Source organism: Nocardioides sp. NPDC047086 (assembly GCF_040643685.1).
GTDB lineage: Bacteria > Actinomycetota > Actinomycetes > Propionibacteriales > Nocardioidaceae > Nocardioides.
Genome location: NZ_JBEYUV010000042.1, coordinates 1 through 45538 on the forward strand (window position 1 = coordinate 1; position 45538 = coordinate 45538).

Here is a 45538-nt window from a genome sequence, read left to right on the forward strand (position 1 = left end):
CAATAACACCCCCCCCCGGGGCTCCGCGTGGCTCTCCCGCGCGCCCCCCCCTCCTGGTCTGTCCGGCATGCTGTGCGGGCGCGCTATCCCTGGGTGCGGAGCCCCATCCGGCGAGCCAGCGGCTCGACGAGCTGGGGTGCGTACTGACGCGACATGTGGGTGCCGTCGTAGTGGGTGATGGTGTCGCCGACGACGGTGGGGCAGGACCCGTCCCAGCAGAAGTAGGAGCTCATGTCGGCGACGTCGACACCGACCTTCTCGGCCGCCCGTACCTGGACGTCGATCGAGGTCTCCCGGGTCTCCACCGCGCCCATCAGGCAGTCGCCCAGGGTGGCGCCGGGCCGGGACAGGCAGGTGCCGGCGTTGGCGTCGAAGCCCTGGATGTCGCGGATCAGCACCGTACGCTTCGTGTGCTTGTCCGCGCGGCGCAGGAAGTCGGTGTAGGCCGGGCGCATCAGCTCGTCGATCTCGCCCCTGTCACCGACCCAGCTGCCGTCCTCGTCGTAGACACCGTTGATGGGCGGGGCGGTGGACACGACGGTCAGGTCGGGGTCGAGGCGCTTGAACTGCTTGAAGGCCCAGCGGTTGAAGTCGTCGCACTCGGTATAGGGGTCCTTCTCGCCGCCGCGGTCGGTGGTGATCGAGGCGGAGACACAGCGGTTCTTGACCAGGAAGTAGGCCCGGAAGCCGTGCTGCTTCGCGATCCTGTTCAGGGTCGGGACCCAGTGCAGGGCGTGGGAGTTGCCGAAGATCACCATCGTCCGGTCGCCGTCGGGGTCGCCGTCGACGCACAGGTCGCGCTCGGTGTCGTCGGTGTAGTCGCACCTGGTCCGACTCGGCTTGAGGGAGTCGAGCTCGGTGAGCGCGGGACGCAGCTCGGTCGGGACCGGCGTGTCCTTGCGCGCCGCAAGCACCGAGGCCCGCACCAGTGCCTCCTGCTTGTCCAGCGACGGGTTGGCCGCGGGTGCGTCGGCCAGGGTGATCGCCGGCTGGAAGGACCCGCGGGTGGCCTCGAAGTCGGCGTAGACGGTGCCGCCGAACGCGATGGTCGCCACGAGCGCGATGCTGACCGGGTAGAACGTCAGCGCGCGTCGGGTCGGCCGCCAGAGCGCGCCCTCACGGAACGGCGCCTCGACGAGCCGGAAGGAGACGTACGCCATCACGAACGCGCCCGCGACGGCCAGACCGCGCTCGGGCCAGGTGAGGTCACGCTGGAGGACGATCTCGGGAAGGATCAGGAGCGGCCAGTGCCACAGGTAGAGCGAGAAGGACCAGTCGCCGATCGCCCGCATAGGCGCCACCGACAGCAGCCGGGCGCCGATCGTCGTCTCGCCCGACGGGATGGCACCGGCGAGGATGACGGCCGCCGAGCCGAGCACCGGAAGTGCCGCGTGGTAGCCGGGGAACGGGGTCGACTCGTCATAGGCCAGGCAGGCGCAGACGATGGCGGCCAGCCCGCCCAGGACGAGGACCTCTCGGACCAGGGGCGTGCCAGCGAGCCGCTGCATCACCCGGCCGCTGGTGACCAGGATCGCCAGCGCCGCGCCGATCCCGAGCTCCCAGGCGCGGGTGAGCGAGGAGAAGTAGGCCGCGGTCGCCTCCCCGGGCGTGTGGACGATCGACCAGGCGAAGCTCGCCAGGGTGATCAGCGCGATGGCGGCCAGGAGGAACCGGCGAGCCCGTGCCGAGCCCTGCTGGGCGTTGCGCTCGCCGCCCCGGGCGGCGCCGATCCGGCCGGCCAGGACGATGCAGATCAGTGCGACGAGGGGCCAGACCAGGTAGAACTGCTCCTCGACCGCCAGTGACCAGAAGTGCTGGACCGCAGAGGGCGGCAGCTCGGCCTGGAAGTAGTCCGTCCCGGAGATGGCCATCCGGATGTTGGCGGCGAACGCCGAGGCCCAGACCGCGTCGACGGCGAGCGGCGCGACCTGCGCCGGACCCAGCAGGACCACCGCGGCGACCACGGTGGCCGCGAGGGTGAGGGCGGCCGCCGGAAGGATGCGCCGGGCCCGGCGTGCGTAGAAGCGCCTCAGTGATATCCGGCCGGTGCGGCCGAGCTCACCGACGAGCTGCTGGGTGATCAGGAAGCCCGAGATGACGAAGAAGACATCGACGCCGACGAACCCGCCGGCGAACCAGGAGACTCCCGCGTGGGCGGCTAGAACGGTGAGGATGGCGACGGCGCGTAGCCCCTGGACGTCGCCACGTAGCCGTTTCGCCGGCGCCGAGGCGGGCGGGGTCGAAACGGTCGTGCTGGGGGTGAGGTGGGGGACCTGGAGGTCGTGAGGCATAGGCGGGTGAGGTTACCGAGTTCGCCCCGTGGATGCCCAGATTTGGCCTCTCGGCCACGTCTCAGCTCGGGTCGGCCGCCTCGAGGTGGGTCAGGACCGCGCGGATGTCCTCGCTCGTGGTCTGCCACGACGTCACGAACCGGACCTGGCCGCCGAGCCGGTAGAAGAGCACCCCGGCGGCCTCCAGGCGGTCGGCCGTCTCCTCGGCCAGGTCCACCCAGGCGAGGTTGGCGTCGACCGAGTTGGTGATGCGTACGCCTGCTGATCGAAGGCCGGCAGCGAGCTCGGCCATCCGCTCGTTGGCGTTGCGGGCGTTGTGGAGCCAGAGGTCGTCGGTGAGGTAGGCCAGCAGCTGGGCCGACTGGTAGCGCATCTTCGAGGTGACGTGGCCGCTGCGCTTGGTGCGGTAGACGAGCTCGTCGGCCGGAGCGTCGGTGAAACAGACGATCGCCTCGGCCGAGAGGGCGCCGTTCTTGGTCGCGCCCAGCGAGAGTACGTCGACGCCGGCCCGCCAGGTGAGGTCGGCCGGGGCGGCGCCGGTGGCCACGACGGCGTTCGCGAACCGGGCGCCGTCCAGGTGCACCCGCAGGTCGCGGGTCTTGGCGATCCCGGTGAGCTCGGAGATCTCCGGAGGCGAGTAGACCGTGCCGTAGTCGGAGGGTGAGGTCAGCGAGAGGACGGCCGGCTGGGAGTGGTGCGGGTCGCCCCAACGTACGCCGTCCAGATGGGCCTGCAGCGCCTCCGGCGCCATCTTGTAGCCCTCGCCGGCGATGCCGCTCATCACTGCGCCGCCGCTGAGGTAGGAGGTGGCGCCGCCCTCGCTGCTGAGGATGTGCGCGGTCTCGTGGCACACCACCGAGCCCCAGGGAGGGGTCAGCGCGGAGAGGGAGAGCGCGTTGGCGGCGGTGCCGCTGAGCACCGGGAAGACGCGGGCCGTGGGGTGCTCGAAGACTTCGCGGACCCGGTCCTCGAGCGCGGCGGTCACCTCGTCACCTCCGTAGGCGAGCGCGGAGCCGGAGTTGACGGCGGCCATCGCCTCCAGGATCGCGGGGGAGACGGCGGCGGCGTTGTCAGAGCGAAGTTCGACGGTCACGGACCCATTCTGGCCTGCCGCCGGGCGTACGCCTCGATGCCGTCGAGCAGGAGGCCGAAACCGAGCTCGAAGAGCTCGTCGATGTCCATGTCATAGCCGTCGGCGAGCAGAGCGGTCGGGCCGAAGAGGCGGGCGACGTGGGGGAAGCGGCCACGGAAGGCGTCGTCGCTGAAGGGAGGGACGTACTGGCGGTCGGTCCACTCCTCGGCCGAGACCCCGGTCAGGGACATCGCCTCGTCCTCGCGCTCGATGTTCGCGGCCAGCCCGGCGACGTGGTTGTAGAGCAGCACGTGCATGTCGAACTGCGTCTTCGGTGGCAGCCCGAGGCCCTCGAGCGCCCCGAGCAGGCGGTCGCCGAAGCGGAGCAGGTGGGGGAGCAGCATCGGGCGGGTCAACGGCTGGGTGCGGCCCAGCCACGGGTGGTCGCGGTGGAGCCGCCACAGCTCGCGGCCGAGCGACTCGGCGCGCTCGCGCCAGGGGGCGTCGGGATCGAGCGCGAACGGGGAACCCGCGTAGACCGAGTCGGCCATCGCCGCGACCAGCTCGTCCTTGCCCTCCACGAAGCGGTAGAGGGACATCGGGGCGACGCCGCAGCGTCCGGCCACCGCTCGCATCGAGACGGCGTCGAGCCCCTCGGCATCGGCGATCGCGACGGCCTCGGCGAGGACCTGGCGGCGGGTGAGTGCCCTGGCCCCGGGGGTCGGTGAGGTGTCGGCGCGCGGCGCGACCACGGTGCCCGAGCGCGGGCGGGTGATCACGAGCCCGGCGGCCCGCAGCACGTCGAGCGCCTTCGTCGCGGTCGCGAGCGCGACGCCGAACTCCTGGGCGACCTGGCGGGTCGAGGGCACCTTGTCGCCGGGTGCGATCTCGCCCTGGTCGATGCGCCGCGTCAGCTCGGCGGCGATGCGGACGTACGTCGGCGCTACGACGAGGCGGCCAGGCCGTCGACGTACGCGGCGCCGCCCTGACCGTCCTGCGCCGCATGGGGCTCGAAGCCCCGGCTCGTACATTGAGGAACGAGTCCATCGGCATGAACATGCTGGACGCCGACGGCAACGAGATGATGCGCTCGGAGGAGTTCGCGCTCTCCTCGGGACAGCTCGACTCCGAGGACATCGAGATCCTCCGCGAGGATCTGGTCGACCTCGTCCATGCGCGCCTCGACGGCGTGGAGTATCTCTTCGGTGACTCGGTCACCGCGATCCATGAGGACGCCGACGGTGTGCGGGTCGAGTTCGAGCACGCCGCGTCGCGCAGCTTCGACCTCGTCGTAGGGGCCGACGGCCTCCACTCCAACACCCGCCGTCTCGTCTTCGGGCCCGAAGCCGACTACCTCCACCACCTCGGCACCTACCTGTCGGTGTTCAGCCAGGACAACTTCCTCGGCATGGACCGCTGGCAGACCTGGATCAACAACGGTCGCGACGGCGGTTCGGTGATGACCGTGCGGGACAACCGGGAGCTGCGGATCTTCCTCGGCTTCGCGGCCGGACCCATCGACTACGACCACCGCGACATCGAGGCGCAGAAGCGGCTCGTCGCCGAGCATGTGACGGGCTTCGGCTGGGAGGTGCCCCACCTCATCGAGCGGATGTGGACGGCCGAGGACTTCTACTTCGACTCGATGGCCCAGATCAGGATGGACTCCTGGTCTCGGGGTCGCATCGTCCTCCTCGGCGATGCCGCCCACTGCGCCGCGCCGCTGTCGGGCCAGGGCACGAGCCTTGCGCTCGTCGGTGCCTACGTGCTCGCGCTCGAGCTCGGACGTGCCGCCGACCATGCCGAGGCCTTCCTCGCCTACGAGAAGCGGATGCGCCTGTTCGTCGAGGCCAACCAGGAGCTGGCCCTCATCGACCGCCGGACGGTCGACCTGGATGAGTCGACGCGCCGCCTCGATGCGGTCAAGAACGTGATCGATCTGGACGCGGTCTGCTACAGGGGGCCGGCGCGCCGGAGAGACTGCGTTATCCCGTACGTACGCGATATATCGTTATGACAGAATGGCGGCTGTGACGACGCTGAGTGTGCTGGACGAGGTCACCTGGGCGGGGGCGCCGGTGGCCGGCGAGCGGACCCGGGCGCTGCTGCGTGCCCTGGTCGAGGCCGGTCCACGGGGTGCTTCCGAGGCTGCTCTGGTCGAGGAGATCTGGGGGCGTGACGACATCCCGGCCAACCCCGCCAAGGCGCTCCAGGTGGTGGTCTCCCGGGCCCGGACGGCGACAGACGCCGGTGCGATCGAACGTACGCCGCGCGGCTACCGTCTCAGCCTCGGTGCCGGTGAGGTCGACGCCTGGTCGCTGCGGCCGGAGGCGCTGAGGCTGGCGGCGGAGAGACGCTATGCCAAGGCGCTCCCGCTCCTCGAGCGGCTCGTCCGGCTCGACCCCGACGAGGAGGTCACCGAGGCGGTGCTGCGGGCGGTCGCCGCGGTGCACGGTGTGCCGGCGGCGCTGGAGCGCTTCGAGGCGTACCGGACCGGGCTGGCCGACGGTCTCGGCGTCGACCCGAGCCCGCGGCTGCGGGCGGTGCACGCCGAGCTGCTCGCGCGCGACCGGCCGGTGCGCTCGGGGCTGCGTCACGACGCCGACGTGCTGATCGGCCGCGAGCAGGACGCCGCCGAGGTCTCCGCCCTGCTGAAGGGCTCGCGGGTCGTCACGATCCTCGGACCCGGTGGGCTGGGGAAGACGAGCCTGGCCCAGGTGATCGCCCACGGCGCCGAGCAGCCGGTGGTCCACTTCGTCGAGCTGGTCGGCGTGACCGCTCCCGAGGACCTGGTCAGCGAGGTCGGCTCGTCTCTCGGCGTGCGCGACTCGGTCGCCCACCGCGACCGGCTCACCCCGGAGCAGCGGGCCGACGTGCGGTCGCGGATCGCGCAGCAGCTCGACGGGGTGCCCACCCTGCTCGTGCTCGACAACTGCGAGCACATCGTGGCGGCCGTCGCCGACCTGGTCGCGTTCCTGGTCGCGACGGTGCGCGACCTGACCGTCCTGACGACCTCCCGCAGCCCGCTCGCCATCGGCGCCGAGCGGGTCTACCCGCTCGGCCGGCTGGGGGCCTACGACGGCAGCGAGCTGTTCCGGCGCCGCGCGGTCGCCGCGCGACCCGGTGTCCACCTCGACGAGGGCCGGGTCGACGAGATCGTCACCCGGCTCGACGGTCTGCCACTCGCGATCGAGCTGGCGGCGGTGAAGGTGCGCGCGATGTCGGTCGACGACATCGCGCGGCGTCTGGAGAACCGGTTCGAGCTGCTGCGCGGTGGCGACCGCAGCGCCCCCGACCGTCACCAGACGCTGGTCGCGGTCATCGACTGGTCCTGGAACCTCCTCGCCGAACGCGATCGCCGGGCGATGCGCTGGCTCTCGGTCTTCCACGACGGGTTCACCCTCCCGGCGGCCGAGGCGATGCTCGGCGCCGACGCGTTCGCCGCCATCGAGGAGCTCGTCGACCAGTCCCTGCTGACGGTCGTCGAGGCACCGCTGGGCTTCCGCTACCGGATGCTCGAGACCGTCCGCGAGTTCGGCCGGATGCAGCTGATCGACGCCGGCGAGGACGCGGCGGCACGGGCGGCGCAGCGGGCGTGGGCGCGCGACTACGCGGACGCCGGCGCGGGCCGGATCTACTCCCCGGAGCAGTTCGACGCCATGGACGAGCTGCGCGCCGAGGAGGGCAACCTCGCCGACATCCTGCGCCAGGTCCTGGCCGACGACGAGGCCGAGTCCGTGATCCGCCTCTTCTGTGCGATGGGTGTCTTCTGGACCATCGCGGGCGAGCACCAGCGGGTGATCATGCTCTCCGGTCCGGTCGCCGACCTGCTCGCCGAGTGGGAGCCACCTCCCGAGCTGCTGGAGAAGACCCGGCTGGTCCTGGCCCTGCTGCTCTTCGGCGCCGCCGTCACGGGCGGCACCGGCCTCGAGCGGCTGATGACGATCCTGGACCGGGTCGGCGCCGAGGCCGAGGACCCACAGCTCCGGGTGATGCTGAAGGTGATGCGGGCGATGGCAAGCAGCGTCGCCGGAACCGGTGCCGGGGCCCGGGCCGGGTGGCCGCTGGAGGACGAGCTGACCGACCTGGTCACCGACCCCGACCCGGAGGTGCGCGCCCGTGCCTACACCTTCCTCAGCCACGAGCGGGAGAACCTCGGTGACCCCGAGGGTGCGGTCGCCGCGGGGAGGGAGGCGCTGCGCCTGACCGGCACGAGCGGCGGCCTCTGGCCGCGCGCGATGCTGCACGCCCAGCTCAGCGGCCTCTACGCCCAGCTCGGCCGCCTCGGAGAGGCCGCGGACCACGCCCGCGAGGCCGTCCCGATCCTGCGCCGTCTCGGCGCCGACGACGACCTCGTCCAGACCCGCGTGATCCTGGTGACGTACGCCGTGGAGCAGGGCCACCTCGAGGAGGCCGCCGAGATCCTGGCCGAGCTCGCCGACGAGCGGCCGCGCGGCGGCTTCGGTTCCCGAGGTGCCGTCCACGGCGCCCGGGCCCAGCTCCTCCTCGCCCAGGGACGGGTCGGCGAGGGGCTGGCGCTCTTCCGCGAGGTGGTGGCGACCATGGGCGAGATGCCGTTCCCGGGGTTCACCGACGACCCCGACCTGGTGCCGTGGCGGGTGGCGGCCGAGGCGGTCACCGTGGTCGCCTGCGCCCGGCACGCCGAGGGTGCCGACGGCTCCGACCTCTTCGACGTCCTGATGATGAAGGCGCCGCGCCTGGTCTCCCAGGAGCGCAGGGCCCAGGACTATCCCGTCACCGGGATGGTGCTGCTCGCGCTCGGGCTGTGGGGCCTGCTGCGAGACGCGCTCCCGCGCGAGGAGTCGGTACGGCTGGTGGTCCTGGCCGACCGGTTCGGCTACTCCCGCTCGTTCCTGGACATGCGCTGGGAGCTCGCGGTCGCCGATGCGACCCGGCTCGCTCCGGGCGTACTCGAACGGGTCTCGGAGGAGTACGGCGAACGCCGCGGGCTCGGCCTCCTGGACGAGGCCCGCGGCGTCATCGCGCGCCTGGGCTGACTCAGAGCTTCTTGCTGTAGCTCCACACCGAGAGCGGCGCGAAGATCGCGACAACCGCGGCGCAGCCGACGAGCGCCCACACGACGCTCAGGGTGACGTCCCCGGCGTTCATCAGGTCGCGGGTGGCGTTGATGACCAGCGTGACCGGGTTGATGTCGACGAAGTGCTGCAGCCAGTCCGGCATGGTCTCCTTGGGCACGAAGGCGGGGGAGAGGAAGGTCAGCGGGAACATGATCATCATGCCCAGACCCTGCACCCCGCCCGCGGTCTTCAGGACCGTGCCGAGCCAGGTGAAGATCCAGCTCAGCGACCAGCCGGCGAAGATGGTCAGTGCCCAGCCGGCGAGCACACCGCCGACACCGCCACCGGGCCGGTAGCCCATCAGCAGGCCGACCACGATGGTCAGCGTCGCCGCGATCCCGTAACGGAGCAGGTCGGCGACCGCCGGACCGGCCAACGGTGCGATCCGGGCGATCGGGAGCGCCTTGAACCGGTCGAAGACACCCTTGTCCATGTCCTCGCGCAGCTGGGTGCCCCGAGCCATCGAGGCGGTCAGCGCGGTCTGGGCCAGGATGCCCGTGATGATGGTCGGCAGGTACGACTTCACGTCACCCGAGATCGCGCCGCCGAAGATGTAGGCGAACATCGCCGTGAACAGCAGCGGCTGGATCGTCACGTCGAAGAACTGCTCGGGGTTGCGCATCATCTTGATGTACGCCCGGCGGGCCATGGTCAGCGTCTGGCTGATCGTCTCGCCCACGCCCGGGCGGGCCTTGAGCGGGCGGTCGGTGACGGCGTACGTGGAGATCAGTGCAGCCATCTCAGGCCACCTCCTCGGTGCGGATGTCGGGGGCGTTGTCGGGGTCGGCCGGGGTCTCGGTGCCGTGACCGGTCAGGGCGAGGAAGACCTCGTCCAGGGTCGGCTGCTGCACGTTCGCGGTGGTGATCGAGATGCCCGCGTGGCGAAGGCCGATGAGCACGTCGGCGGCGCGGTCGGCGTCGGCCAGCGGTACGTTGACGCCGCCCGCCTCGGGAGTGAGCACCGGGTGCTCGCCGGTGACCTTCTCCACCACCGCGGCGGCGGTGGCCACCTGCGTCTTGTCGCTCAGGCGCAGGTGCAGCGTGGAGTTGCCGACCGAGGTCTTGAGCTGCTCCGAGGTGCCTTCGGCGACCTTGACGCCGCGGTCGATGACCGCGATCCGGTCGGCGAGCTGGTCGGCCTCGTCGAGGTACTGCGTGGTCAGCAGGACGGTGGAGCCGCCGGCCACGAGCGTACGGATGGTGTCCCACATCTGGCCCCGGGTACGTGGGTCCAGGCCGGTGGTCGGCTCGTCGAGGAAGATCAGCGGCGGGCGGGAGAGGAGTGAGGCGGCGAGGTCGAGGCGGCGGCGCATTCCGCCGGAGAACTTCGAGATCTGCCGCTTGGCGGCCTCCTGCAGCCCGAAGGACTCCAGCAGCTCCTCCGAGGCCGCCCGGGCAGCCTTGCCGGACATGCCCAGCAGGCGGCCGAAGAGGACGAGGTTCTCGGTGGCGGTGAGGTTCTCGTCGACGGAGGCGTACTGCCCTGTCACGCCGACGAGCTGACGCACCTGGTGGGGGTGCGCCTTGACGTCGACCCCGAAGATCTCCGCCTTGCCGGCGTCGATCGGGAGCAGGGTCGCGAGCATCTTCAGGGTCGTGGTCTTGCCGGCGCCGTTGGGGCCGAGCACGCCGAAGACCTCTCCGCGGCGGATCTCGAGGTCGATCCCGTCGACCGCGGTGAAGTCTCCGAAGGTCTTGGCCAGACCTGAGGACGATACGGCCAGTTCGGTGGTGGTTGTCATGCTCCCACGGTGAGGGGCGTCGGTTTCACGACGCCTTCACCGTGGTTTCACGACCGCCGGCGTGGTTTCAGCGGGCGGCGTCGAGCCGGGCGAGGACGTCGTCGAGGTCCTCGCCCACCACCAGAGACTCCGCGGGGGAGCCGTGCAGGAAGCCCGCCGCGGCGATGCGCTCCATCATCTCCACGAGCGGGTCCCAGAAGCCGTTGACGTTGAGCAGGCCGACAGGTTTTCCGTGCAGCGAGAGGGTCTGCCAGGTCCAGACCTCGAAGATCTCCTCGAGGGTGCCGATCCCGCCGGGGAGCGCGAGGAAGGCGTCGGCGCGCTCGGCCATCATGGCCTTGCGCTCGTGCATCGTGTCGACCACGACCGTCTGCATTCCGGGCGCGCCTTCGACGCGACCCCACTCGCGTTCGACCATGAACCGTGGGATCACGCCGAAGACCCGGCCGTTGCCGTCGATGGCACCCTGGGAGATCCGGCCCATCAGGCCTCCGCCACCCGCTCCGTAGACCAGCTCGATCTCGCGCTCTGCCAGCCCCTTGCCGACCTCGTAAGCCTTCTCCGACAGGGCCGGGTCGTTGCCGTCGCGGGAGCCGAGAAAGACCGCCAGGTGCTTGATCATGGGCGTGAGGTTAGTCGTCCGTGATCGCCTGGTTCGTCAACGCGCGGAAGCGCTCGTAGATGTCCTGGTCGCCGGTGACCTGGATGCCCTCGTCGTCGCGCCGGCGCCAGAGCCAGGCGTCCAGGTCGGCGGCGGTGCCCTCGACTACGGTGTCCGGCTCTGTGCCGGCCGGGATCGTGTCAGGGGAGACGACGCTGAGGTCGGGTTCGTCCTCGAGGCCGTTGCCGTCGGGGCGGGTGCCGGAGACGAGGCCCAGCTCGACCCAGGTCTGGGTGTCGGTGTCGACCGCGTCGACGCGTACGTACTGACCGGCTCCGGCGAAGCTCGCCCAATCGGGCTTGCCGCCGTAGAAGACGTCGAGGATCTCCTCGACCCCGTCGGCGGCCAGGGCCGGGTCGAGCGGCGTCACGGCGCCGGCGGTGAGCTCGGCGTCGAGGCGGTGGATGAGGATCTCGTGGGCCTGCCTGCGGTAGGTGAAGGCGGCGCTCCGGTCCGTCGACCAGGACCACGTCGGCTCCTCGGGCCCGGTCTGCTCCAGGGTCTTGATGAACCTGGCGTTGAGCTCGTCGAAGCGGGCGAGCAGGTCCTGATAGGTCGCGTCCGCCGGGCGCTCCGGCTCTGCGTAGGTCTCGCTGGTGGGCTCGGCCGGCCGAGTCTCCAGGACGTACGTCCAGAAGTGCTGCACCTCGGCGGCGACGTGCCACAGCAGGTCGGCGGCGGTCCACTCCGGAGCGGTCGGGACCGGGGTGGTCGGGTCGGTCTCTGCGAGCACGGCGCGGAAGCGCGCCGACTCCGACCGGATGTGGTCGAGGTAGGCGGTGGGGGTGAGGCGGGTCGTCATGGGGCGAACACTAAGCGCCTGCGTCTCAATCTCCGAACGGGTTTTGCGAGATACATGCAGAGTGACGTATGTTCATGCACATGACGAAGAAGCGCGTCGCCGTCGCCGGTGCCAGTGGATATGCCGGAGGTGAGCTGCTCAGGCTGCTGCTGGCCCACCCCGAGGTGGAGATCGGTGCCCTGACCGCCGCCTCCAGCGCGGGCAAGACCCTGGGGAACCTCCAGCCCCACCTGATCCCGCTCGCCGACCGAGTGCTGGAGCCCACGACCGCCGAGACCCTGGCCGGTCACGACGTGGTCTTCCTGGCCCTGCCGCACGGGGAGTCGGGGCCGATCGCGGCCGGTCTTCCCGACGACGTGGTCGTGATCGACTGCGGTGCCGACTACCGGCTCGCCGATGCGGAGACGTGGACGAAGTTCTACGGCACCGACCACGCCGGCACCTGGCCCTACGGTCTCCCGGAGCTTCCCGGGCAGCGGGCGGCGCTCACCTCGGCCACCAGGATCGCGGTGCCCGGCTGCTTCCCGACCGTCTCCACCCTCGCCCTCGCCCCGGCCGTCGAGGCCGGCATCGTCGAGCCCGAGGTCGTCGTGGTCGCAGCCACCGGCACCAGCGGCGCGGGGAAGTCCTCCAAGCCGCACCTGATCGGTGCCGAGGTGATGGGCAACGTCAGCGCCTACGGCGTCGGCGGCGTCCACCGGCACTCGCCCGAGATCGTCCAGAACCTCTCCGCGCTCATCGACGGCGAGGTGTCGGTCTCGTTCACCCCGGTGCTGGTGCCGATGCCGCGCGGCATCCTGGCCACCTGCTCGGCCAAGCTCGGTGACGGCGTGAGCGCGACCGACGCGCGTGCCGTCTACGAGAAGGCGTACGCGGAGGAGCCCTTCGTCCACCTGCTTCCCGAGGGCCAGTGGCCCCAGACCCAGGCCGTGCTCGGCTCCAACGCGGTCCACCTGCAGGTGACCGTCGACGAGGCCGCCGGGCGGCTGGTCGTCGTCGGTGCCGTCGACAACCTCGCCAAGGGCACCGCCGGGGGAGCGATCCAGTGCATGAACCTCGCGCTCGGTCTCTCCGAGGCCACCGGCCTGAGCACGGTAGGAGTGGCTCCGTGATCGACCTCGAGACCGTGGCCCACGAGCCTGGTCGGCCCGATCCCGCCAAGGCCCGCACCCTCGCGGGCGCCCTGCCGTGGCTGAAGGAGTATCACGGCAAGATCGTCGTGGTGAAGTACGGCGGCAACGCCATGACCGACGACAAGCTCAAGCGTGCCTTCGCCGAGGACATCGCCTTCATGCGGTTCGCCGGCTTCAAGCCGGTCGTCGTGCACGGCGGCGGTCCGCAGATCTCCAGCATGCTGGACCGGCTCGGCATCGAGTCGGAGTTCCGCGGCGGGCTGCGGGTGACCACGCCCGAGGCGATGGACGTCGTCCGGATGGTCCTGGTCGGCCAGGTCCAGCGCGAGCTGGTCGGGCTGATCAACGAGCACGGCCCTCTTGCGGTCGGGCTCTCGGGCGAGGACGCCGGGCTCTTCACCGCCGAGCCGGCCAGCACCGTCGTCGACGGTGAGGAGGTCGACCTCGGCCAGGTCGGCGAGGTCGTCGACGTACGTCCCTCATCGGTGCTCGACATCATCGAGGCCGGCCGGATCCCGGTCGTCTCCAGCGTCGCGCCCGACGTCGACGGTGTCGTCTACAACGTCAACGCCGACCGCGCGGCGTCTGCCCTGGCGGTCGCGCTCGAGGCCGAGAAGCTGCTGGTCCTGACCGACGTCGAAGGCCTCTACCTCGACTGGCCCGACCCCGAGGAGGTCATCGGCGAGATCAGCCCCGAGGCCCTCGAAGGCATCCTGCCCGACCTGGCCAGCGGGATGATCCCGAAGATGAGCGCCTGCCTCGAGGCGGTCAAGGGCGGCGTCAAGCGTGCCACCGTCGTCGACGGCCGCGAGCAGCACGCCGTGCTGCTGGAGCTGTTCACCGCCGAGGGAGTCGGCACCCAGGTGCTCCCGGGCGTCACCACCAAGACCCGCAAGGCAAGGGAGCTCGGCAAATGACCACGACCGCGTCGAATTCTTATGGCGAGCGCTACGCCGACGCACTGATGAACACCTTCGGTGCTCCCAAGCTGGTCCTCACCCGGGGCGAGGGCGCCCACGTGTGGGACGAGAACGGCAAGGAGTACGTCGACCTGCTGGCCGGAATCGCGGTCAACGCGCTCGGCCACGCCCACCCCGCTCTGGTCTCCGCGGTGACCTCCCAGATGGAGTCCCTCGGCCACGTCTCCAACTTCTTCACCTCCCACCCGCAGGTCGAGCTGGCCGAGGCGCTGCTCGCCCGGGTTCCCGGAGGCGAGACCGGGCGGGTCTTCTTCACCAACTCCGGCACCGAGGCCAACGAGGCCGGCTTCAAGCTGACCCGGCGCACCGGACGTACGCACATCGTGGCTGCTCAGGGTGCCTTCCACGGCCGTTCGATGGGGGCCCTGGCGCTGACCGCCAAGGAGGCCTACCGGGCGCCGTTCGAGCCGCTGCCGGGCGAGGTCACCTTCGTCCCCTACGGCGACGCCTCCGCATTGGCGGCCGCTGTCACCGACGAGACCGCGGCGATCATCCTCGAGCCGATCCAGGGTGAGGCCGGCGTCATCGTGCCGCCGGCCGACTACCTGGCGGCCGCGCGGGCCGTGGCCGACGAGCACGGTGCGCTGCTGTGGCTCGACGAGGTGCAGTCCGGCGTGGGCCGCACCGGCCGCTGGTTCGCCCACGAGACCTCCGGCGTCACCGCCGACATCGTCACCCTCGCCAAGGGCCTCGGTGGCGGCTTCCCGATCGGCGCCTGCATCGGTCTGGGCCGGGCCGCGACGCTCTTCGAGCCCGGCAACCACGGCACCACCTTCGGGGGCAACCCGGTCGCCTGCGCGGCAGGTCTCGCGGTGATCGACACCATCGAGGCCGACGGGCTCCTCGAGCACGTGACCGTGCTCGGGCAGAAGCTCCGCGACGGTCTCGCCGCCGATCCGCGGGTCACCAGGGTCGACGGGGAGGGTCTTTTCATCGGCGTGGTGCTCGCCGGTCTCGACTCGGGCGCCGTCGCCGCGGCCGCGCTCGAGGCGGGGTTCATCCTCAACAACGCCACCCCCGAGCGGATCCGGATCGTGCCGCCGCTCGTACTCACCGAGAACGACGCCGAGGCGCTCCTCGCTGCCTGGCCGGCGATCCTCGACGCAGCGGAGGGTTCCCAGTGACCAGACACTTCCTGCGTGACGACGACCTCACCCCGGCCGAGCAGGCCGAGGTGCTGGCGCTCGCGGCAGCGATGAAGCAGGATCCCTACGCCGCCAAGCCGCTCGCCGGCCCGGTGACCGTGGCCACCATCTACGACAAGCCGACACTGCGTACGCAGGCGTCGTTCTCCTCCGGGATCGCCGAGCTCGGCGGCCACTCGATGCTCGTCGACGGCCGCCTGGCCGGGATCGGCGAGCGGGAGTCCGTCGCCGACGTCGCCCGGGTGCTCGGCCGGCAGGCGGGCGAGATCGTGTGGCGTACGTTCGCCCAGACCGACCTCGAGGAGATGGCTGCCCACTCCGGTGTTCCGGTCGTGAACGCGCTCACCGACGAGTTCCACCCCTGCCAGCTGCTCGCCGATCTGCAGACGCTGCGCGAGCACAAGGGAGCGTTGGCCGGCCTGACCGCGGCCTTCCTCGGCGACGCGGCCTGCAACATGGGCAACTCTTGGGCGCTGTCCGGTGCGATCGCCGGGATGCACGTCCGGTTCGGCGCGCCGGAGGGCTATGCACCCGACGCGGAGGTGCTGGTCCGGGCGAAGGAGATCGCCCAGGAGACCGGCGGCTCGGTCACGGTGACCTCCGACCCGGTCGCGGCGGCATCGGGCGCCGACGTACTCATCACCGACACCTGGGTCTCGATGGGCAAGGAGAGCGAGGCGGCCGCGCGGGTCGCGGTGTTCTCGCCCTACGCACTCACCACCGACCTGCTCGGCCACGCCGACCCCGACGCGGTGGTGCTGCACTGCCTGCCCGCCTACCGCGGCAAGGAGATCGAGGCCGAGGTGCTCGACGGCCCGCGAAGCCTGGTGTGGGACGAGGCGGAGAACCGGCGCCACGCCCAGAAGGCGATCCTGGCCTTCTTGTGGGAGCGACGATGACGACACATGAGACCCAGCGGCCCGCGACCAAGGGGGCGCGCCAGTCCCTGATCGCCGACATCATCTGGAGCAAGGAGATCCGGTCCCAGACCGAGCTCTCCGAGGCGCTGTTCGCCCACGGGGTCAACGTCACCCAGGCGACGCTGTCGCGTGATCTGGACGAGCTCGACGCGGTGAAGGTGCGGGCCCCGTCCGGCGCGCTGGTCTACGCGGTGCCCGGCGAGGGCGGTGACCGCACCGCGGTGGCTCCGGGGGAGTCGGCCAGCGGTCGCAGCAAGCTCGGCCGACTCGCCCGCGAGCTGCTGGTGAGCGCCGACGGGAGTGGGAACCTGGTGGTGCTGCGTACGCCTGCAGGGGGTGCCCAGTACTTCGCCTCCGCGATCGACCGCGCCGAGTATCCCGACATCCTCGGCACCATCGCCGGCGACGACACCGTGCTCGTCATCGGCCGCGAGCCCAAGGGCGGCGCTGCGCTCGTCAACCGCTTCCTCAGCCTCGCCGGCAAGACCACAGACATTCCGTAAGTTTCAGAGCAAGGAGCAACATCTCGTGAGCAAGGTCCTGACCTCCCTTCCCAAGGGTGAGCGCGTCGGCATCGCCTTCTCCGGAGGTCTCGACACCTCCGTGGCGGTCGCCTGGATGCGCGACAAGGGTGCGGTGCCGTGCACCTACACCGCCGACATCGGGCAGTACGACGAGCCCGACATCTCCGGTGTGCCGGACCGTGCGATGGCGTACGGCGCGGAGATCGCCCGCGCCATCGACATCAAGCCGCAGCTCGTCGAGGAGGGGCTGGCCGCGCTCGCCTGCGGTGCCTTCCACATCCGCTCCGGTGGCCGCGCGTACTTCAACACCACGCCTTTGGGGCGGGCCGTGACCGGCACCATGCTGGTGCGCGCGATGCAGGCCGACGACGTCAACATCTGGGGCGACGGCTCGACCTTCAAGGGCAACGACATCGAGCGGTTCTACCGCTACGGCCTGATGGCCAACCCCGAGCTGCGCATCTACAAGCCGTGGCTCGATGCCGACTTCGTCCACGAGCTCGGCGGCCGCCACGAGATGTCGGAGTGGCTGGTCGCCCACGACCTGCCCTACCGCGACTCGACCGAGAAGGCCTACTCGACCGACGCCAACATCTGGGGCGCCACCCACGAGGCCAAGACCCTGGAGCACCTCGACGTCTCGCTGGAGACCGTCGAGCCGATCATGGGCGTGAAGTTCTGGGACCCCTCGGTCGCCATCGAGACCGAGGACGTCTCGATCAGCTTCATCGAGGGCCGCCCGGTGGCGATCAACGGCAAGTCCTTCCCCTCGGCCGTCGAGCTCGTCTACGAGGCCAACGCGATCGGCGGCCGCCACGGCCTCGGCATGTCCGACCAGATCGAGAACCGGATCATCGAGGCCAAGTCCCGCGGCATCTACGAGGCCCCGGGCATGGCGCTGCTGTGGGCGGCCTACGAGCGGCTGCTCAACGCGGTGCACAACGAGGACACCATGTCCAACTACTACAACGATGGCCGCAAGCTCGGCCGGCTGCTCTACGAGGGCCGCTGGCTCGACCCGCAGGCGCTGATGCTGCGCGAGTCGATCCAGCGCTGGATCGCCTCGCTCGTCTCCGGCACGGTCACCCTGCGGCTGCGCCGCGGTGAGGACTACACGATCCTCAACACCGAGGGCTCGCACTTCTCCTACCACCCCGAGAAGCTCTCCATGGAGCGCGTCGAGAACGCCGCCTTCGGCCCCGTGGACCGCATCGGTCAGCTCACCATGCGCAACCTCGACATCGCCGACTCCCGCTCCAAGCTGGAGATCTACGCCGGCCACCCGCTCGACCAGGGCACCGTGCTCGTCGAGCACGGCACCCTCTTCGGCGAGCTCCCCGCCGGTGGCTTCGACCGCATCGCCGCCACCGACGGCAAGCCCATCCCCGCGGCTCTTCCGGTCGAGGGGGCCGTCCTCGACGACACGATCCTCGACGAGGCCGCGCTGGAGGCGGGCAACGACTGATGGTCCGTCTCCGTCGCGAGTCGGCGCGGGTTCTCCCGGTCAGCCCCGACGGCGAGGTGTTGCTCCTGCAGGACACCGACCCGGGGAACCCGGCGCGTGGCGCCTACTGGACCAGCATCGGCGGCGCCATCGACGTCGGTGAGGACGCGGTGGACGCAGCGGTGCGCGAGCTGTGGGAGGAGGCCGGCGTCCGGGTCATGCCCGGGGCGCTGGTCGGCCCCGTTCAGATCCACGACGACGAATACAGCTGGAACGGCGTCGACTACAGCGGCCACAACGCCTACTTCGCGCTCGCGCTCGACCGTGAGATCGAGATCAGCTTCGCCAACCTGGAGCCGCTCGAGGTGGCATCGGTCGTGCAAGCCGGCTGGTGGACGCCGGACAAGCTCGGCGCCGAGGGCACCGCAACCCCCGGTGCACTTCCTGACATCATGGAGATCGCTATCAAAGCCGTACGAGGAGAGTCGTGACCACGCCTGCCAACACCACCAACGAGGGCAAGCTCTGGGGCGGCCGGTTCGCCGGTGGTCCGTCGCCGGAGCTCGAGGCGCTCTCGCGCTCGACGCAGTTCGACTGGCGGCTGGCGCTCTACGACATCGCCGGGTCGCACGCCCATGCCAAGGCGCTGGGGGCGGCCGGGCTGCTCACCGGCGACGAGGAGAACGAGATCCACCGGGGTCTCGACGTCCTCGCCGACCGGTTCACCGCCGGACGGCTGCTTCCGGCCGCTTCCGACGAGGACGTGCACGGGGCGCTGGAGCGGCTGCTCATCGAGGAGATCGGTCCCGACGTCGGCGGCAAGCTGCGCGCCGGGCGCTCCCGCAACGACCAGATCGCGACCCTGTTCCGCAGCTACCTGCTCGATCACGAGCGGGTGCTGCGTGGCCTCGTGCTCGATCTCATCGACGCGCTCGCCACGCAGGCGGACGAGAACATGGGCGCGATCATGCCGGGACGTACGCACCTCCAGCACGCCCAGCCGGTGCTGCTCTCCCACCACCTGATGGCGCACGCCTGGACGCTGCTGCGCGACGTCGACCGGCTCAAGGACTGGCAGGCGCGGGTCGTGAGCGACTCGCCGTACGGGTCCGGTGCGCTCGCGGGGCAGTCGCTCGGGCTCGACCCCGAGCTGGTCGCCTCCGAGCTCGGCTTCACCGGTTCGAGCGCCAACTCGATCGACGGGACCGCCTCGCGTGACTTCGTCGCCGAGTTCGCCTACGTGTGCGCCCAGATCGGGGTCGACATCAGCCGGATCGCCGAGGAGATCATCCTGTGGGCGACCAAGGAGTTCGACTTCGTCACGCTGCACGACTCCTGGTCGACGGGCTCGAGCATCATGCCGCAGAAGAAGAACCCCGACATCTCCGAGCTCGCCCGGGGCAAGGCCGGGCGCCTGGTCGGCAACCTGACCGGGCTGCTGACCACGCTGAAGGCGCTGCCGCTGGCCTACAACCGCGACCTGCAGGAGGACAAGGAGCCGGTCTTCGACTCCCTGGACACCCTCGAGGTGCTGCTCCCGGCCTTCACCGGTCAGGTCGCGACGCTGGTCTACAACACCGACCGGATGGCCGAGCTGGCCCCGCAGGGCTTCTCGCTGGCCACCGACATCGCCGAGTGGCTGGTCCGGCAGGGCACCCCTTTCCGGATCGCGCACGAGCTCGCCGGTGCCTGCGTGCAGGCGGCGGAGAAGCGCGGCGTGGAGCTGGACGCGCTCACCGACGAGGAGTTCGCCACGATCTCGCCGGCGCTCACCCCTGACGTACGCCTGGTGCTGACGATCGAAGGCTCGGTCGCCTCGCGTGACGGCCGTGGTGGCACGGCTCCCGATCGCGTCGTCGAGCAGCTTGCCGAGCTCCGGGCCGAGGCGGCCGGGTTCCGTCCGTCCTAGTGCTCGCGAGCCTGTTGAACCAGCGCCCCGAGGAGACCGCTCCGCGGCTCCTCGGGGCGACCCTGTCCTTCGACGGGGTCAAGGTGCGGCTCACCGAGGTGGAGGCGTACGCGGCCGACGATCCCGGCTCGCACGCCTTCCGGGGCGAGACGAACCGCAATCGGGTCATGTTCGGACCGCCCGGGCGGCTCTACGTCTACTTCACCTACGGGATGCACCACTGCGCAAACCTCGTGTGCCACCCCGACGGCGAGCCCGGAGGGATCCTGCTGCGGGCCGGCGAGATCGTCGAGGGGATCGAGATCGCCCGGGAGCGACGCGGACCGGTACGCGACGTCGATCTCGCCCGCGGACCGGCGCGGCTCGCCTCGTCGCTCGGGATCGACCTCGCCATGAACGGGACCCGCGACTTCGAGCTGCACCTGGCGCCGGCCGAGACGTGGGCGGCGATCGAGGTGGCCACCGGGCCGCGGGTCGGGCTGCGGCTCGCGCCGGAGCGGCCCTGGAGGTTCTGGGTGTCGGGTGACCCGACGGTCTCGCCCTACCGACCGGCGAAAGCCCGCTGAGAGCTGCCCGGACGGGCCGATGACCGTCCACAGGCTCGGTTCGGACCTCGGTTTTCCACAGGCCGCGTAGGGCCGGGCGGAACTGTCGGTGCCCCCGATCAGGATGATGGTCGGAGGTGATCGAGATGACGGTCGCAAGAGTGGAGAAGGAGCCATCACCGGACGATGGCGAGCGGATGGCGCCGGCCGGTGGGCTGGCGACGGTCAACGAGGTGCGGTTGATCGGTCGGCTCTCACTGGCCGCGGAGGAGAAGAAGCTGCCGAGCGGAGATCAGCTGACCGCGTTCCGGGTGGTCGTCAACAGGCCACGCGACAAACGCCGGGGGAGCCGGGTGCAGATCGACGCGCTCGAGTGTCACACCTGGGTCGCCCGGGTTCGCCGGGCGGCAAGCACCTGGCAGGTCGGCGACGTCATCGAGGTCAACGGCTCCCTGCGCCGCCGATTCTTCAAGACCGGTGGCCGGCTGCAGTCGATGACCGAGGTGGAGGTCTCCTCGGCCCGACGGGTGAGCAGAGCGGCCGCCGCGACCAGGCAGGCCAGTTAGGGCGTGTCTCCCAAATCCACGCCCGCTACGCGACGTTTCGCATCCGATCTGGCCGCGTTGGCGCCGCTCGACAGCCAGCCAGGCTGTCTTCGCAGCGCCGCCTTGCCAGATCGGCCCGAAACGCCGCTCGCGGCCGCCGTGTCTTTGAGAGCCACGCCCTAATGGCGCGACTTCTCCAGCCGCGCCGAGTCCAGGAGACGGATGAGCACGCCCGGGTGCGGCTTGGGCTGGAAGGAGGTCGCCTTCTCCGGGAGCAGCTCGCCGATCGCGGCGGAGGAGAGGATGGTGTCGAAGGTCGGCGCCGCCAGCAAAACCGCGACGTCACGCCCCGGACGGGCCCGCTTCAGCGCGGCGTCGACCTGGTGGGCGTGCAGCACCCGCGACGGTTGCCGGCGCAGCTCCGGAAGGACACGGTCGTGCAGATAGCCGACATCGCCGGTGATCGGGCTGTTGGCGCTGTCGACATCGAGCGTGGCCCAGCCGCGGCCGTCGCTGAGCACGATCACACCGGGGCCGAGCCGGCTCAGGGCGGCGTCGCGGCCGCCGGCGGTCCACTCGGCGCCGACGGACTCGGCCGCGGCCCGTAGATCACGCAGGTTCACCCCGGCCAGCACCCGATGGATCGCGCCGAGCTGTAGCGGTGTGTCGTCCTGGTCGATGAGCATCGCCAGCCCGAAGTCGGTCGCGGCGCCGTCACCTGGCTCGGCGAGACCCTGGAGCGCGGCGTAGGCCGCGTAGCGGTGGTGTCCGTCGGCGATCAGCGCCTGCTGGGTCGCCCAGGCCGTGCGCAGCTGTCCGATGAGGGCCTCGTCGGTGATCGCCCAGACACGGTGGTGCTGGCCGCCGTGGTCGTCGTACTGCTCCTCGGGAGTGCCGCTCTGCACCCGGTCGAGCAGCGCCGCGACTCCGTCGGGTGCGTGGTAGGTGAGCAGGATCGGCGCCGGGTGCACCCGCATCTGCCGCATCCGGGAGGCGAGCTGCTCGGCCTGGGCGGCGCGTACGCCCTCGTGGGGGATGACCGCGGCCTCACCGGGGTCGTCGGTGCGGTGCGAGACGTCGAGGATCCCGACGACGCCACGCACGGTGATCCCGGCAGCGGTGTACTCGTGGAGGTAGAGCGCGAGGTCCTGGTGCTCACGCAGATCGCCACGCGCCAGCCACGAGCTGATCCGGGAGGCGACGCCCCGATAGGGGCGGGAGTAGAGCCGCGCCGAGGTCGGGTCTCCGATCCGTGACGGGGCCAACGAGAGCGCTCGAAATGGCTCCAGGCGCAGCGGACGCCCGAGGTACGGCGCCCTGACCACACCCGTATCGTCCATCCGCACATCGTAGGGTCACACTGGTGCCATTCGCCGAACCCCCGACCCAGAGAAGGAACTTCGTGTGCTGACCGGCCATCAGTTGAAGGGCTCAACCCAGCCGCTCGCCGCCGCCCATGACGTGGCGATGCTCGACCTCGACGGTGTGGTCTACATCGGCGGCACAGCGGTCCGACGCGCCCCGGAGTCGCTCGCCGCCGCACGCGAGGTCGGGCTCAAGCTGGCGTTCATCACCAACAACGCGGCCCGGACTCCGGCCAAGGTCGCCGAGAACATCCGCAACCTGGGGATCGAGGCGACCGCCGAGGACGTGGTCACCTCGGCGCAGGCCGCCGCGCATGTCCTCGCCGAGCGGCTCGCCCCTGGCGCGAAGGTCGTCAACCTGGGTGCTGCTGGCCTGCGCGAGCCGCTCGAGGCCGCGGGCCTGGTGCCGGTGGCCGTCGACGAGGAGGCCGAGGCGATCGTCACCGGCTACAACCCCGAGCTGCTGTGGAAGGACATCCTCCGTGCGGCCGTACGGATCAAGGACGGGCTCTTCTGGGTCGCCAGCAACACCGACATGACGTTTCCGGCCGCCTACGGGATCGCGCCGGGGCACGGGGTCCTGGTCGACACCCTGCGCCGCTTCTCGGGCGTCGAGCCGGTCGTGGCCGGCAAGCCTTCGCGACCGCTGCTGGAGGAGACGATCCGGCGCACCGGGGCCGATCATCCGCTGATGGTCGGCGACCGGCTCGACACCGACATCGAGGGCGGCCGCAACGTCGGCATCGACACGCTGCTGGTGCTCACCGGGGTGACCGGGCTCGAGGACCTGGTCGCGGCCGAGCCGCAGCGTCGGCCGTCCTACATCTCCGCCGACCTGGGCGGGTTGCTGGAGGCTCACCCAGCGCCGGAGACCGACGGCACGACCGTGCGGCTCGGCGGCTGGACGGCGGAGGTACGCGACGGCGAGCTGCAGGTCACCGGTGACGGGAGCACCGACGACTGGTGGCGGGCGGCCGCGGCCGGCGCCTGGGCGCACCTGGACGCCACCGGGTCGGTGGCCACGATCGGCACACAGGCCGTGCCGCCCTTCGACAGGCTCAGGACATCGCCTCGCCCGGATGCCGGCGACGGGACGGTAGTCTCGCCCTCATGAGCGAGGAGCATTTCGAGGAGACTCCGGCCCCGGCCGGGATGGGTGGGGCCGACACGGCGCCGCACACCGGTGTCGCCCGCGTCGACGCGGTGCTCGAGACGCTGGACCGGCTCGACGAGCTGCCGCTGACCGAGCACGTCGGCGTCTTCGAGGCCGCTCACACCGAGCTGCGTCGTGCCCTGGACCCCGAGACCGGCGCACCGGACGCGATGTCCCGGATCGCCGCGGCGTCCGGCGAGCCCCAGCCGACCAACCAGCCCTGAGAGGCGAGCGGATGCCTCCTCGTCGCCTGCGCCTCGACGCCGAGCTGGTCCGGCGCAAGCTGGCCCGCTCCCGCGAGCACGCCAGCGAGCTGATCGCCGCCGGGCGGGTCACGGTCTCGGGAAACCGTGCCACCAAGCCGGCCACGGGCGTCACCACCGACGTCGCGATCGTGGTCACCGAGGACCCTGACCGTCCCGACTTCGTCTCCCGCGGCGGCCACAAGCTCGCCGGCGCACTCGCGGCGTTCGAACCGCTGGGACTCTCGGTCAAGGGCCGCCGCTGCCTCGACGCCGGCGCGTCGACGGGCGGGTTCACCGACGTACTGCTGCGCAACGAGGCCCGAGAGGTCGTGGCCGTCGACGTCGGCTACGGCCAGCTCGCCTGGCGGCTGCAGCAGGACGAGCGGGTGATCGTCCACGACCGCACCAACATCCGCGACCTCTCCCTCGACATCGTCGGCGAACCCGTCGACGTCGTCGTCGGCGATCTCTCCTTCATCTCCCTCGAGCTCGTGCTGGACGCGCTGATCCGGGTCACCAGCCCCGAGGGCGACCTGGCGTTGATGGTCAAGCCCCAGTTCGAGGTCGGCAAGGACCGGGTCGGGAAGGGTGGCGTGGTCCGCGACCCCGTGCTGCGCGCCGAGGCCGTCAACGCCGTCGCCGCGGCCGCCGCGAGCCGCGGCTGGGGCGCCCGCGCGGTCACGACCAGCCCGCTCCCGGGCCCGTCGGGCAACGTCGAGTTCTTCCTGTGGCTGCGACGTGGGGAGGCCACCGTCACCGAGGCGGAGATCGAGGAGGCCGTGCGCGAGCAGCGCGGCCTGGAGAGCCCCGCCGCCGGGGATGTGTCGGTGCCGTCTGAGAAGGTTGATCCGTGATCGACGCCGAAGCCTCTGCTGTGGACCCAGCGCCTTTGGACCCAGCGACTGCGGACCCAGCCGAGGTCCGGCGCGTCCTCATGCTCATCCACACCGGGCGCGAGGAGGCCCGCGAGGTCGGCCTCGCCTGTGCCAAGTCGCTCGCGGTCCACGGCATCGTGGTCCGGGTGCTGGCGAGCGAGGCCGCCGACCTGGGCATCGACCCGGCGGCGTACGAACCGAAGCTCGAGCTCGCCGCCGACGAGGACGACGCGAGCCGTGACTGCGAGCTGGCGCTGGTCATCGGTGGCGACGGCACCATCCTGCGTGCGGCCGAGCTGGTCCAGCCCCACCGCACCCCGGTGCTCGGGGTCAACCTCGGCCATGTCGGGTTCCTGGCGGAGGCGGAGTACGACGATGTCGAGTCGACGATCGAGGCGATCGTGCAACGTCGCTACACCTCCGAGGACCGCCTCGCGCTCGACGTCAGCGTCTTCGAGGACGGTGAGAAGGTCTTCCGTACGTTCGCGGTCAACGAGGCGAGTGTCGAGAAGGCCGCGCGCGAGCGGATGCTCGAGGTCGTCGTCGAGATCGACGGCCGGCCGCTGTCGAGGTGGGGCTGCGACGGTGTCGTCTGCGCGACCCCGACCGGCTCGACGGCCTACAACTTCTCTGCCGGGGGCCCGGTCGTGTGGCCGGGTGTCGAGGCGCTGCTGCTGACCCCGATCAGCGCCCACGCCCTCTTCGCCAGGCCGATGGTGGTGGCGCCGACCTCGGTGCTGGCCGTCGAGGTCATCTCGCGCGCCGACGGTGTCGGCGTGCTCTGGTGCGACGGCCGGCGTTCCTACGACCTGGGCCCGGGGGCCCGGATCGAGGTCACCCGGGGGGTGGAGCCTGTCAGACTCGTTCGCCTGCACCAGGCCCCGTTCACGGATCGTCTGGTGCGGAAGTTCGGACTGTCTGTGGAGGGATGGCGAGGCGCCGCGGAACGGCGTCCGTTCAGGATGAACGGAGGCGAGAATGCTTGAGGAGATCAGGATCTCCGGACTCGGGATCATCGAGTCCTCGACCCTGGAGCTCGGACCAGGGCTGACCGTGGTGACCGGTGAGACCGGTGCGGGCAAGACCATGATCGTGACCGCTCTCGGGCTGCTGCTCGGTGGTCGCGGTGACGCCGGCTCGGTCCGCAAGGGCAAGAAGGCGGCCCGGGTCGAGGGCGTCATCGACGCCCGCTCCCTGCCCGCCGTCGTGGAGGCGACCGAGGAGGCCGGGGGAGAGGTCGAGGAGGGCCGCGTCCTGGTGGCCCGCACGGTCGCCGCCGAAGGCCGCGCGAGGGCGTACGTCGGGGGAGCGACCGTCCCGGTCGCGACCCTCGGCTCGGTGACCTCGCCGCTGGTCGCGGTCCACGGCCAGTCCGACCAGCACCGGCTGCTGCAGCCGCGCGCCCAGCGCGACTCGCTGGACCGCTTCGGCGGCGACGCGGTCGCCAAGCTCATCGCGGCCTACGCCGACATCCATGCCGAGCTCCACAAGGTCGAGCGCGAGCTCGACGAGGTCACCACCCACGCCCGTGAGCGGGCGCAGGAGGCCGATCTGCTCCGTTTCGGTCTCGGTGAGGTCGAGGAGGTCTCACCGGAGTCCGGCGAAGACGTCACCCTGGCCCAGGAGGAAGAGAAGCTCGGCTACGCCGACACGCTGCGCACCGCCGCGGAGCACGCTCGTGAGGCGCTCTCCTCGGAGATCGACGCCCCCGACGCGCTGGGCGCCATCTCGGCCGCGCGCCAGGCCCTCGACGGCGTGCGCGAGCACGACCCCGACGCCGCTTCTCTGGCCGACCGCCTCGCGGAGGTCTCCTACCTGCTCTCCGACCTCGCCGCCGACGTCGCCTCCTACGCGACCGCGATCGAGACCGACCCGGCCCGGCTCGCGGTGGTCTCCGAGCGCCGCGCAGCCCTGACCGCGCTGACCAGGAGGTACGGCGAGACCATCGACGAGGTGCTCGCCTGGGCCGAGACCGGCGCCAAGCGGCTGCTCGAGCTCGACTCCGACGACGACCGGATCGAGGAGCTCCGCGGGGAGCGTACGCGTCTGCGTGCCGCCCTCGCCGATGCCGGCCTGGCGCTGTCGGCCGCCCGCACCGACGCCGCCGGCGCGCTGGCCGAGGCGGTCAGCGACGAGCTCACCGGACTGGCCATGCCGCACGCGCGGCTGGTGGTCGACGTACGCCAGAAGGAGGCCGACGCGCCCGCGTCGGAGGACGAGTCACACGCACCGCTGAAGGTCGGTTCGGGCAGGACCCAGCGCTGGCTGCGCTACGGCTCCAACGGCCTCGACGAGGTCGAGCTGCTGCTGGCCGCCAACACCGGCTCGGAGCCTCGCCCGCTCCACAAGGGAGCCTCCGGTGGTGAGCTCTCCCGGGTGATGCTGGCGATCGAGGTGGTCCTGGCGGCCACCAGCCCGGTCCCGACCTTCGTCTTCGACGAGGTCGACGCCGGCGTCGGTGGCACCGCCGCCGTGGAGATCGGCCGCCGGCTCGCCCACCTGGCCCGCACCGCGCAGGTCCTGGTCGTCACCCACCTGCCCCAAGTCGCCGCCTTCGCCGACCATCACGTCGCCGTCGAGAAGACCAGCGACGGCGTGGTCACCAGCTCCGGTCTCACCGTCCTCGACGACGAGTCCCGCGAGCGGGAGCTCTCTCGCATGCTGGCCGGTCTGACGGCCTCCGACACCGCCATCGCGCACGCCCGCGAGCTCCTCGAGGTGGCTCGCTCCGCCAAGGCCTGATCACGCCGAAACCGCGGTTCTGGCGCCCCGAATCGGTTGTTGTGGCGAACGACACACGCCATAACGACCGATTCGACCGCCAAACGTCCGCATCCGGCCGCCACGACGTCCGACTCGCCGGATAGGAGATCCGGGGACGCGCCGTGGCGCCGGGGGAGGATTGGTGAGCCATGAGACTGCCTACTCGCCAGATTCCCTCCGTACTTCCGGGCATCCGCGGCACGCTCCGCTCGGGGCGGCCGACCCGGGCGCTGATCCCGCGACTCAAAGAGGGCGACATCGCGGTCATCGACCATGTCGACTTGGACCGGAGCACTGCGCTGGCGATCGTCGCCACGGGCGTGATCGCCGTGGTCAACGTCCAGCCGATGGTCTCGGGCCGCTACCCGAACCGGGGCCCGCAGACGCTGGCCGACGCGGGGATCGAGCTGATCGACAAGATCGGCGAGGCGGGGCTGGGGAAGCTGGTCGACGGCCGGAAGGCACGGATCCTCGACGGCGAGATCTTCGACGGTGAGCAGCTGCTGACCTCGGGCAGGGCGCTCGATCAGGAGTCGCTCGAGAAGGACCTCGAGGACGCCAAGCGGGGCCTGAGCTCCCATCTGGACCTCTTCACCCACAACAGCAGCGAGCTCCTCAAGCGCGAGGAGGAGGTGCTGCTGCACGGCAACGGCGTACCTGCTCTGGACACCCCGCTCGCCGGGCGTCCTGTCGTGGTGGTCGCCGACCATCCCGACCTCGACCGCTACCTCGGCGACCTCGCCGGCTTCCTGCGCGAGCAGCGCCCGGCCATCATCGCGGTGGGCCCCGCGGCGAAGAGGCTGACCAAGAAGCAGCTTCGCCACGCGGTGGTCGTCCTGGGCCCCGACACCGACACCTACCCCGAACCGAAGGTGCTCACCAGCGCCGCCGAGATCGTCCTCGCGCCCGGCGCCTCCGCGAGCGAGACCGCCACCGAGCTCCTCGACCGGATCGGCGTGCAGCCGAAGCGGTTCGAGTCGGCTCTCGCCCCCGAGGACGCGGCGCTCCTGGTGGCCTATGCCCAGCATCCCTCGCTGGTGGTCGGGGCCGGGCTGAGCACCACCCTGACCGACTTCCTCGAGGACCAGCGCCCCGGCCTGGCCGGCACCTACCTGACCCGGCTCGCCCTCGGCCCGACGCTGATCGATGCGTCCGCGATCCCGGCCGTGCGGCGCAAGGAGCCCCGTAGCCGCCGGCTCGTTCTTCCGGTCCTGGCCGCGGTGACGGCGCTGGCGGTCGGTGTACCCGCCGGCATCTGGGCCGCGGACCACGATCTCACCGCGATCGGCACGGGAATCGTGAGCCGGGCCGGCGACGGTGCCGCGGCGAGCCCCACCTCCGGCCGGAGCGAGACGAAGGGCGCCGAGGACCCACAGCAGAGCGCCGAGGCCCAGTTCGTCGCCGAGGCCGGCGACGCGCTCCTGCCCGGCACGCTCACCGGCCGGAAGGTCGCTGTCCTCACCCTCCCCGGCGCGGACCAGAAGACCGTCGCCGCGCTCACCGGCAAGATCGAGAAGGCCGGCGGCGAGACGACGGGGGTGCTCGACGTACGACCGAATCTGCTGGACCCCGACCGCAAGCAGTACGTCGACAGCCTGGCCACCCAGCTGATCAAGCAGCTGGGCCGCGGCGACGCGAAGCAGGCGACGTATCAGCGGATGGGCCAGGTGATCGGGGAGACCTACGCCGGCACGAAGCCGCCGACGGCGTTCGACCAGCCCGCCAAGACCGCCGCTGTGGCGTTGCTCACCGGCGATCTGGTCAAGGCACAGGGACGGCCGACCGGGCCGGCCGGCCTCGTCCTGGTCGTCCTCGGTGACGACAGCGCGGACACGACCGCGGTCGAGGGCCTGGTCGAGGGGCTCGGTGCGAGCACGAAAGGCCTGGTCGTGACGGCACCCACGGGCTCCGAGGACCTCGAGACGCTCCGCGCCAACGACTGGCCGGGCTGGTTCGCGTCGGTCGACGGCATCGAGACCACCACCGGTCAGGTCGCCGCTCCGCTCGCGCTGGCTCGCCAGACCGATCAACAAGGTGGCGATTTCGGTGCGTCAGGTTTCGGTGGCCTGCTGAAGCATTGATAGGATTGAGGCCCATGAAGTCGGCGAGCTTGACCAAGCACATTTTTGTCACCGGGGGCGTCGCCTCCTCATTGGGAAAGGGACTGACGGCATCGTCCCTCGGCCGTCTTCTCCGTTCGCGTGGCCTGAGCGTGACCATGCAGAAGCTGGACCCGTATCTCAACGTGGACCCCGGCACCATGAACCCGTTCCAGCACGGTGAGGTCTTCGTGACCAACGACGGTGCCGAGACGGACCTCGACATCGGCCACTACGAGCGCTTCCTCGACACCGACCTGGTCGGCCACGCCAACGTGACCACCGGGCAGGTCTACTCCAACGTGATCGCCAAGGAGCGCCGCGGCGACTACCTCGGCGAGACGGTCCAGGTGATCCCGCACATCACCGACGAGATCTCCGAGCGGGTCCTGGCCATGCACGGTCCCGAGATCGATGTCGTGATCACCGAGATCGGCGGCACCGTCGGCGACATCGAGTCGCTGCCGTTCCTCGAGGCCGCCCGCCAGGTGCGCCAGCTCGTCGGCCGCGACAACGTCTTCTTCGTGCACGTCTCCCTGGTGCCCTACATCGGCCCCTCCAAGGAGCTCAAGACGAAGCCGACCCAGCACTCGGTGATGGCGCTGCGCCAGATCGGCATCCAGCCCGACGCCATCGTGTGCCGCGCCGACCGCGAGCTGCCCGAGGGCATCAAGCGCAAGATCGCGCTCATGTGCGACGTCGACGAGGACGCCGTGGTGACCGCCGCCGACGCGCCGAGCATCTACGACATCCCGAAGGTGCTCCACCGCGAGGGTCTGGACGCCTATGTCGTGCGCAAGCTCGACCTGCCCTTCCGCGACGTCGACTGGGCGCTGTGGGAGGACCTGCTCCGCCGGGTCCACCACCCCAAGGAAGAGCTCACCATCGGCCTGGTCGGGAAGTACATCGACCTCCCCGACGCCTACCTGAGCGTCGGCGAGGCGCTGCGCGCCGGCGGGTTCGCCAACGAGGCAAAGGTCAACATCCGCTGGATCCCCTCCGACGAGTGCGAGACCCCCGAGGGCGCCGCCAAGAACCTCCACGACGTCGACGCCGTCTGCGTCCCCGGCGGCTTCGGCATCCGCGGCCTGGAGGGCAAGCTCGGCGCGCTGACCTACACCCGCACCCACCAAATCCCCACGCTCGGCCTGTGCCTGGGCCTGCAGTGCATGGTCATCGAGTACGCCCGCAACGTGCTCGGCCTGGAGAAGGCCGACTCCACGGAGTTCGACGCCGAGACCCCCGAGCCCGTCATCGCGACGATGGAGGAGCAGAAGGCGTACGTCGAGGGTGCCGGTGACCTCGGTGGCACCATGCGCCTGGGGCTCTACCCGGCCGAGCTCAAGAAGGGCTCGATCGCGGCCGAGGTCTACGGCGAGACCTCCATCGAGGAGCGTCACCGCCACCGCTACGAGGTCAACAACTCCTACCGCGACCAGCTCGAGGACGCCGGCCTGGTCTTCTCCGGCCTCTCGCCCGACAACCAGCTCGTCGAGTTCGTCGAGCTGCCCCGCGACGTACACCCCTACTACGTCTCCACCCAGGCCCACCCCGAGCTCCGCTCGCGGCCGACCCGCCCGCACCCGCTCTTCGCCGGGCTGGTGAAGGCGGCCCTCGACCGGCAGAAGGAGCAGCGGTTCCCGATCGACGAGACCAACCTGCGTCGCGAGGTCAGCGACATCAGCGACGTCGAGCTGCCAGAGTCCGAGCCTGCGTCGATGTGAGGAACGAACATCGGCGCAACGCGAGGAGGTCGAGCAAGCGCAGCGGGTGAGCTTGCGAACCCGCGAAGCGGGTCGAGACACAATGCCGAGGCCTGAGCATTCGACTGAGGAGGCCCCTGGGACCGGCGCTCGCCGGGCCCAGGGGCCTCCTGGTCTGTGTGTTCTAGCGACGTGTTCTAGCGACGTACCTCGCCGGTCGGCTTCACCTCGCCGCGCCAGGCACCGGTCTCGGTGCCGCGATGTTCGATGAAGTCCTTGAACCGCTCGAGGTCGCCCTTGGCCCGCGTGCCGACGAGCTTGAGCACGTCACCGACCTTCTCGACGGCGCCCTCGGGCTCGTACTCCAGGCGGAGCGTCACTTGGGTCGACGTCGCCATCTGGTCCGGGGTGAAGGACACCGTGCCCTTGTTCTTGGCGCCCTCCACGGCGCGCCAGGTGATGCGCTCGTCGGGAACCTGGTCGACGATCTCGGCGTCCCACTCGCGGGTCACACCGCCGATCTCGGCCTTCCAGTGCAGGTGCTTGTCATCGAGCTGCTGGACCGACTCGACGCCCTCCATGAACTGGGGGAACGACTCGAACTGGGTCCACTGGTCGTACGCGGTGCTGACCGGGACTGCGACCTGGACGCTCTTCTCGATGGTGCTCATGTCGTAACTCCTTCTCGGTTGCGTACGACAAAACGGGTACCCGCCGCTCTCGGCGGCCATACCTGCTGTGCTCACAACGCGCGAGCCGCCACCTGCCGCGAGTGCACGTCGGCCATGCGGATGATCGTCTGCCGGACGAAGGGGACCAGTGCATCGCCCTCACAGGCGGCGCGTGCGGCGGCGGCGACGTCCTCGCCGGCCTGTGCCGGGTAGAAGCGGAGCTGGAGCCCGTAGGCGAGCAGCCCGCCACCCCTGATGGCGGCGACCGCGTCGAGATAGCGCTGGGCGTACGGAGCCAGGATCTCCTCCTGGCCGGGCCGCCAGAACGCCGAGCTCAGCGCGTAGGCGCTGTCTGTGCGCGGAAGCCGGCGCTCGATCATGGTCACCTGCCAGGCCTCCTCCTTGGCCTCCGCGAGCGGCCGCGCGGTGCGTACGCCCAAGGCACTGACCCAGGACTCGGGGTCGGGGTCGCGTGCTTCGAGCGCCGCCACCGCCTGGGCGTCGTAGTCGCCCGTCTCGGCCCGACGGCCGAGCAGCCGCCAGGCCACCTGTACGTCCTCCGCCGCCCCTTCCTCGGCCAGCGCGAGCTGCTCGGGCGTGGAGGCGTGCGAGGCCACGACGCGGAGAGCGGTGTCGCGGTTGGCCGGGTCCTCGGCGAGCGCCGCGGCCGCTCCGGCGACCAGCGCCCGCTGCTCAGCGACCCGTTCGGGCGCCGTCCACAGCTCGGCAGCGGTGACGGCCATGGCCAGGAACTCGCCCGTGACCTGCGGGTTGCGCTCACGCTCGAGGACGGAGAGGACCCGCGAGACCACCTCGGGGCCGGCGATCTCGCCGCGGAACAGGGCGGTCCAGGCGCTGTTGACCGCGACCGCCCGGGCCACCGCGTCGGGCAGCAGGCCGGCGTTCTGGCCGAGCCAGGCCTCGCTGGCCGCGTCCGAGCGCACCGCCGCGAAGGTCACGTCGGTCGCGTTGACCAGGTGCGCGGCGGCGTCGGGGAGCGAGACCGCGACGGGCTCACCTGCCACGGTGACCGGCGTGGTCGCGAGGAGCGCCCCCGAGGAGTCGTAGGAGGCGATGTCGAGCCGGTGCGGGCGTACGGTCCCGTCGGGGCTGGTGATCGACACCTTGCCGTCGGCGAGGGTGATCACGTCGGTGCCGGCGTGGTCGAGCCAGGCGGTGGTCCAGGCGGAGAGGTCCTTGCCCGCGGCCGTGCCGAAGGCGCTCATCAGGTCGTCGAGGACGGTGTTGCCGTAGGCGTGCTCGGCGAAGTAGGACTGCAGCCCGGCGAGGTAGGCCTCTTCGCCGATGTAGGCGTGCAGCTGCTGCAGCACGGCCTGACCCTTCATGTAGGTGATCGCGTCGAAGTTGGCCATCGCGACGTCGACGCTGGGCACCACGCCGCGGATCGGGTGGGTGGCGGGCGTCGCGTCGATGTCGTAGCCCGCCTTCTTCTCGGTCAGCGCGATCGAGGCCCACACGTCGGCGTAGTCGGGGAGCGCGGCCGAGGCCCACACGGCGGCCCACGAGGCGAAGGCCTCGTTGAGCCACAGGTCGTCCCACCAGCGCATCGTGACCAGGTCGCCGAACCACATGTGCGCCATCTCGTGCAGGATCACGTTGGTGCGCTCGGTGCGGTCGGCGTGGGTCGGTGCCGTGCGGTAGAGGAACATGTCGCTGTGGGTGACCGCGCCCCAGTTCTCCATCGCGCCGCCCATGTCGGGAACGAAGATCTGGTCGTAGCGACGCTGCGGGAACGGCATCCCGAACTTGGTGCCGAACCAGGCCAGCCCGTGGGCGGTGACGTCGAGGATCTCCTCGCGGTCCCGCTCGAGCTGGCTCGCCAGCGACTGACGGGCGTAGAGCCCCAGGTCGTAGCCGCCCCGCTCCTCGCGGACCTCTACGAACGGGCCGGCGTTGACCACCACGACGTACGTCGAGAGCGGGGGAGTGTCCTCGAAGACCCAGGTCCGCGCGCCGGCGGTCGCGTCCGAGACGCTCGCGGGTGCGCAGTTGGACAGCACGGTCCACTGCTCGGGCGCGGTCACGGTGAACCCGTGCACGGCCTTGAGGTCGGGCTGGTCGAAGCAGGCCCACAGTCGGCGGGCGTCGTCGGGCTCGAAGGAGGTCCATACGTAGACGTTGCCGTCGGAGGGGTCGACGGTGCGCAGCACGCCCTCGGAGGAGGCGGTGTCGGACTGGGAGGCGGTCACGACCAGGGTGTTGGTCTCGGCGAGGTTCTCGAGCGGGATCCTGCCGGCGCTGATCGTGGCGAGGTCGAGCTCGGTGCCGTTGAGCGTGGCCGCGTTGACCTCGGCCACGCAGTCGACGAACGTGCTCGAGCCGGGGGAGGCGGAGAAGGTGATCGTGGAGACGCTCGAGAGCGTCTCGCCCTCCAGCAGGCCGGTCATGTCGAGAGCGATGTCGTAGCGCTCGACGGTGATCGTGGCGGCCCGCGCAGCCGCCTCCTCCTGGGTGAGTGAGGCAGGGGCGGCGGGGGAGGTGTCAGACATGAGCCGAGGGTAGCCTCGGGCCATGACATCGGACGCACGAATTTCCGACTCCGCGGGCCCGCTGGATCATGGTCCACTCACCGAGTGGGACGTCCCGGAGAGCTGGCCGGTCGCCTCGAGCGAGGACCTCCACCGTGACGGCTGGGTGGTCGCGCTGCGTGCGGACCGGATCAACCGTCCCGGCCACGAGGACGAGGAGCCGTTCCGCCGCCTGGTGCTCGAGCACCCGGGCGCCGCCGTCGTGCTGGCGCTGGACGAGGAGGAACGTGCCCTGGTCATCACCCAGTACCGCCATCCCGCCAGGCGGCGCTTCGTGGAGCTCCCCGCCGGCCTGATCGACTACCCTGGCGAGGACCCGCTGGACGTGGCCGTGCGCGAGCTGCGCGAGGAGGTGGCCCACGAGGCCGCCGAGTGGACGCCGCTGCTCTCGACCTACACCTCGCCCGGGATCTCCGAGGAGATCCACCACTTCTTCCTCGCCCGCGGCCTGACCGCGAGCGACCGCGACGGCTTCGAGCTGGAGCACGAGGAGGCCGAGATGAGCATCCACTGGGTGCCCTTCGAGGAGCTCCTGAACGCCGTGCTGAGCGGCCGGGCGACCGACGCGCCGGTCGTCCAGGCCGTGCTTGCGTACGCCGCGCTCAAATCGCGTGGCAGAGTCTGATCAGGCGCCTGGTCGAGGACCGAACGACGTGGTTTTGGTGACTTGCGCCACACCGGGTTAGACATGCCGCATCAGGCGGCGAACATCCGGCTGACCCGTAACCCACGGACCACCACATTCAGGGGAGAGACATGAGAGTCGGCGTACCCAAGGAAGTCAAGAACCACGAGTACCGGGTGGCGATCACCCCCTCGGGCGTCCACGAGCTGGTGGCCAACGGCCACGAGGTCTTCGTGCAGGCCGGAGCCGGAGTCGGCTCCTCGATCTCGGACGCCGAGTACGCCGCGGTCGGCGCCAAGATCCTCGGCGACGCCGACGAGACCTGGGGCAACGCCGACCTGGTGCTCAAGGTCAAGGAGCCGGTCGCGGAGGAGTACCACCGCCTGCGCGAGGGCCTGACCCTGTTCACCTACCTCCACCTGGCCGCCGACAAGCCGCTGACGCAGGAGCTGCTGGCCAAGAAGGTCACCGCGATCGCGTACGAGACCGTCGAGCTGCCCAACCGGGCGCTGCCGCTGCTCTACCCGATGTCGGAGGTCGCCGGCTGCCTGGCGCCCCAGGTCGGTGCGTACAACCTGCTCAAGGCCCAGGGCGGCCGCGGCACGCTGATGGGTGGTGTCGGCGGCGTCGCCAACGCCAAGGTCGTCATCATCGGTGCCGGCGTCTCGGGGCAGAACGCCGCCAACATCGCGCTCGGGATGGGCGCCGACGTCACGCTGCTCGACACCGACCTGGAGAAGCTGCGGATGTCGTTCTGGCGCTACTCCAACCAGGTCCACGGGCTCGCGTCGAACAAGCTGGCGCTCGAGGAGCAGGTGCTCCAGGCCGACCTGGTGATCGGCGCCGTGCTGATCCCCGGCGCGGCCGCGCCGAAGCTGGTCACCAACGACCTGGTCTCGCGGATGAAGCCCGGCTCGGTGCTCGTCGACATCGCCATCGACCAGGGCGGCTGCTTCGAGGACTCCCACGCGACGACCCACGACGACCCGACCTACCAGGTCCACGACTCGACCTTCTACTGCGTCGCCAACATGCCCGGCGCGGTGCCCAACACCTCCACCTACGCGCTCACGAACGCGACGATGCCGTACGCCGTCGCCGTGGCCAACAAGGGCTGGAAGCAGGCGCTGCGCGAGGACGCCGCGCTCGCCAAGGGCCTCAACACCCACGCCGGCGAGCTGACCAACGCCCCTGTCGGCGAGGCCGTCGGCATCGACGCGGTCGCGCTCGACACCGTCCTGGCCTGACATCTGAACCCGCCGAGTCGGCTCGTCATAACGAGCCGACTCGGCGGCATTTCTGGTCAAGATGAGCCGACTCGGCGGTGTTTTCGGTCAAGATGAGCCGACTCGGCTGGTTGGATGGATACGTGACGGCTGCATCGGTTGCTTCGGGGTCCGCTTCAGCGGTGGAGCATGCGATGCGTACGTATCTCGACCACCTCACGGTCGAACGCGGTCTCGCGGCCAACACGCTGTCGTCCTACCGCCGCGACTTGCGGAGGTACGCCGAGTTCCTGGCGCAACGAGATGTCGATGACCTCGCCGGGGTCTCGGAGGCGACCGTGTCGGGGTTCCTGGCACACCTGCGCGAGGGCAGCGAGGAGCATCCGGCGCTCAGTGCGACCTCGGCGGCGCGTACGGTCGTCGCGGTGCGTGGGTTCCACAAGTTCGCGGTGGCCGACGGGCTGGTGGAGGCCAACCCGGCCGGCCATGTGAAGCCGCCGCGGGCGGAGAAGCGGCTCCCGAAGGCGCTCCCGCTGGCCGACGTGGAGGCGATCCTGGAGGCGGCGGGCGCCCCGGGGACGCCGCTCGCGTTGCGCGATCGGGCTCTCCTGGAGGTCCTCTACGGCACGGGCGCCCGGATCTCTGAGGCGGTCGGCCTCGACGTCGACGACCTCGACCGGGTCGACCACGTCGTTCTGCTGCGAGGCAAGGGCGGCAAGGAGCGGATCGTCCCGGTCGGGTCCTACGCCATCGAGGCGGTCGAGGCCTATCTGACCCGGGCCCGCCCCGATCTCACCTCCGCCCGCTCGGGCGGCGCGCTCTTCCTCAACGCACGTGGCGGCCGGCTCTCCCGCCAGTCGGCCTGGACCGTCCTGACCCGCGCCGCCCAGCGCGCCGGGATCGACAAGGACGTCTCGCCGCACACCCTGCGCCATTCCTTCGCCACCCACCTGCTGGACGGTGGCGCCGACGTCCGTGTCGTGCAGGAGCTGCTGGGCCATGCATCGGTGACCACGACGCAGATCTACACTCTTGTCACCGTGGACAATCTCCGAGAGGTCTTTGCGACCGCACACCCGAGGGCCCTGTGACCCCGTCGACGAATTCGACCAGACCCGGCGACTGGATCCCCAAGGTCGGAGCGAGTCCCGACGACGTCTACGAGGCGGTCGTGGCGTGGGCCGAGGGGAGCGGCCGCAGCCTCTACCCCCACCAGGACGAGGCGATCATGTCCATCCTGGCCGGCGACAACGTCATCCTGGCGACGCCGACCGGCTCGGGGAAGTCGCTGGTCGCGGCGGGCGCGCACGCCGCGGCACTGGCCGAGGACAAGGTCTCCTTCTACACCGCGCCGATCAAGGCCCTGGTCAGCGAGAAGTTCTTCGACCTGGTCGAGACCTTCGGCGCCGAGAACGTCGGCATGCTCACCGGTGACGCGTCGGTCAACGCCGACGCCCCGATCATCTGCTGCACCGCCGAGGTGCTCGCCAACCTGGCGCTGCGCGAGGGCAGTCATGCCGACGTCGGGCTCGTCATCATGGACGAGTTCCACTACTACGGCGAGCCCGACCGCGGCTGGGCGTGGCAGGTGCCGCTGCTCGAGCTCCCGCAGGCACAGTTCCTGCTGCTGAGCGCGACCCTCGGTGACACCAGCGCCCTCGCCAAGGACATGACCAGGCGAAACGGCCGCGACACCGTCCTCGTCGACCAGGCGGAACGACCGGTTCCGCTCACCTTCGACTGGCGCCTCACCCCGCTCCAGGAGACCCTCGAGGAGCTCGTCACCACCGGTCAGGCGCCGGTCTACGTCGTGCACTTCACCCAGAAGGACGCCGTCACCCACGGCACCTCGCTGCTCAACGCGAGCTGGCTGAAGCTCTCCACCGAGGAGAAGGACCAGATCGCCAAGCGGCTAGAGCCGGTCCGCTTCGCCGCCGGCTTCGGCAAGACGCTCTCGAAGCTGCTGCGCAAGGGCATCGGCGTCCACCACGCCGGCATGCTGCCCCGCTACCGGCGACTGGTGGAGCAGCTCGCCCAGGCCGGGCTCCTCAAGGTCATCGCCGGCACCGACACCCTCGGCGTCGGCATCAACGTCCCGATCCGCACCGTGCTCTTCACCGGCCTGGCCAAGTTCGACGGCCGCCGCCAGCGCATCCTCCGCACCAGGGAGTTCCTGCAGATCGCCGGAAGAGCCGGCCGGGCGGGCTTCGACACCCAGGGCTACGTCGTCGTCCAGGCCCCCGAGCACATCATCGAGAACGAGAAGGCCAAGGCGAAGTCCGAGGAGCGCCGCAAGGCCGGCAAGAAGAACTCCAAGGCCCAGCTCAAGAAGCCTCCCGAGGGTACGGTCGTGTGGACCGAGGCGACCTTCACCAAGCTCGTCGACGGCGCCCCGGAGCCGCTGCAGAGCCGGATGAAGGTCGACAACTCGATGATCCTCAACGTCGTCGCGCGCGACGAGGACGCCTTCGAGGTGATGCGCCGGATCACCATGGACAATCATGAGGAGCGGCGCACCCAGCTCAAGCTCGCCCGCCGGGCCCTGCGCCTGACCCGGTCCCTGGTCCACAGCGGGGTCCTGACCAGGCTCGCCGAGCCCGATGCGTACGGGCGGCGCTACGTCCTGACCGAGGCCCTTCCTGCCGACTTCGCGCTCAACCAGCCGCTGGCGCACTTCGCCCTCGCCGCCCTCGACACGCTCGATCCGGATTCGCCCGAGCACACCCTCGAGATCGTCTCGGTGATCGAGTCCGTGCTCGAGCCCCCACGCCAGATCCTCTTCGCCCAGCAGCACGAGGCCCGTGGCAAGGCGATCGAGAACATGAAGGCCGACGGCGTCGAGTACGACGAGCGGATGGCCCTCATCGAGGAGATCACCTGGCCCAAGCCGATGGCCGAGCGGCTCGAGGCGCTCTTCGAGGTCTACCGCGGCACCCACCCGTGGCTGCCCGAGGACGCCCTCGACCCCAAGTCGATCCTGCGCGAGATGTACGAGCAGGGGATGACCTTCACCGACGTCGTACGCCGCTACCAGCTCGCCCGCTCCGAAGGCCTGGTGCTGCGCTACCTGACCGACGCCTACCGCACCTTCCGGCACACTGTTCCCGAGAGCCACAAGAGTCCCGAGATCGAGGACCTGATCGAGTGGCTGGGGGAGACGATCCGACAGACCGACTCGAGCCTCCTGGACGAGTGGGAGGCGCTCTCCGACCCCGAGCACATCCCGTCCGCCGTCGCCCACCACGAGGCTCCTCCGCCGCCGCGGTCCCTGTCGCAGCAGACCCGTGCCTTCGAGATCATGGTCCGCAACGCGATGTGGGCCCGGGGCGACGCCGTCTCGCGCGACGACCTCGACGGCCTGATGCGTCTCGAGCGCGCGGCCGCCGACCGCTTCGACCCGGCCCGCGACGTCGTGATGACGAGATCTCGCTGGGACGACGCCCTGGAGGCCTACTTCGCCGAGCACGACGACGTGGGCATCTCCGCGGACTCGCGCTCGCCCAAGCTGCTCACCTGGACGGCCGAGCGCGGCGCGCCGGCAGGGGTGGACGAGGAGGACGAGGCGTACGACTCGACCCGGGTCTGGCGGATCACCCAGACCCTGGACGACCCGGCCGGCGACCACGACTGGGTGATCGAGGCGGTGGCAGATCTGGACGCGAGCGACGAGGCCGGGGAGCTGGTCCTGGCGACGGTGGCGATGCGTCGGCTGTGACGGGTTGCCCGGTTCCGCTAGCGTTGGGGCGTGCGCAAGCTACTGAAGAACCCCGTCGTCGTCGCGGCCATCGCCAAGATCGCCAACGAGGCTCGCAAGCCCGAGAACCAGAAGAAGATCAAGGACGCCGCGGGCAAGGCCTACGACCAGCTCCAGAAGCGCCGCCGGTCGCGCTGAGACCGGCAGATCGGTCGGAGATTCATCCACAGATTTCTCCACATCGAGTGCCTGTCCTGTGGGGCTCACGCGGGGCCAGGTCCACGGGTCGTCAACAGATTCGGGTCGCGTAGCAGAATCACCCAGATTTGCCTTGTGACACGCCCGGCGCGGCTCCTACAGTCGCGCAGATCTGGGTCATACAGTCGCCGTGTCGACATATAGACCCGCACGCCGCGATCGTCCTAGGGCCGCGGCAACTGAACCGGGGGTGGAGGAATGGAAGACAGCTATTTCGGAGCAGGTGGCGCGACCGCGCCGCAGATGCCTCCGCAGACTCCGGCAGCACCGCCGCCGGCCTATCCGCCCTCGGCCCGGCTGCGCGCCGACGCCCCCGAGCCCGACGCGGGTTCCTTCGACTCCCCGGGCAAGAACAAGATGGGTCCGACCGGTCGCCCCTGGCCCCACCTCCCCGAGCCGGGACGCGCCACCGGCGGCCCCGCGCGCACGGTGGCGATGGTCAACCAGAAGGGTGGCGTCGGCAAGACCACGACGACCATCAACCTGGGTGCTGCGCTGGCCGAGCACGGCCGCAAGGTGCTGATGGTCGACTTCGACCCGCAGGGATCGCTCTCGGTCGGTCTGGGGCTCCAGCCAAACGAGATCGAGCTGACCGTCTACAACCTGCTGATGGAGCGTGACATCACGCTCGAGGACGTCGTCGTCCCCTCCGGCATCGACGGTGTCGACCTGCTCCCGGCCAACATCGACCTCTCCGCCGCCGAGGTGCAGCTGGTCCAGGAGGTCGCCCGCGAGCAGACCCTGGCCCGCGCCCTGGCTCCGGCCGTCGCCAACTACGACGTGATCCTCATCGACTGCCAGCCGAGCCTGGGCCTGCTGACCGTCAACGCGCTCACCGCCTCCGACTCCGTGGTCGTCCCGCTGGAGTGCGAATACTTCGCCCTGCGCGGCGTCGCCCTGCTCAAGGACACAATCGACAAGGTTCAGGAGCGGCTCAACCCGCGCCTGAAGATCGACGGAATACTGGGCACGATGTACGACAGCCGCACCATGCACAGCCGCGAGGTCATGGAGACCCTGGTCAACGGCTGGGGCGACCGTGTCTTCCACAGCGTCATCCGCCGCACCGTGAAGTTCGCCGACTCCACCGTGGTCGGCGAGCCGATCACCGAGTACGCCTCCAGCTCCACCGGCGCCGACTCCTACCGGATGCTCGCCAAGGAGGTGCTGGCCCGATGGCAACGAGGCGAGTGAGGGTTCCCGCCGCTGACGACCTGTTCCGGCGTACGTCGGACGGCGCCGCGGGCGCTGAGGCCAAGACCCGGCCGGTGCACGCCGTGCCCGAGCCGGCCGAGGAGACGCCGGCCGCCAAGAAGCGGTCCAGCGGGCGCGTACGTCATGACGAGAAGATGACGGTCTACATCACCTCTGAGGAGCTGCTCGACCTCGAGCACGCCCGGCTCAACCTGCGGGCCAAGCACAGCATCGCCGTCGACCGCGGCCGGCTGGTGCGCGAGGCGCTCGCGATCGTGCTGGCCGACCTCGAGGAGTACGGGGACGACAGCGCCCTCGTGCACCGGCTCGCTGACCCACGGTGACGGCCGCGCAGATGACACCAGCCCCGGACGGGGTCGAGGAACAGGAGCCGAGCGGCGCCGGGGGATTCGAGGTGCGCCTCGACAACTTCGAGGGTCCCTTCGACCTGCTGCTCAGCCTGATCGCCAAGCACAAGCTCGACATCACCGAGGTCTCTCTGGCCACCGTGACCGACGAGTTCATCGCCTTCGTCAAGAAGGGCGCGGGGGAGAAGGGCACCTGGGACCTCGAGCAGACCTCCAACTTCCTGTTGGTCGCGAGCACGCTGCTCGACCTGAAGGCGGCCCGGCTGCTGCCGCAGGGTGACGTCGAGGACGAGGAGGACCTCGCGCTGCTCGAGGCGCGCGACCTCCTCTTCGCGCGGCTGCTGCAGTACAAGGCGTTCAAGCAGGTCGCGGCCGTCTTCGGCGAGCGGCTGGCGAAGGAGTCCAAGCGACACCCGCGCTCGGTCCAGCTCGAGCCGCGCTACGCCGGCCTGCTGCCGGAGGTGCTGATCGGGATCGGGCTGGACCAGTTCGCCCAGCTGGCCGCTGCCGCGATGGCGCCCAAGCCGGGGCCACCCGAGATCGGGCTGGCCCACATCCACGGCTCGAAGGTGTCGGTCAAGGAGCAGGCGGCGCTGGTCATCGAGCGGCTGCGCGCCTCGGGACAGGTCACCTTCCGTAGCCTGTGCTCCGACTCGCCGGACACCCTGACCACGGTGGCCCGGTTCCTCTCGCTGCTGGAGCTCTTCCGCGAGGGTGCGGTCGCCTTCGACCAGGTCACCGCGCTGGGCGAGCTGACCGTACGCTGGACCGGCGATGAGGCGCTCGATGTCGACGAGCTGATCCAGGACGAGTTCGAGGGGCAGCCGCCCGCGGAGGGCGGCGCCGATGATGGGGAGAAGGACGATGACTGAGGCCTCTGACGATACGCTCGCGATCGATTTCGCCGACCTGCGCCCGGCGCTCGAGGCCGTGCTGATGGTCGCCGACGAGCCGCTCGAGGCGGCCGCGCTGGCCTCGGCCGTGGGCCACCCGACCGCGTCGGTGGTCGACGCTCTGGCGGGCCTGTCCACCGAGTACACCGAGCAGGGCCGCGGCTTCGACCTGCGCAACGTCGCCGGTGGCTGGCGGTTCTACACTCGCGAGGCCTACGCCGAGGTCGTCGGAGGCTTCGTGCTCGAGGGGCAGCAGGCGAGGCTGACCCAGGCGGCGCTGGAGACGCTCGCGGTGGTCGCCTACAAGCAGCCCGTCTCGCGTGCCCGGGTCTCCGCGATCCGTGGCGTCAACGTCGACGGCGTGATGCGTACGCTGCTCACCCGCGGCCTCGTCGAGGAGGCCGGCCAGGACCACGAGACCGGCGCCAACCTCTACCGCACCACCGGCTACTTCCTGGAACGGATCGGCATCACCGACCTCGGCGAGCTGCCCGAGCTGGCGCCCTACCTGCCCGACCTCGCCGACATGGAGGAGGAGCTGACCGAGCAGGTCAGCCAGGAGGCGCTCGCCGCGCAGCCCGAGGAGCCTGCGGCGAATGGGTCCGATCCTGAGGATGCGGGAGAATCGAAACCGTGAGTGACCTTCCTGAGCGAGACGATCTTCCGCTGGACGACGAGGGCCTGATCCGGCTCCAGAAGCTGCTGGCCCTGGCCGGCATCGCCTCGCGGCGCGGCAGCGAGATCCTGATGCTCAACGGCTCCGTCGAGGTCAACGGCGAGGTGGTCACCCGCCTCGGCACCAAGGTCGACCCCGGCAAGGACGTCGTACGCGTCGACGGCAAGCGGCTCCCGCCGATCTCCGGCAAGGTCTACCTGGCCCTCAACAAGCCCCGTGGCGTGGTCTCGACGATGAGCGACCCCGAGGGCCGCCGCAACCTCTCCGACCTGGTCGCCGAACGTCCGGAGCGCCTCTTCCACGTCGGGCGTCTCGACACCGACACCGAGGGCCTGATCATCCTCACCAACGACGGTGACTTCGCGCACCGGCTGGCCCACCCCAGCTACGAGGTCGACAAGACCTACGTCGCCGAGGTCACCGGCGAGATCTTCCCGAACGTACGCAAGCGGCTCCTCGCCGGCGTCACTCTCGAGGACGGCCCGGTGACCGTGACCAAGGCCCGGATCATGGAGACCCGCAAGGACAAGTCGATCATCGAGCTGGTCATCCACGAAGGACGCAACCGAATCGTGCGCCGCCTGCTGGACCACCTCGGTCACCCGGTCACGCGGCTGACCCGCACCCGGATCGGCCCGGTACGGCTGGGCACCATGAAGCCCGGCGAGATGCGCGACCTCTCCCGCGAGGAGCTCGGCGAGCTCCTCGACACCACCGAGCTCTGAGGCTCGGAAACTCGAGTGCGTACGTCGCCCTCGAGCCGCTAGGGTGAGTGCCATGCAGCAGCGCGCGATGAGCACGACGACGCCGGACCCACTCCGGCGCTGACCTGCTGTCCACTTTTCGCAGACCGCCCCGGAGCATTGATCCGGGGCGGTTCTCGTCTCTGGTGACCGTGCTCCGGGCCCATTCCCAAGGAGCACCTACCGATGAATTCCGCTGACTCTCCCGAGCCCCGTCTCGACCATCGTGAGCTCAACCGCGACCTCGCCGTCTTCGCCACCGACCCGCTGGCCGGCTCCGGGCTGCCGCTCTGGCTGCCCGACGGAGCCGTCATCTTCGCCGAGCTCGAACGGCTCGCCGCCGACCTCGCCCGGGCTGATGGCTGCGTACCGGTCAAGACCCCGGTGCTCGGAAAACGCGCGCTCTTCGAACGCTCGGGTCACTGGGCGAAGTTCGCCGAGGACATGTTCCCGCCGATGGCCATGGGGTCGGGTTCGGCGGGGGAGAGCGGCGACGAGCTCGTGCTGCGTCCCGCGAACTGTCCCCATCATGCGCTGGTCTACAAGGCGCGACCGCACTCCTACCGCGAGCTCCCGATCCGGCTGCACGAGCTCGCTCCGATGTTCCGTGCCGAACGCTCCGGGGTGCTCTCGGGGCTGAGCCGGGTGCGCCAGATCAACCTGGACGACACCCATGTCTTCTGCCGTCCCGACCAGGTGGCGGACGAGGCGGCGAAGGCGCTGCGCTCAGCGCTCGAAGCCCAGCGGATCCTCGGTCTGCGGGTCGACTACGTACGCCTCTCCCTCCGTGACGCCTCCCCGTCCTACCTCGGCTCAGCCGAGCAGTGGGACGGTGCCGAGGAGGCGCTGAGGAAGGCAGCGGCCGGGGCGGGCGTCGAGGTCGTGGTGGCACCGGGCGAGGCCGCCTTCTACGGACCCAAGCTCGATCTGCAGGTCCTCGACCCCGGCGGTCACGAGGAGACCATCGCCACCGTCCAGATCGACTTCAACCAGCCCGAGCGCTTCGATCTCACCTACGACGCCGCCGACGGCTCCCGGCAGCGGGTCGTGATGGTCCATCGCGGCACCCTCGGGTCCATGGAGCGTGTCACCGCGGCCGTGCTCGAGCACTACCAGGGTCGCCTCCCGCTGTGGCTCGCACCGACCCAGATCGCCATCCTCCCGGTCTCCCCGTCCCAGGACCCCGCCGCCCGCGCCCTCGCCGACGCGCTCGTCGCCGAGGGCCTCCGTCCGCGCCTGGACCCGGATGGCTCCCTCGGCGCCAGGATCCGTGAGTCTCGGCGCCGGCGTGAGCCGCTGATCGCGGTCATCGGGTCTGTCGAGGCGGAGGCGGGGAAGGTCCAGGTACGTGATGTCTCGGCGGGGGTCGAGCACCGTGTCGGTGTCGCTGATCTGGTGAGCTTGATGAAGGCGGCGTATGTTGCGCGGGCGGGTGAGGTCTCCTGGTGAGATCTCGACGCCGGTGGTCGGGCTTGTCGAGACCACCCTGTGCGTAACCGTTCTTCGGGGCTGGTCTGGGCCGCCGACCCTGTTTGGAGGGTCTTCTCGATCTGGTCCGGCGTCAAGGACGCCCTGCGGGCGCCGGCTTCGCCGGCCGCCTTCGGCGGTCCTGGACTCCGGACCAGAT

40 protein-coding genes are annotated in these 45538 nt (G+C 70.5%); 30 read left to right on the forward strand and 10 right to left on the reverse strand.

Annotated elements, in window-relative coordinates:
* Positions 1-83 precede the first annotated feature (83 nt).
* The 3 genes from ABZ796_RS23665 to ABZ796_RS23675 all read right to left on the reverse strand — a co-directional run bounded on the left by ABZ796_RS23665 (position 84) and on the right by ABZ796_RS23675 (position 4394).
* The gene (locus ABZ796_RS23665) at positions 84-2291 is read right to left on the reverse strand and encodes an acyltransferase family protein (protein ID WP_357340268.1); all 2208 of its coding nucleotides are present in this window, start codon (positions 2289-2291) and stop codon (positions 84-86) included.
* Positions 2292-2352: 61 nt separating this feature from the next.
* Positions 2353-3384: a beta-eliminating lyase-related protein gene (locus ABZ796_RS23670; protein ID WP_357340270.1), complete on the reverse strand. Its 1032-nt coding sequence runs from the start codon at positions 3382-3384 to the stop codon at positions 2353-2355.
* Positions 3381-4394 (reverse strand): GntR family transcriptional regulator, encoded by a 1014-nt coding sequence (locus ABZ796_RS23675; RefSeq protein WP_357340271.1) that lies wholly within the window; start codon positions 4392-4394, stop codon positions 3381-3383. The genes ABZ796_RS23670 and ABZ796_RS23675 overlap by 4 nt, the downstream gene beginning before the upstream one ends.
* Here ABZ796_RS23675 and ABZ796_RS23680 point away from each other — a divergent pair.
* Together ABZ796_RS23680 and ABZ796_RS23685 are read left to right on the forward strand one after the other, a co-directional pair.
* Positions 4367-5380, forward strand: coding sequence for an FAD-dependent monooxygenase (locus ABZ796_RS23680; protein ID WP_357340272.1), 1014 nt, complete (start codon positions 4367-4369; stop codon positions 5378-5380). The two genes, ABZ796_RS23675 and ABZ796_RS23680, sit on opposite strands and share 28 nt — an antisense overlap.
* 13 nt (positions 5381-5393) lie before the next feature.
* Positions 5394-8381 carry a BTAD domain-containing putative transcriptional regulator gene (locus ABZ796_RS23685; protein ID WP_357340273.1) on the forward strand — a complete coding sequence of 996 codons (2988 nt, stop codon included), beginning with the start codon at positions 5394-5396 and terminating at the stop codon, positions 8379-8381.
* 1 nt (position 8382) lies between these two features.
* On the opposite strand, the gene ABZ796_RS23690 is transcribed toward ABZ796_RS23685, so the two are convergent.
* The 4 genes from ABZ796_RS23690 to ABZ796_RS23705 all read right to left on the reverse strand — a co-directional run bounded on the left by ABZ796_RS23690 (position 8383) and on the right by ABZ796_RS23705 (position 11667).
* Positions 8383-9201: an ABC transporter permease gene (locus ABZ796_RS23690; RefSeq protein WP_357340274.1), complete on the reverse strand. Its 819-nt coding sequence runs from the start codon at positions 9199-9201 to the stop codon at positions 8383-8385.
* Position 9202: 1 nt separating this feature from the next.
* Complete coding sequence (locus tag ABZ796_RS23695) at positions 9203-10204, reverse strand: ATP-binding cassette domain-containing protein (protein ID WP_357340275.1); 1002 nt, start codon at positions 10202-10204, stop codon at positions 9203-9205.
* 67 nt (positions 10205-10271) lie between these two features.
* On the reverse strand, positions 10272-10826 hold the full coding sequence (locus tag ABZ796_RS23700; RefSeq protein WP_357340276.1) for a TIGR00730 family Rossman fold protein: 555 nt from the start codon (positions 10824-10826) through the stop codon (positions 10272-10274).
* 10 nt (positions 10827-10836) lie between these two features.
* Entirely contained in the window at positions 10837-11667 is an 831-nt protein-coding gene (locus ABZ796_RS23705; RefSeq protein WP_357340277.1) for a maleylpyruvate isomerase family mycothiol-dependent enzyme, read from the reverse strand.
* Positions 11668-11747: 80 nt separating this feature from the next.
* Between ABZ796_RS23705 and argC the strand changes: the two genes are divergently transcribed.
* The 10 genes from argC (at position 11748) to ABZ796_RS23755 (ending at position 20833) form a co-directional block, all read left to right on the forward strand.
* Positions 11748-12779, forward strand: a complete 1032-nt coding sequence (gene argC / locus ABZ796_RS23710; protein ID WP_357340278.1) for an N-acetyl-gamma-glutamyl-phosphate reductase — start codon at positions 11748-11750, stop codon at positions 12777-12779.
* Positions 12779-13717 (forward strand): acetylglutamate kinase, encoded by a 939-nt coding sequence (gene argB, locus ABZ796_RS23715; protein ID WP_357340308.1) that lies wholly within the window; start codon positions 12779-12781, stop codon positions 13715-13717. The genes argC and argB overlap by 1 nt, the downstream gene beginning before the upstream one ends.
* Positions 13714-14904 (forward strand): acetylornithine transaminase, encoded by a 1191-nt coding sequence (locus ABZ796_RS23720; RefSeq protein ID WP_357340279.1) that lies wholly within the window; start codon positions 13714-13716, stop codon positions 14902-14904. The genes argB and ABZ796_RS23720 overlap by 4 nt, the downstream gene beginning before the upstream one ends.
* Positions 14901-15824, forward strand: a complete 924-nt coding sequence (argF, locus tag ABZ796_RS23725; protein WP_357340280.1) for an ornithine carbamoyltransferase — start codon at positions 14901-14903, stop codon at positions 15822-15824. The genes ABZ796_RS23720 and argF overlap by 4 nt, the downstream gene beginning before the upstream one ends.
* Entirely contained in the window at positions 15821-16348 is a 528-nt protein-coding gene (locus ABZ796_RS23730) for an arginine repressor (protein ID WP_357340281.1), read from the forward strand. The genes argF and ABZ796_RS23730 overlap by 4 nt, the downstream gene beginning before the upstream one ends.
* A 25-nt stretch (positions 16349-16373) precedes the next feature.
* Complete coding sequence (gene argG / locus ABZ796_RS23735; RefSeq protein WP_357340282.1) at positions 16374-17834, forward strand: argininosuccinate synthase; 1461 nt, start codon at positions 16374-16376, stop codon at positions 17832-17834.
* Positions 17834-18304, forward strand: coding sequence for an NUDIX domain-containing protein (locus ABZ796_RS23740; RefSeq protein ID WP_357340283.1), 471 nt, complete (start codon positions 17834-17836; stop codon positions 18302-18304). Before argG ends, ABZ796_RS23740 begins: the two co-directional genes overlap by 1 nt.
* Complete coding sequence (gene argH / locus ABZ796_RS23745; protein ID WP_357340284.1) at positions 18301-19722, forward strand: argininosuccinate lyase; 1422 nt, start codon at positions 18301-18303, stop codon at positions 19720-19722. The genes ABZ796_RS23740 and argH overlap by 4 nt, the downstream gene beginning before the upstream one ends.
* Positions 19722-20288, forward strand: a complete 567-nt coding sequence (locus ABZ796_RS23750) for a DNA-3-methyladenine glycosylase (protein WP_357340285.1) — start codon at positions 19722-19724, stop codon at positions 20286-20288. Before argH ends, ABZ796_RS23750 begins: the two co-directional genes overlap by 1 nt.
* 125 nt (positions 20289-20413) lie before the next feature.
* Positions 20414-20833 carry a single-stranded DNA-binding protein gene (locus ABZ796_RS23755; protein ID WP_357340286.1) on the forward strand — a complete coding sequence of 140 codons (420 nt, stop codon included), beginning with the start codon at positions 20414-20416 and terminating at the stop codon, positions 20831-20833.
* Positions 20834-20991: 158 nt separating this feature from the next.
* Here ABZ796_RS23755 and ABZ796_RS23760 read toward each other — a convergent pair whose 3' ends face one another.
* The gene (locus ABZ796_RS23760; protein ID WP_357340287.1) at positions 20992-22152 is read right to left on the reverse strand and encodes a DUF1015 family protein; all 1161 of its coding nucleotides are present in this window, start codon (positions 22150-22152) and stop codon (positions 20992-20994) included.
* Positions 22153-22216: 64 nt separating this feature from the next.
* On the opposite strand from ABZ796_RS23760, the gene ABZ796_RS23765 reads away from it, so the two are divergent.
* The 7 genes from ABZ796_RS23765 to ABZ796_RS23795 all read left to right on the forward strand — a co-directional run bounded on the left by ABZ796_RS23765 (position 22217) and on the right by ABZ796_RS23795 (position 31035).
* Positions 22217-23290: an HAD-IIA family hydrolase gene (locus ABZ796_RS23765; protein WP_357340288.1), complete on the forward strand. Its 1074-nt coding sequence runs from the start codon at positions 22217-22219 to the stop codon at positions 23288-23290.
* Positions 23287-23553, forward strand: a complete 267-nt coding sequence (locus ABZ796_RS23770) for a hypothetical protein (RefSeq protein WP_357340289.1) — start codon at positions 23287-23289, stop codon at positions 23551-23553. Before ABZ796_RS23765 ends, ABZ796_RS23770 begins: the two co-directional genes overlap by 4 nt.
* 11 nt (positions 23554-23564) lie before the next feature.
* Positions 23565-24428, forward strand: coding sequence for a TlyA family RNA methyltransferase (locus tag ABZ796_RS23775; RefSeq protein WP_357340290.1), 864 nt, complete (start codon positions 23565-23567; stop codon positions 24426-24428).
* 80 nt (positions 24429-24508) lie between these two features.
* Positions 24509-25435 (forward strand): NAD kinase, encoded by a 927-nt coding sequence (locus ABZ796_RS23780; protein ID WP_357340291.1) that lies wholly within the window; start codon positions 24509-24511, stop codon positions 25433-25435.
* Positions 25428-27191 (forward strand): DNA repair protein RecN, encoded by a 1764-nt coding sequence (gene recN, locus ABZ796_RS23785; RefSeq protein ID WP_357340292.1) that lies wholly within the window; start codon positions 25428-25430, stop codon positions 27189-27191. Before ABZ796_RS23780 ends, recN begins: the two co-directional genes overlap by 8 nt.
* 170 nt (positions 27192-27361) lie before the next feature.
* Entirely contained in the window at positions 27362-29293 is a 1932-nt protein-coding gene (gene steA, locus ABZ796_RS23790) for a putative cytokinetic ring protein SteA (RefSeq protein ID WP_357340293.1), read from the forward strand.
* A gap of 14 nt (positions 29294-29307) precedes the next feature.
* Complete coding sequence (locus tag ABZ796_RS23795) at positions 29308-31035, forward strand: CTP synthase (RefSeq protein ID WP_357340294.1); 1728 nt, start codon at positions 29308-29310, stop codon at positions 31033-31035.
* A gap of 176 nt (positions 31036-31211) precedes the next feature.
* On the opposite strand, the gene ABZ796_RS23800 is transcribed toward ABZ796_RS23795, so the two are convergent.
* Both ABZ796_RS23800 and pepN read right to left on the reverse strand, forming a co-directional pair.
* Entirely contained in the window at positions 31212-31685 is a 474-nt protein-coding gene (locus ABZ796_RS23800; RefSeq protein ID WP_357340295.1) for an SRPBCC family protein, read from the reverse strand.
* 71 nt (positions 31686-31756) lie between these two features.
* Entirely contained in the window at positions 31757-34195 is a 2439-nt protein-coding gene (gene pepN, locus ABZ796_RS23805) for an aminopeptidase N (protein WP_357340296.1), read from the reverse strand.
* Positions 34196-34217: 22 nt separating this feature from the next.
* Here pepN and ABZ796_RS23810 point away from each other — a divergent pair, with 22 nt between their 5' ends.
* The 11 genes from ABZ796_RS23810 (at position 34218) to thrS (ending at position 45360) form a co-directional block, all read left to right on the forward strand.
* Complete coding sequence (locus ABZ796_RS23810) at positions 34218-34859, forward strand: NUDIX hydrolase (protein WP_357340297.1); 642 nt, start codon at positions 34218-34220, stop codon at positions 34857-34859.
* A gap of 131 nt (positions 34860-34990) precedes the next feature.
* Entirely contained in the window at positions 34991-36106 is a 1116-nt protein-coding gene (gene ald / locus ABZ796_RS23815) for an alanine dehydrogenase (RefSeq protein WP_357340298.1), read from the forward strand.
* 92 nt (positions 36107-36198) lie between these two features.
* Complete coding sequence (gene xerD, locus ABZ796_RS23820; RefSeq protein WP_357340299.1) at positions 36199-37176, forward strand: site-specific tyrosine recombinase XerD; 978 nt, start codon at positions 36199-36201, stop codon at positions 37174-37176.
* A complete protein-coding gene (locus ABZ796_RS23825) occupies positions 37173-39800 on the forward strand; it encodes a DUF3516 domain-containing protein (RefSeq protein WP_357340300.1) in 2628 nt (875 codons plus the stop codon). The genes xerD and ABZ796_RS23825 overlap by 4 nt, the downstream gene beginning before the upstream one ends.
* 30 nt (positions 39801-39830) lie before the next feature.
* Positions 39831-39977 carry a hypothetical protein gene (locus tag ABZ796_RS23830; RefSeq protein ID WP_357340301.1) on the forward strand — a complete coding sequence of 49 codons (147 nt, stop codon included), beginning with the start codon at positions 39831-39833 and terminating at the stop codon, positions 39975-39977.
* Between the two features lie 417 nt (positions 39978-40394).
* Positions 40395-41231: an AAA family ATPase gene (locus tag ABZ796_RS23835; protein ID WP_357340309.1), complete on the forward strand. Its 837-nt coding sequence runs from the start codon at positions 40395-40397 to the stop codon at positions 41229-41231.
* Positions 41213-41575 (forward strand): hypothetical protein, encoded by a 363-nt coding sequence (locus ABZ796_RS23840; protein ID WP_357340302.1) that lies wholly within the window; start codon positions 41213-41215, stop codon positions 41573-41575. The genes ABZ796_RS23835 and ABZ796_RS23840 overlap by 19 nt, the downstream gene beginning before the upstream one ends.
* Before the next feature lie 11 nt (positions 41576-41586).
* Complete coding sequence (locus ABZ796_RS23845) at positions 41587-42471, forward strand: ScpA family protein (protein ID WP_357340303.1); 885 nt, start codon at positions 41587-41589, stop codon at positions 42469-42471.
* Positions 42464-43129, forward strand: coding sequence for an SMC-Scp complex subunit ScpB (gene scpB / locus ABZ796_RS23850; protein WP_357340305.1), 666 nt, complete (start codon positions 42464-42466; stop codon positions 43127-43129). The genes ABZ796_RS23845 and scpB overlap by 8 nt, the downstream gene beginning before the upstream one ends.
* The gene (locus ABZ796_RS23855; RefSeq protein ID WP_357340306.1) at positions 43126-43893 is read left to right on the forward strand and encodes a pseudouridine synthase; all 768 of its coding nucleotides are present in this window, start codon (positions 43126-43128) and stop codon (positions 43891-43893) included. The genes scpB and ABZ796_RS23855 overlap by 4 nt, the downstream gene beginning before the upstream one ends.
* 204 nt (positions 43894-44097) lie before the next feature.
* Positions 44098-45360: a threonine--tRNA ligase gene (thrS, locus tag ABZ796_RS23860; protein ID WP_357340307.1), complete on the forward strand. Its 1263-nt coding sequence runs from the start codon at positions 44098-44100 to the stop codon at positions 45358-45360.
* Positions 45361-45538: the final 178 nt, after the last annotated feature.

Bases quoted from the DNA above. Each gene is read 5' to 3' on its own strand.
- ABZ796_RS23665 (WP_357340268.1), bottom strand. From the start codon at position 2,291: ATGCCTCACGACCTCCAGGTCCCCCACCTCACCCCCAGCACGACCGTT.
- ABZ796_RS23680 (WP_357340272.1), top strand. From the start codon at position 4,367: ATGGGGCTCGAAGCCCCGGCTCGTACATTGAGGAACGAGTCCATCGGC.
- ABZ796_RS23675 (WP_357340271.1), bottom strand. From the start codon at position 4,394: ATGTACGAGCCGGGGCTTCGAGCCCCATGCGGCGCAGGACGGTCAGGG.
- ABZ796_RS23690 (WP_357340274.1), bottom strand. From the start codon at position 9,201: ATGGCTGCACTGATCTCCACGTACGCCGTCACCGACCGCCCGCTCAAG.
- ABZ796_RS23695 (WP_357340275.1), bottom strand. From the start codon at position 10,204: ATGACAACCACCACCGAACTGGCCGTATCGTCCTCAGGTCTGGCCAAG.
- ABZ796_RS23700 (WP_357340276.1), bottom strand. From the start codon at position 10,826: ATGATCAAGCACCTGGCGGTCTTTCTCGGCTCCCGCGACGGCAACGAC.
- ABZ796_RS23705 (WP_357340277.1), bottom strand. From the start codon at position 11,667: ATGACGACCCGCCTCACCCCCACCGCCTACCTCGACCACATCCGGTCG.
- argC (WP_357340278.1), top strand. From the start codon at position 11,748: ATGACGAAGAAGCGCGTCGCCGTCGCCGGTGCCAGTGGATATGCCGGA.
- ABZ796_RS23720 (WP_357340279.1), top strand. From the start codon at position 13,714: ATGACCACGACCGCGTCGAATTCTTATGGCGAGCGCTACGCCGACGCA.
- ABZ796_RS23730 (WP_357340281.1), top strand. From the start codon at position 15,821: ATGACGACACATGAGACCCAGCGGCCCGCGACCAAGGGGGCGCGCCAG.
- ABZ796_RS23740 (WP_357340283.1), top strand. From the start codon at position 17,834: ATGGTCCGTCTCCGTCGCGAGTCGGCGCGGGTTCTCCCGGTCAGCCCC.
- ABZ796_RS23755 (WP_357340286.1), top strand. From the start codon at position 20,414: ATGACGGTCGCAAGAGTGGAGAAGGAGCCATCACCGGACGATGGCGAG.
- ABZ796_RS23760 (WP_357340287.1), bottom strand. From the start codon at position 22,152: ATGGACGATACGGGTGTGGTCAGGGCGCCGTACCTCGGGCGTCCGCTG.
- ABZ796_RS23770 (WP_357340289.1), top strand. From the start codon at position 23,287: ATGAGCGAGGAGCATTTCGAGGAGACTCCGGCCCCGGCCGGGATGGGT.
- ABZ796_RS23775 (WP_357340290.1), top strand. From the start codon at position 23,565: ATGCCTCCTCGTCGCCTGCGCCTCGACGCCGAGCTGGTCCGGCGCAAG.
- ABZ796_RS23780 (WP_357340291.1), top strand. From the start codon at position 24,509: ATGCTCATCCACACCGGGCGCGAGGAGGCCCGCGAGGTCGGCCTCGCC.
- recN (WP_357340292.1), top strand. From the start codon at position 25,428: ATGCTTGAGGAGATCAGGATCTCCGGACTCGGGATCATCGAGTCCTCG.
- steA (WP_357340293.1), top strand. From the start codon at position 27,362: ATGAGACTGCCTACTCGCCAGATTCCCTCCGTACTTCCGGGCATCCGC.
- ABZ796_RS23795 (WP_357340294.1), top strand. From the start codon at position 29,308: ATGAAGTCGGCGAGCTTGACCAAGCACATTTTTGTCACCGGGGGCGTC.
- ABZ796_RS23800 (WP_357340295.1), bottom strand. From the start codon at position 31,685: ATGAGCACCATCGAGAAGAGCGTCCAGGTCGCAGTCCCGGTCAGCACC.
- pepN (WP_357340296.1), bottom strand. From the start codon at position 34,195: ATGTCTGACACCTCCCCCGCCGCCCCTGCCTCACTCACCCAGGAGGAG.
- ABZ796_RS23810 (WP_357340297.1), top strand. From the start codon at position 34,218: ATGACATCGGACGCACGAATTTCCGACTCCGCGGGCCCGCTGGATCAT.
- ald (WP_357340298.1), top strand. From the start codon at position 34,991: ATGAGAGTCGGCGTACCCAAGGAAGTCAAGAACCACGAGTACCGGGTG.
- xerD (WP_357340299.1), top strand. From the start codon at position 36,199: ATGAGCCGACTCGGCTGGTTGGATGGATACGTGACGGCTGCATCGGTT.
- ABZ796_RS23835 (WP_357340309.1), top strand. From the start codon at position 40,395: ATGGGTCCGACCGGTCGCCCCTGGCCCCACCTCCCCGAGCCGGGACGC.
- ABZ796_RS23840 (WP_357340302.1), top strand. From the start codon at position 41,213: ATGGCAACGAGGCGAGTGAGGGTTCCCGCCGCTGACGACCTGTTCCGG.
- ABZ796_RS23845 (WP_357340303.1), top strand. From the start codon at position 41,587: ATGACACCAGCCCCGGACGGGGTCGAGGAACAGGAGCCGAGCGGCGCC.
- scpB (WP_357340305.1), top strand. From the start codon at position 42,464: ATGACTGAGGCCTCTGACGATACGCTCGCGATCGATTTCGCCGACCTG.
- thrS (WP_357340307.1), top strand. From the start codon at position 44,098: ATGAATTCCGCTGACTCTCCCGAGCCCCGTCTCGACCATCGTGAGCTC.